The sequence below is a fragment of the Micromonospora coriariae genome (genome assembly GCF_900091455.1).
GTDB classification, from domain to species: Bacteria; Actinomycetota; Actinomycetes; order Mycobacteriales; family Micromonosporaceae; genus Micromonospora; species Micromonospora coriariae.
The window spans coordinates 3639122-3695869 of the sequence record NZ_LT607412.1; the positions used below are offsets into that span (position 1 = coordinate 3639122).

Genomic DNA, 56748 nt, shown 5'->3' on the forward strand with positions numbered 1-56748 from the left:
CCGCGGGCTGCGCTGGTCCTCCGAGCTGATGTTCGCGGTACCCACCGACGACGGGTGGCCGGAGCGGAAGATGTCGCTGAGCGCCGAACCACGGGCGTACCGGCCCGGGCGGCACACCCGGGAGAGCTGGAACAGCGCGCCGTACGGGCCGTCCTTCCCGGCGCCGCGCTGGCCCGGGCAGGGCGTCACCCGGCTCGGTGACGAGATCCAGGTGGACGTGCCGCTGCACAGCGATGCCGAGGGGCACGCCGGCATTTCGTACGGCGACACCGATCGGACCGCGCTCTACCGCGAGGGTGTGCTGGTGGGCGAGTCGCCGGAGCCCGGTTTCGGGCAGTTCACTGTGCCGCCCGGTGCCGCCGCCTACCGGCTGGAGGTTTCGGGGAAGCGGAGCTTCACGGATCTCAGCACCGAGGTCAGCACGGCGTGGACGTTCCGGTCCCGGCACGTGCCGGGCGATGACCACCGGGCGCTGCCGGTGTCCGCCATCCGGTTCACGCCACCGCTCGACAGCACCAATGCCGCCCGGGCCGGCCGGACCCTGGTCATCCCGGTGCAGGTGCAGCGGCAGCCCGGTGCCGCAGGGTCGCGGGTGACCAGGTTGACAGTGGACGTCTCGTACGACGGCGGCCGCAGTTGGCGACCCGCCCAGGTCCGGCACGGAGGGCACGGCTGGACGGCCACCGTCCGGCATCCCGCCGGGGCCGGCTACGCGTCCCTGCGGGCCACCGCCCGGGACTCCGCCGGCAACACCGTGACCGAACGGATCATCCAGGCGTACCGCCTGCGATGAGGCGTACCCCGTCCGGGTCCGCGGCCGAGCGCCGCGGACCCGGCGGGACCGTCAGTCGTTGGCGTGCAGGGCGGCGTTCAGCTCGATGCCCCGGCCGGTGCGCGGCCGGGCCTCCAGCGCGCCGGTCACCGAGTTGCGCCAGAACAGCAGGCCGTCGACACCGGACAGTTCGCGGGCCTTGACCACCCGGCCGTCCGGCAGACTGATCTTCGACGCTGCGGTGATGTAGCAGCCCGCCTCCACCACGCAGTCGTCGCCGAGCGAGATGCCGACGCCGGCGTTCGCGCCGATCAGGCTCCGCTCACCGATGCTCACCTTCTCCGTGCCGCCACCGGAGAGGGTGCCCATGATCGAAGCGCCGCCGCCGATGTCGGAGCCGTCGCCGATCAGCACGCCCTGCACGATCCGGCCCTCCACCATCGACGTGCCCACGGTGCCGGCGTTGAAGTTGACGAAGCCCTCGTGCATCACAGTGGTGCCGGCGGCCAGGTGGGCGCCGAGCCGGACCCGGTCCGCGTCGGCGATCCGCACGCCGGAGGGGACCACGTAGTCGGTCATCCGGGGGAACTTGTCCACCCCGTACACCGCCAGGTGGCGGCCGGCGGCCCGCTCAATCACCCGCAGCTCGTCCACCCGCTCCGGCGGGCACGGCCCGGCGGAGGTCCACGCCACGTTGGCCAGCTTGCCGAAGATGCCGTCCAGGTTGAGCTGGTTGGGCCGGACCAGGCGGTGCGAGAGCAGGTGCAGCCGGAGGTACGCGTCCGGGGCGTCCTTGATCGGGTCGTCCAGCGAGCCGATCACGGTGACCACCTGGACGGTACGCAGACCCGGCAGCGGCCGGTCGCCGACCGCGGCCGGCGGCAGGTCGAGCACGTCCGTCTCGTCCTCACCGGCGACCAGCGGCAGCTCACCCAGGCCCAGCTTGCCGGTCGGGTACCAGGTGTCGAGCACCTGTTCGTCGGCCGTGACGGTGGCCAGGCCGATGCCCCAGGCGGAATCTGCGGACGTCACTGTTGCACCTCTCGGTCGCGGCCGGACCGGCCTCTGTTCACGACGGCGGGGCTCGCAAGCTCACTCTTCGCGCTGACAAACCTGAAGGTACCGTGCGAACCATGGAGAACCCGCTGACCCCCGAGGTCCTCGCCGATCCGGTGGCGCTGACCCGCGCCCTGGTCGACATCGAGTCCGTGTCCCTCAACGAGAAGGCCATCGCCGACTGCGTTGAAGAGGTGCTGCGGGGCGTACCGCACCTGACCACCCACCGGCACGGCAACACGGTGATGGCGCGCACCGACCTGGGTCGCTCGCAGCGCGTCGTACTGGCCGGGCACCTGGACACGGTGCCGCTGAACAACAACTTCCCGTCGAGCATGCGCGGCGACCTGATGTACGGCTGCGGCACGTCCGACATGAAGTCCGGAGTCGCGTACGCGCTGCACCTCGCGGTCACCCTGCCCGAGCCGCGCTACGACGTGACGTACTTCTTCTACGAGGCCGAGGAGATCGAGTCCCGGTACAACGGGCTGAACCTGGTCGCGCAGGCGTATCCGGAGTGGCTGGAGGCGGACTTCGCAGTCCTGCTGGAGCCGACGTACGGCCTCGTCGAGGCGGGCTGCCAGGGCACCATGCGAGCCATCGTGACCACCTCCGGTGAGCGGGCCCACGCGGCGCGCTCCTGGCACGGGGTGAATGCCATCCACGCCGCCGGTGAGGTGCTGCGGCGACTCCAGGCGTACGAGGGGCGCCGGGTCACCATCGAGGGGTGCGACTTCCGCGAGGGTCTGAACGCGGTCCGGATCACCGGCGGCGTCGCGGGAAACGTGATCCCCGACCACTGCGAGATCGAGGTCAACTACCGGTACGCACCGGATCGCGACCCGGTGGCGGCGGAGGCGCACCTGCGGGAGGTCTTCGCGGGCTTCGAGCTGACCGTGACCGACGCGGCGGCCGGCGCGGCCCCCGGCCTGGAGGCGGCCCCGGCGAAGGAGTTCCTGGCGGCGGTCGGTGCGGCGCCGATCGGCAAGCTGGGCTGGACGGACGTGGCCCGGTTCGCGGCCATGGGCATCCCCGCGCTCAATTTCGGCCCGGGCGACCCCAACCTGGCCCACCACAAGGACGAGCACGTCGAAATCAGCAAGATCCGCGACGGCGCCGCGACCCTGCACCGCTGGCTGGCCCCGGCCTGACCCGCCCGTCTACCCGGTGATCAAGAGGTTCGCGTCAGCCGGGCCCGTTGTCGGCGACGCGAACCTCTTGATCAGCTCCGGACGGGGAGAGGGAGTGGGGCTCGTCCTGTTGGCGGGTGCGGCGGCGCTCGGCCACCACGTCTCGGATCCGTCGCTGCATCTGGCGACGGATCCGGATCATCTCGCTGTTGCTGATCACGCTGTCTCCTCCCCCGAAGGCGCGCGCCGGGGCATACCCGGTATGTGAATAGTAAGACGTACGAGCGAGCCGAATAGTTGCCCAAGATCTCGAACTATTTCTCGGCGTCCGCGCCCCGCACACCCGACACGTGCCGCTCCACTACGGTTGCTCCCATGAGCCAGAGCAACGGGCGGGAGGCGGGCCGCGGTCCCGGACAGGAGCGGCACCGGGGCGCGGTGACGCTGCGCCGGGGGGCGATTCCGAGCAGCACCGCGGACCAGCGGCTGCTGGACTCGCGCGGGCGGGGCGACTGGAAGACCAGGGACGCCTGGCGGGCGCTGCGGATCCTGTCCGAGTTCGTCGAGGGCTTCGACACGCTCGCCGACCTGCCGCCGGCGGTCAGCGTCTTCGGCTCCGCGCGCAGCGGCCCGGACACCGCCGAGTGCCGTCTGGCCGAGCAGTTGGGCGGCGCGCTGGCCCGGGCCGGCTACGCGGTGATCACCGGTGGTGGGCCGGGGGTGATGGAGGCCGCCAACCGGGGGGCCAGTGAGGCCGGCGGGCTCTCCGTCGGGCTCGGCATCGAGCTTCCGTTCGAGCAGGGCATCAACGAATGGGTCGACCTGGCCATCGACTTCCGCTACTTCTTCGCCCGCAAGACCATGTTCGTCAAGTACGCGCAGGCGTTCGTGGTGCTGCCCGGCGGGTTCGGGACCATGGACGAGCTGTTCGAGGCGCTCACCCTCGTGCAGACCGGCAAGGTCACCCGGTTCCCGGTGGTGCTGATGGGGGTCGCCTACTGGCAGGGGCTGCTCGACTGGATGCGTGACTCGATGGCCGCCGACGGCAAGATCGGCCCGGTCGACCTGGACCTGATCTGCCTCACCGACGACGTCAACGCGGCGGTCCGGCACATCATCGAGGCCGAGGCGACGCTCTCCGCCGAGCAGGAGGCGGTCCGCGACGAGGCCGTCGCCCGTACCGCCGCCGACCAGCAGGCCGCCGCCGAGCAGTCGGCCGAGCAGCCACGGGAGAGCTGATGGCGGCGATCTGCGTCTTCTGCGCCTCCTCCCGTACCCTCGACCAGCGCTGGTTGGACCTGGCCGCCGAGACCGGCGCGGAGCTGGCCCGGCGCGGGCACACGCTCGTCAGCGGCGGCGGCTGCGTCGGCATGATGGGGGCGCTGGCGGACGGCGCCCGGGCCGCCGGAGGGCGCACCCTGGGCGTCATCCCGCAGGCGCTGGTGGACCTGGAGGTCGCCGACCTGGCCTCGGACGAGCTGCTGGTGACCGACTCGATGGCCACCCGCAAGAACGTGATGATCGACAAGTCGGACGCGTTCCTCACCCTGCCCGGCGGGCTGGGCACCCTGGACGAGCTGTTCGAGGTCTGGACCACCGCCACCCTCACCCTGCACACCAAGCCGATGGTGCTGATCGACACCGACGGCTTCTACCGGCCGCTGCTGGACTGGCTCGGCACCCTCGCCGACCAGCACTTCCTCAAACCAGCCGGTCTCAGCCTCCTGACCGTCGCCACCTCCATCCCCGACGCCCTCGACGCCCTCGAATCCCACCTGACCTGACCCCACCCCACCCACCCCGGCCCCCCACCGCCCCACCCCGTCGATCATGAAGTTGGCGGCGCTGCCGTCGGCGTGTCGCGCCGCTAACTTCATGATCGACGGAGTTGGTGGGGTGGGGTGAGGCCGGATGGGCCGGGCGGGGGTCAGTGGGGTGGGTGGGGTGTCGTATGGGCGTGATGGGATGAGCTGATGCAGGCGTACCGGTTGGTGCGACGGTCCGGGGGGCCGGCGCGGGGGGACGGGGGCGTGCCGATCGGCGGCACCGTGCCCGCCGGTAGCGGCGCGGCCCAGAGCGGCACCCTGCCCGCCGGTGGGGTTGCGCCGACCGCCGCGGTCGGGGCGGTCGGTCCCGACGGGCGCGAGCGGGCGGCCGGGTCCGGAACAGACGGGATCGGCCGGCGGGTCGATCCGGTGCAGGCGGAGGTGGTCGGGCACACCGACGGGCCGATGCTCGTGCTCGGCGGGCCGGGCACCGGCAAGACCAGCACCCTGGTCGAGGCGGTCGCCGCCCGGGTGACCGAGGGGGTCGATCCCGAACGGATCCTGGTGCTGACCTTCGGTCGCCGAGGCGCCACCGCGCTACGCCAGCGCATCGAGGCCCGGGTGGCGCAGGACGGCCACCGGGTGCTGCGTGAGCCCCTGGTGCGCACCTTCGCGGCGTACGCCTTCGGGCTGCTCCGCCGGGCCGCCGCCGAACGCGGCGAGCCGTCGCCCCGGCTGCTCACCGGCCCCGAGCAGGATCTGATCATCCGCGAGCTGCTGGACGTGGTGGGCGAGGAGCCCGAGGACGACCCGGTCGGGTGGCCGACGGATCTACGGCCGGCCCTACGGACCCGAGCCTTCGCCGGTCAGTTGCGCGACCTGCTCATGCGTGCCGCTGAGCGCGGCGTCGGCCCGGCCGACCTGGCCCGGCTCGGCGAGAAGCTCGGCCGCGCCGACTGGCCGGCCGCCGCGCGCTTCCTGCGGGAGTACGTCGCGGTGCTCGCGCTGCGCGACGTCAGCAACCGCGGCTCGATCGCGTACGACCCGGCCGAACTGGTCCGTGCGGCCACCGGGTTGCTGCGCGACGACGAGGAGCTGTTGGCCGCCGAGCGCCGCCGGCTCGCCCACGTGTACGTCGACGAGCTGGCCGACACCGACCCCGCCCAGCTCGACCTGCTGTCGGTGATCGCCGGTGGCGGCAAGACGCTTGTCGCGTTCGCCGACCCGGATTCCTCCACGTACGCCTTCCGTGGCGCCGACCCGGCCGGCGTGACGACCTTCCCGCACCGGTTCCGGACCGCCTCGGGGGCGCCGGCCGCGCAGGTGCTGCTGACCACGTCCTACCGGGCGGGGCCGGGCCTGCTCGCCGCGATCGCACGGCTGGGCCGCCGGCTGCGGGGTCCGGCGGCGCACCGCCGGCTGCACCCCCTGCCGGACGCCCCGACGGGCGTGGTCGAGGTGCACACGTTCCGCTCGGCGACCAGCGAGGCCGCCTGGCTGGCCCACGCGCTGCGCTCGGCGCACCTGCTCGACGGCATGCCCTGGTCGCGGATGGCGGTGCTGGTGCGGTCGACCGCGTTGCAGCTGCCCACGCTGCAACGGGCGCTGCACGCCGCCGGCGTACCCACAGTGGTGCACGGCGAGGACCTGCCGCTGCACCTGCAACCGGCGGTGGCCCCGCTGCTGCTCCTGCTGCGCTGCGCGCTGGAGCCGGACCGGCTGGACGAGGAGGCCGCGGTCGCGCTGCTGCACTCGCCGCTGGGCGGGGCGGACCCGCTGGCCGAGCGGCGGCTGCGGCAGGGCCTGCGTGCTCTGGCACTGGCCGGCGGAGACCGGCGCCCGTCCGGGGAGCTGATCGTCGAGGCGTTGCGCGACCCGGCCGAGCTGGCCGGCATCGAGCGACGGTGGGCGGAGCCGGCACAGGCGGTGGCCGGGCTGCTGGCCACCGCCCGGGCTTCCGCCGCCCGGCCGGGCGCGACGGCAGAGGACGTGCTCTGGGCCGTCTGGCACGCCAGCGGGCTTGCCGAACGCTGGGCCGGAGCGATCGGCCAGGGGCAACCGGCGGCCGGCGAGGGGGACCTGGCCCGGCGGCGGCGGGCTGAGGCCGCCGACCGGGATCTGGACGCCGTGCTGGTGCTCTTCGACGCGGCGGCCCGCTTCACCGACCGGCTTCCCGGTGCCCGCACCGAGGTCTTCCTCGACCATGTGCTCGGTCAGGACCTGCCGGCCGACACCATCGCCCCGACCGCCGACCGGGGTGCGGCTGTCCGGCTGCTCACCGCGCACGGCGCGAAGGGCCTGGAGTGGGACCTGGTCGCGGTGGCCGGGGTGCAGGAGGGCATCTGGCCGGACCTGCGCCTGCGCGGCAGCCTGCTCGGCTCGGAGCGACTGGTCGACGTGCTGGCCGGGCGGTCCGTCGGCGGCGCCACCGCGGCGAACGTGGTGGGTCAGACGTCGGCGTTGCTGGACGAGGAGCGCCGGCTCTTCCACGTCGCCGTCAGCCGGGCCCGGCACCGGCTGCTGGTCACCGCGGTGGCGTCGGCCGCGGTCGGCGGCGACGATCACGAGGAGCAGCCGAGCCGGTTCCTGCACGAGCTGGGGCCCACCCCGAGCGGGCCGCCCACCCCGCCGACCGGGCCAACCACTCCGCCCGGTCCCCGCACCGGGCCGACCAACGATCCCGCCGGCCATCCGCCGGACGCCGTGCACAGCGGCGACGGTGCGGCCGGCGCCGGCGTCACCGACGGCGCGACCGGAAACGGCGCCCCGCACGGCGTGTCCAGTGACCGAGACGTGACCGAGGACGGGGAGCCGGACCGGCCCGGCGCGCTGCCGGTCACCCGACCACCGCGGGCGCTGACGCTGCCGGCGCTGGTCGCCGAGCTGCGTACCGCGATCACCGACCCGGCCGCGCCGGCGTTCCGGCGGCGCGCCGCGGCGGCCGAGCTCGCCCGGCTCGCCGCCGCCGGTGTGCCCGGCGCGCATCCGGACGACTGGTGGGGTCTGCGTGCGCTCTCCGACGACCGGCCGCTGGTCGATGACGGTGAGCCGGTGCGGGTTACCCCGTCGGCGATGGAGAGCGCGTTGCGGTGCAGCCTGCGCTGGCTGCTGGAACGGCACGGCGGCAGCGGCCCGGCCAGCACCGCTCAGGGCGTGGGCAACCTGGTGCACGCCGCCTCGATGCTCGCCGAGGACGCCAGTGCCGACCGGGGCGCCCTGCTCGACTACGTGGCCGCCCGGTTCGACGCGATCGAGTTGGCCGCCCGGTGGATGGCCGGCCCGGAGCGGGAGCGCGCCGAGGCGATGGTCGACAAGCTGCTGCGCTGGCTGGCCACCAACCCGCGCCGGCTGCTCGCCATCGAGCACGAGTTCGCGGTCCGCCTGGACGACCCGCACCGGCCGGTCGACCTGGCCGGCCGGGTCGACCGGTTGGAGGTCGACGAGGACGGGCGACTGGTGGTGATCGACCTGAAGACCGGCAAGTCCACCGCCGTCACCGGCACCGACCTGGCCGAGCATCCGCAGCTCGGCGCGTACCAGGCGGCGGTGGAGGCGGGGGCGTTCGTCGAGTTCGGCGACGAGTCCGGGGGCGCCGCGCTTGTGCAGCTCGGCACCTCCGCCAAGGACGCCCGGGAGCAGAATCAACCGGCGGTCGGCGAGGGACCGGCGGCTGGCTGGGCGACAGCGCTGGTTCGGCGGACCGCCGATACGATGGCCGCTGCCACCTTCGCCGCGGTGGCGAACTCGAAGTGCCGGGTCTGCCCGGTGCGCACCAGCTGCCCGGTCTCCGGGCAGGGGCGCCAGGTCGTCGAGCCGCCGACCACCCGGAGCAGCCCCGAGGGCGAGGAGTGAGCGTAGCCCCGTGACCCAGCCCGCCCTGTTCGGCGCCGGTCCGGCGCCGGCACCCCGACTCGCCGACGCCGGCCCCCGGTACACCCCGGTGGAGCTGGCCAAGCTGCTGCGGCTGCCGGCGCCGACCCGGGAGCAGGCCGAGATCATCGCCGCCCCGGTGGAGCCGCTGCTGGTGGTCGCCGGGGCCGGGTCCGGCAAGACCGAGACGATGGCCGCGCGGGTGGTCTGGCTGGTGGCCAACTCGTACGTGCGGCCGGAGCAGATCCTCGGGCTGACCTTCACCCGTAAGGCGGCCGGCGAGCTGGCCCACCGGGTACGAACGCGGCTCGACCAGCTGATCCGCCGGCTCGGACGGCAGGGGCGGGACCCGCTGGACGATCCGCTCGCCGGCGAGCCGACCGTCTCCACGTACCACTCGTACGCCGGGCGGATCGTCACCGAGCACGGGTTGCGGGCCGGCTACGAGCCGTCCACCCGGCTGCTCACCGAGGCGTCCCGCTGGCAGTTGGTCGACCTGCTGGTGCGCAACTACGACGGCGACATGTCCGAGGTGGACCGGATGCCGAGCACCATCACCGACGCGGTGCTGGCCCTCGCCGGGGAGTTGGACGAACACCTGGTCGCTCCGGACGAGTTGGCCGCCTGGACCGGCCGGTTCTTCGCCGAGGTGCAGTCCCGGCCGGGTCGGGTCTACGCCGACGTGCGCAAGGCGCTCGCCCTCCAGCAGACCCGGCTGCGCCTGTTGCCGCTGGTGCGGGCGTACGCCCGGCGCAAGGAGGACTTCGAGGCGATGGACTTCGCCGACCAGCTCGCCCGGGCGGCCCGGGTGGCCCGGGACCATCCGGGGGTCGGTGAGATCGAGCGGGACCGCTACCGGGTGGTGTTGCTGGACGAGTACCAGGACACCAGCCACGCACAGGTGGTGCTGCTCAACGCGCTGTTCGGCGGAGGGCACCCGGTGACCGCGGTGGGTGACCCGTGCCAGTCGATCTACGGGTGGCGGGGGGCGAGCGCCGGCACCCTGGACCGGTTCCCCACCGAGTTCGCCCGGGCCGGCGGTCGGCCGGCCGAGGCGCTCGGGCTCACCACCAGCTGGCGCAACCGCCCGGAGATCCTCCGGGTGGCGAACGCGCTGTCCACCCCGTTGCGCGCGGCGGGCGCCCGGGTGCCGGAGCTGCGGTCCGCGCTGACCGTCCGGGACCCGATCCCGCACCGCAGCCCGGGTGGGGCGGCCGGTGGCACTGTGCACTGCGCGCTACTGCCGACGTACGCCGACGAGGCGAACTGGATCGCGGACAGCGTGCTCGCCGCCTGGCGCGGCGCGGCGCGGATGCCCGGCGCGGTGCCCGAGCACATCCCGGTGGCGCAGCGGCCGACCACGGCCGTGCTGGTCCGGGTCCGCAGCCAGATCCCGGCGATCGAGTCGGCGCTGCGCGAGCGCGGCCTTCCGGTCGAGGTGGTCGGGCTGGGCGGCCTGCTGGACACCCCCGAGGTACGCGATGTGGTCTGCACCCTGCGGGTGCTGGCCGACCCGACCGACGGGGCCGCGTTGCTGCGGCTGCTCACCGGCGCCCGCTGGCGGATCGGGCCGCGCGACCTGGTGGCACTGCACCGGCGGGCGCGGTCCATCGCCAACGCCCGTCGACAGGTTGCCGCCGACGACACCTCGGACATCAGCCCCGACCTGCTGGACGAGGCGACCCTGGTGGAGGCGCTGGCCGACCTCGGCCCGGCGCAGGCGTACTCGGCGGAGGGCTTCGCGCGGTTGCGCGCGTACGGCCGGGAGCTGGCGCTGTTGCGCTACCGGCTGGACCAGGCACTTCCGGACCTGATCGCGGACATCGAGCGGACCATCGGCCTGGACGTGGAGGTCGCCGTGCGGGCCGGCCGGGACGGCGCGGGCGACGCCGGCCTGGCCCGGGGTCACCTGGACGCCCTCGGCGACGTGGCGGCCCGGTTCAGCGGGGAGACGCCGGGCGCGACGCTCGCCGGTTTCCTGTCCTACCTGGCCGCCGCCGAGGATGAGGAGCGCGGTCTCGCCCCGGGCGAGGTCGAGGTGGTGGAGGGCGCGGTGCAGGTGGTGACCGCGCACGCCGCGAAGGGCCTGGAGTGGGACGTGGTGGCGGTGGCGGGGTTGAGCCGCGGGCTGTGGCCCGGGCCGGTGCGCAACTCCGACCACTGGCTGGGTGGGCTGGGCGTGCTGCCGTTCCCGCTCCGCGGTGACGCCGACGGGTTGCCCGAGCTGGCGCTCGACGAGGCGGCGGATCAGCGGGCCGTGGCACGGGCGGTGACCGATTTCATTGACGCCTGGCGCGCGCACGACGAGCGGGAGGAGCGGCGGCTGACGTACGTGGCCGTGACCCGGCCGCGCCGGCTGCTGCTCTGCTCCGGTTACTGGTGGGGGGAGGGGACCAAGCGTCCGCGCGGTCCGTCGGTCTTCCTGCGCGAGGTGTACGACGCCTGCCTGGACGGCGGCCCGGGGCACCTGGTCGACGCGTGGGCGCCGGAGCCGACCCCGGATGCGACGAACCCGACCGCCGAGGTGGTGCTCCGCGCGGAGTGGCCGGCAGACCCGCTGGGCGGCCGTCGGCCGGCACTGGCTGAGGCGGCCGCGCTGGTCCGCCGCCTGATGTCCGACGTCCCGGCGGACGTGGTGGTCGCCGGTGGGCCGGTCGAGCCGGAGGTCGACCCGGAGGTGGCGCGCTGGCGGCGCGAGGCGGACCTGCTGCTGGCCGAGCGGGCCGAGTTGACCCGGCTCTCCGGCGCGGTCGAGGTGGCCCTGCCCGGGCAGCTGAGCGTCACCCAGTTGGTCGCGTTGCGACGTGACCCGGCGGCGCTGGCCCGTACGCTGCGCCGCCCGGTGCCCACCGAGCCCAACCCGTACGCCCGCCGCGGAACCGCCTTCCACGCCTGGCTGGAACAGCGGTTCGGCGCCGACCGGCTGCTCGACGTGGACGAGCTGCCCGGCGCGGCGGACGCGGACGCCGCTCCGGACGAGGCGCTCGTCGAGCTTCAGGAGCGCTTCCTGGCCAGCGAGTGGGCCGACCGGGTGCCGGTGGAGGTGGAGGTGCCGTTCGCCACGGTGATCGCCGGGGTGGTGGTGCGGGGGCGGATGGACGCGGTCTTCGCTCGGCCGGGCGGCCGGTTCGACGTGGTGGACTGGAAGACCGGCGCGCAACCGACCGGCCCGGCTGCGGAGGTGGCCGCGGTGCAGTTGGCCGTCTACCGGCTGGCCTGGGCGGAGCTGGCCGGCGTGCCGGTCGACCGGGTGGGAGCGGCGTTCCACTACGTCCGGCACGGGGTGACGGTCCGCCCCGCCGACCTGCTGGACGTGACCGGGCTCACGGCCCTGATCGCCAAGCTGCCGGAAGATTCCGTCCAACATTGACCATGGCGGGAAAATCCGTGGTAGGTTGAACGGGTTGCAGTTTTGGTTACCAGAGACTCTGTGTGCGCCTGGCGGGATTGTGGCCCCAGGCGCTCTTTGTTGTGTCCGGAGTTCTCCGGGCGGGGCGACCAGAAGCGACAGGCGATTCGCGCATTCCCGCGCGGAGCGCTCCTCTTCGGGCTCGCAACAAGTGCGAGTCCGACGTTCCGTCAAGGAGACGAAACACATGGCTATTGGCACCGTGAAGTGGTTCAACGCTGACAAGGGCTTCGGCTTCATCACCCCGGACGGCGGCGGCGCTGACGTCTTCGCCCACTTCTCGGCGATCCAGTCCTCCGGCTACCGGAGCCTGGACGAGAACCAGCGGGTCGAGTTCGAGGTGACCCAGGGCCAGAAGGGCCCGCAGGCGGAGAACATCCGCCCGCTCTGATCTTCGGATCGGCCAGCATTACCTGTCGCGCCCTCCGGGCGTGGCGGTGACGGGACCGGCCCGCTCCGTCGTCGACCTGCGTACGCAGGCGGCGGCCCGGCGGCGGGCCGGCCCGTACCCCCTTCGGTTCGTGCTTGTGAGTCCTGGCGGCCTTTTCCGCTGGCGACAGCGCCGTCTTCGGCGCCCTCCCTCGACACGTGCCGCGTCGAGGAAGGCTTCTGCGTGACCTCTGTTATTCCTTCGTTCGCCCATACCGGTCTGGCGCCGGCGCTGCTCACCGCGCTGACCGCGCAGGGCATCACCGAGCCGTTCCCGATCCAGTCGGCCACGCTGCCCGACTCGCTCGCCGGCCGGGACGTTCTCGGCCGGGGTCGCACCGGCTCCGGTAAGACCCTCGCCTTCGGGCTTCCGCTGCTCTCCCGCACCGCCGGCCGCAAGGCCCGGCCGGGTCGCCCGCTGGCCCTGGTGCTGGTGCCGACCCGGGAGCTGGCCCAGCAGGTGACCACCGCGCTGTCCCCGTACGCCCGCGCCGTCGGGCTGCGCTGCGCCACAGTCGTCGGCGGGCTGTCGTTGCAGCGCCAGGCGGACGCCCTGCGTGCCGGCGCCGAGGTGGTCGTGGCCACCCCCGGTCGGCTGCACGACCTGATCAACCGCGGCGACGCCCGGCTCGACCAGGTCGAGATCACCGTGCTGGACGAGGCCGACCAGATGGCCGACATGGGCTTCCTGCCGCAGGTCACCAAGCTGCTGGAGCAGGTCGCGCCGCAGGGGCAGCGGATGCTCTTCTCCGCGACCCTGGACGGCGGCGTGGACCGGCTGGTCCGCCGCTTCCTGAGCAGCCCGGTGACCCACTCGGTCGACCCGGGCACCGCCACGGTCACCGCGATGACCCACCACGTGCTGCACGTCGACGCGGTGGACAAGCCCGACGCCCTGACCCGGATCGCCGCCCGCGAGGGCCGCACGATCCTGTTCATGGGTACGAAGCACCGCGCCGACCGGCTCGCCCGCCAGTTGCTCTCCAAGGGCGTACGCGCGGCCGCGCTGCACGGCGGCAAGTCCCAGCCGCAGCGCACCCGGATCCTGGAGCAGTTCCGCAACGGCCAGGTGACCGCCCTGGTCGCCACGGACGTGGCGGCCCGGGGTATCCACGTCGACGGCCTGGACATGGTGGTCAACGTGGACCCGCCGACCGAGGCGAAGGACTACCTGCACCGGGGCGGCCGGACCGCCCGGGCCGGTGAGTCCGGCTCCGTGGTCACCCTGGTCCTGCCCGAGCAGCGCCGGGACGTGTCCCGGCTGATGGCCACCGCGGGCATCCGGCCCGAGTCGGTCCAGGTCCGCCCGGGCGACGAGGCGCTGGCCCGGGTGACCGGTGCCCGCGAGCCCTCCGGCGTGCCGGTGACCATCGTCGCCCCGCCGGCAGCCGCCGGCCGGGGACGTACCGCCGGTGGATCCGGCGGCTCGGTCACCGACGGCGCCGCCCGGCCGGCGCACCGCGCGTCGGGCCGGTCCCGCCGCCCGCGCCGCCCCCGCATCGTCTGACCCGTATGCGCTGACCGACCCGCCCCGCCTCGGCTGGGCGGGTCGGTCTGTCTGCGGGGTGGCGAGGCACACGCGGGCCCTTCACGGGCGCCCTGGATCGACGTCCGGCAGATCCTCTGAGTCGGTAATCAGCCTCGGCTGGGTCGGCTGGCCGACTGTGTTCCGAGGGACCGTGGTCGAAGCTGACCACCGGGGGGACGCCGGGCGGGGGACCCGGCACGGAAGGGGTGACCATGGCGGGCGAAGCCGGCTCGGGGGCGCTGCGCGAACTGATCCTGGTGGTCGCGGTCGCGCTCACCGGGCTGTTGCTCGCCATGGTTGCGGCCTTCGCGCCCTGGCACGCCACCCCGGTGGGTAATGCTCCCGCCGGTCTGGTGGAGCTGCACAGCCCCGCCGACCCGGGCTCCGGCCCGACGGTCGCACACGTGGGCTGAGCAGCGGCCGGACCGACCGGTGCCGCCGGAGGGGCAGGCCCGGTCAGGATCGGTACGAGGCGTGGTCGGGTCGGCGGGGCACCGGCCCGACCACGCCGCAACCTGTCGGCGAACGCACCCCGTCGGTGTCAGACGGTCACGACCCGGTGGGGGCGCGACCGCTCGAGTCGCGGGTGAGCAGATCGGCCAGGGTCGTGCTGTCCACCACCGTGGCGATCGCCCCGTGCACGGCCAGCCAGACCTCGGTCAGCCCGGCCACCGCCACCGCCACTCTTGGCGGCAGCGGCGGCGACGGCGAGCATGGCCCGGAGCGCGTAGTCGCTGCGCGCGGAGACGTACACGTCACTGACCAGCCTGGTCCAGCACACCCCAGCGGCGCCGGATCGCCTTGTCCGCCGCACCGAACGCGGCATCCACGACCAGGCCGAGCACCAGGATGACGATCATGGTGGAGAGCAGCCAGGGCGCGTCGGACAGCTCGCGGGAGTAGGTGAGCTGGGCGCCGAGGGAGGTCTGCGAGATGCCGACAACGATCAGCTCGCCAGCCATCAGGCTCCGCCAGGAGAACGCCCAGCCCTGCTTGAGTCCGGCGACGATCGCCGGCAGCGCGGCCGGCGCGATCACGTACCGGTAGAGATTGAGCCCCCGGGCGCCCAGGTTCCGGCCCGCGCGCAGGAGCAGCGGCGGCACGTAGTCCACACCGGAGATCACGCCGTTGGCGATGGACGGCGCCGCGCCGAGCACCACCACGAAGAAGATCGCCTTCTCGCTCAGCTCGAACAGCAGGATGGCCAGCGGGAACCAGGCGATCGACGGCATGGTCTGCAACGCGGTGATCATTGAGCCGATGGCGGCCCGGAGCACCGTGGACCGGGCCACCGCCAGGCCCAGGAGCAGGCCGACCGCGACCGAGAAGACGTACCCGACGGCGGCCCGACGCAGCGTGGTGAGCAGGCCCTCCCAGAGCTGTGGGCCCTGGGCCTGGGTCAGCAGCTCGCGGCCGACGACCAGCGGAGCCGGCAGCGAGTACGGCGGCTTCCAACCCGACCAGACCACCAACTGCCAGGCCGCGATGACGATGGCCAGCGCGGCCAGCTTGGGCCAGGTGGCGGCCCAGAGCCGGGTGCCCCGGGAGATCTCCTTCTCCCGGCCGGCGATCTCCAGCGCGTCGAGGCCGGAGATCTGCGCGTCGGTGCGCGCGGTGCTGGTGAGGGTGTCACTGGCCATGGCGGCCCACCTCCGTACGGAGCCGCTCGGTGACCTCGGCGGCGATGGCAGCGACCTCGGGGGAGTCGATCCGCCGTGGGCGTGGGATGTCCACCGTGGTGGAGTAGATGATCCGGCCGGGCCGGCTGGAGAGCAGGATGATCCGGTCGGCCAGCCGGGCCGCCTCCCGGACGTTGTGCGTCACGAAGAGCACCGAGAGGTTGCGCTCGGACCAGATCCGTTCCAGCTCGTCGTGCAGGATGTCCCGGGTCATCGCGTCCAGCGCGCCGAACGGCTCGTCCATCAGCAGCACCGGGGTGTCCAGGGCCAGCGTGCGAGCCAGCGCGACCCGCTGCCGCATTCCACCGGAGAGCTCGTGCGGGCGCTTGCGGCCGAAGTCGGCCAGGTGCACGGTGCGCAGCAGCTCCGCCACCCGCGCGCGCCGCTCGGCGCGGGGCAGCCCGCGCAGCTTCAACGGGACCTCGACGTTGCCGTCGACGGTCAGCCACGGAAAGAGCGCCGGCTCCTGGAACATCAGCCCGGGGCTGGCGTCGCCGGCCAGGGCGATCTGCCCACCGCTGGGCCGGTCCAGCCCGGCGACCAGGTTGAGCAGGGTGCTCTTGCCGCAGCCGGAGGCGCCGACCAGGCAGACGAACTCGCCCGGCGCCACGTCCAGGGACACGCCGTCCAGGGCCAGGACGGAGCTCGGCCCGCGTCCGTACACCTTGGTCACGTCGGAGAGCGCGACCGCGGTGGTCGTGCTCTCCGGCGCCGTCGTGGTCGACATCATGGCTGGACGACCTCGGGCTTGCCCTGCGCCTTGAGCGCGTTGTTGAGGTACGTCAGGTCGTACAGGCCCTTGAGGTCCACCGGTTCGGTCAGCTTCACCTCGACGGCGTGGTCGAGCCCCGCCTTGAGGGAGGTGGGGATCGGGTCGTTGGTGAACTCCAACGTCGGCCACGCCTGCTTGATCAGCTTCAGGTCCAGCGGCTTGCCGGTGATCTTGCCAATCGCCTCGGAGATGGCCTGCTGGGCCTCGTCCGGCTTGCTGTTGACGAACTCGTTCGCCGCCACCTGACCGTCGACCAGCTTCTGCACCACGTCCGGGTGTGCCTTGAGGAACTTCGTGCTGACCAGCAGGTTGGTGATGACGAACTTCTTGTCCGGCCACAGGTCGCGCTCGTCGACCAGCACCTTGCCGCCGGCGTTGACCAGCCGGGAGACGAACGGCTCGGGCACCCAGGCGGCGTCGATCGCGCCGCTGCTGAAGGTCTCCACCGTCTGGGCGTTCTCCTGCGGCACGATCTTGACGTCGCCGCCGCCCTCCTTGGTGGTGGTGAGCCCCTGCTGCTTGAGCCAGTAGCGGACCGCCACGTCCTGGGTGTTGCCCAGCTGGGGGGTGGCGACCTTCTTGCCCTTCAGGTCCTGCGGGCCGTTGATGCCGGGCTTGACGACCAGCGCCACGCCACCGGAGGCGGCGCCGGACACGACCCGGACCGCTTCACCCTTGGACTTGGAGAACGCGTTCACTGTCGGGTTCGGACCGATGTAGGTGGCGTCCAGCGCGCCGGAGAAGACGGCCTCGATGGCGGCCGGGCCGGCGTTGAACGTCTTCGGGTCCAGCTTCACGTTGGCGCCGAGCTTCTCGGCGAAGATGCCCTTCTCCACGCCGACGACCGCCGGCGCATGGGTGATGTTGGGGAAGTAGCCGAGGCGCAGCGTCACCGGGCCGGAGCTGCCGCCCGCGGCCTCGCTGTCGTCGCCGCACGCGGCGGTGCTGCCCAGGGTCGCCGCGCCGACCACGGCGAGGGTGGCCAGGCTGACCAACCGGCGCAGGGGGAGCCGTCTCATCGTCCGTCCAATCCGCAGTATTCCTACTTAGTTGGTAGGAAGAGTGGGCCAGGACGGGTGCAGCGTCAAGACCCATCCACATGCCGGGAAGCCGCGTCTCAGATATGTCGGTACCTGATGTGGGGCGAACCGCCGGCGGCGATCGCCGCCCGCCGCCCAGGCCCGGTTCCGCCGGATGGACTCCGTCGGTCAGGCGCGGATCGCCGCGCTGAACGCCGGCCGTTCCGACGGTCTCACCGTCGCACCGAACCTCTGGGCCGGGGTGGGCCTGGTCCGTGAGGGCGCCGGCACCGCGCTGGTCGGCAGCTACGCCGAGGTCGCGGCCCGGATCGACGAGTACGCGGCGCTCGGCGTCGACGAGTTCGTCCTCTCCGGCTGGCCGCACCGGGAGGAGGCCGAGCGGGTCGGCGCCGAGGTGCTGCCCCTGGTGACCAACCCGGTGGTGCCGGCTCAGCGGAGGTCGCCGGTGGTGGAGGTGCCGACGCGCTAGGGTCGATCCCGTGGCGGCGCGGAGATCCAGAATTCCAGCGACGAAGTATCCGGTCGAGCGGTTCACCCTCGACAACGGCCTGCGGGTGGTGCTCACCCCCGACGGCAGCGCCCCGGTGATCGGGGTGGCGGTGGTCTACGACGTCGGCATCCGCTCCGAGCCGGAGGGACGCACGGGCTTCGCCCACCTCTTCGAGCACCTGATGTTCCAGGGCTCGGAAAACCTGGAGAAGCTCGCCCACTTCCGGCACGTGCAGGGCGCCGGTGGCACCTTCAACGGCTCCACCCACCTGGACTACACCGACTACTTCGAGACGCTGCCGAGCAACGCGCTGGAACGTGCGCTGTTCCTGGAGGCGGACCGGATGCGCGGCCCCCGACTGACCGAGGAGAACCTGCGCAACCAGGTCGACGTGGTCAAGGAGGAGATCCGGGTCAACGTGCTCAACCGGCCGTATGGTGGCTTCCCCTGGCTGACCCTGCCGCCGGTCATGTTCGACACCTTCCCGAACGCGCACGACGGCTACGGCTCCTTCGACGACCTGGAGTCGGCGACCGTCGCCGACGCCGCGGACTTCTTCCGCCGCTACTACGCCAGCGGCAACGCGGTGCTGGCGGTCAGCGGCGACATCGACGTGGCCGAGGCGACCGAGCTGGTCACCCGCCACTTCGGCGACGTGCCGGCCCGTCCGGCGCCGCGGCGACCCGACTTCACCGAGCCCGACCTGACCGCCGAGCGGCGTACCTCGTACACCGACGCGCTGGCGCCGCTGCCGGCGGTGGCCGGCGCCTGGCGGGTGCCCGACCCGGTCACCGACTTCGCCGCCTACCTGCCGTACGTGGTGCTGGCCGAGGTGCTCACCGACGGCGACGCGTCGCGACTGGTCGAGCGGCTGGTTCAGCGCGACCGGACGGTGACCAGCCTCGGCGGGTACCTGGGCTTCATGGGCGACCCGTTCGACGTGCGCGACCCCACCGCGCTGCTGCTCCAGGCGCACCTGCCGCCGGGTGGCGACGTGGACAAGGTGCTGCGCACCATGGACGAGGAACTGGAGCGGCTCGCCACCGACGGGCTGACCGAGGGCGAACTGGCCCGGACCCAGGCCCGGATGGCGACCCACCTGCTGCGGGACACCGACGCGGTGCTCGGGCGGGCGCTGCGGATGGCCGTACTGGAACAGCAACGTGGCGAGCCGGGTCTGCTCAACGATCTGCCCCGGCTGGTCGGCGAGGTCACCGAGGAGCAGGTGCGTGCCGCCGCAGGCACCCTGCGCCCGGAGCGCCGCGCCGCCGTCGAGGTCATCGCCGGAGGTGTTCGGTGAGCGCGAGGAGTGAGCCGGTTTTGCGAGCCCCGCAGTCGCGAACGAAGGTGGCACAGTGAGCGTCACTACTGCTTCGGCCGGCCCGCGCACGCTGCCCCCGCTCGGCCCCACCCGCAAGCTCAAGGTGCCCAAGCAGGCCGAACGCACCCTGCGCAACGGCCTCACCGTGATCGCCGTACGCCGGCCCGCCGTGCCCCTTGTCGAGCTGCGGCTCTGGGTCCCGTTCGGCCGGGCCCACCTGGCCCGCGGCGCGATGCTCTCGCAGACCATGCTCTCCGGCACCAATTCGATGACCAGCGTGCAGATCGCCGCCGAGTTGCAGAAGGTGGGCGGCGGCCTCTCGGCGGGCGTCGATCCGGACCGGCTGATGCTCTCCGGCGCCGGCCTGGTCACCGGGCTGGACCGGATGCTGGAGCTGCTGGCCGAGGTGCTGACCGGGGCCAGCTACCCCAGCGGCGAGGTGGCCACCGAGCGGGACCGGCTGGTCGACCGGATCCAGGTGGCGCAGAGTCAACCGGCGCACCTGGCCCGGGAGGCGCTGCTGAAGCGGATCTACGGCCGGCACCCGTACGCGACCCAGACGCCGGAGCCGGGCCAGATCCGCGCCGTCCGACCGGCGGCGCTGCGTACCCTGCACGCGGAGCGGGTGCACCCGGCCGGCGCGCAGTTGGTGCTGGTCGGCGACGTGCAGCCGGAGAAGGCGCTGGACGCGGCCGAGCGGGCCCTCGGCGGCTGGGCCGGCGCCGGGCGCACCGCCGAGCTGCCGGCCACTCCGCCGCTGGAGTCCGGGCCGCTGCTGCTCGTCGACCGGCCCGGCTCGGTCCAGTCCTCGTTGCGGATCGCGCTGCCGGCCGTGCCGCGCACCGATCCCGACCACGCCCCGCTGCAACTGGCCAACCTGATCTTCGGCGGCTACTTCTCCTCCCGCTGGGTGGAGAACATCCGCGAGGACAAGGGCTACACGTACGGCCCGCACTCGGTGATCGAGCACTCGGTGGCCGGGTCGGTGCTGGTCGCCAGCGCCGAGGTGGCCACCGAGGTCACCGGCCCGGCGTTGCTGGAGACGACGTACGAGCTGGGTCGGCTGGCGTCGCTGCCGCCGAAGCCCGAGGAGTTGGAGCAGGCCCGCCAGTACGGCCTCGGCACCCTTCAGCTCGGCATGTCCACCCAGGCCGGGCTGGCCGCGTTGACAAGCGCGTACGCCGGCAACGGCCTGCGCCTGGACTTCCTCGCCGAGTACGCGTCCCGGCTCGCGAAGGTGACCACCGACGACGTCGCGCGGGTGGCGGCCCACTACCTCGCGCCGGCCCGGGCAGCGGTAGTGGTGCTCGGCGACGCCGAGCGGGTCACCCCGGGGTTGGCCGCGCTGACCGCGGTTCGGACCGAGCCGGTGCAGCAGTGAGCCGGACACTCGCGCCGGCTGTGGACGGTGCGGCGTGAGTGGGGAGACGGCGCCGCCGCTGGCCCGGTCCACGCTGGACCGGGCCGCGCACCGGCGCGGTGACGCGCAGTGGCTGACCGAGGCGTGGCTGCGTGCCCGGGTGCTGCTGCTCGACTCGACCGACGAGGGGCGGACGCTTGTGCGTACCGCCGCGTCACCGCCGGCGCTGGTGCTGTTCGGGGCGGCGGACGTGCCGGCCGGGTCGGAGTCGATCGCGATGTTCCTCGGTGTCGAGCCGGACGGGGTGCCGGTCTTCGCGGTCGACACGCCGCTGCCGGTGCTGCCGGGCACCCGGGCGGTCAGCCTGCGCGAGGTGGGGCACCTGCTCGGCGACCGGGAGGCCGGCCTCTTCACCACCGCGCTGGCGCTGGTCAACTGGCACACCCGGCACGGTTATTCGGCTGCCACCGGAGCACCGACCGAGATGGACGAGGCCGGCTGGTCCCGGGTGGACCGCAACGGCGGGCGGATCTGGCCGCGTACCGACCCGGCGATGATCGTGCTGGTGCACGACGGCGTCGACGGCCCGGACGGGCGCTGCCTGCTCGGCAACAACGCCGGCTGGCCGGGCACCCCGGGCGGCCGGCGCTACTCCTGCCTGGCCGGCTACGTGGAGCCGGGGGAGTCGGCGGAGGCCGCCGTGCTGCGTGAGGTCCGCGAGGAGGTGGGCATCGGGGTCGAGCGGATCGGGTACGTGGGCAGCCAGGCGTGGCCGTTCCCCGGCTCGCTGATGCTGGGCTTCCTGGCCACAGCCGACCCGACCGATCCGGTGGAGGTCGACCCGTCCGAGATCGCGTACGCCCGCTGGTTCACCCGACGGGAGATCGGGGCGGCGCTGGCCGGGAAAACCGTGGACGTGGGTGACGGCGCCCAGCTGATCCTGCCGCCGCCGTCGTCGATCGCGCTGTTTCTCATCCACCGCTGGCTGGACGGCTGGGTGGACGCCGACCGGTGAACGCGGTCCCGGCCCGTGGCCGCCGTTGCCGCGGCGGTCACGGGCCGGGAACACGGGCCGTCGTGGTCGGCTGGGGCGAAAACGCGGCGGGGGAGCCGTTCCGGCCACGACGGACGTCTCGTGGGTCAGGTGATGGTGTGACCCGGTCTGTGCCGGAACGCGGGCCGCGCTTCGCCCAGCGGCAGGACCTTGACCCGTTGCTTGCCGGCGCGGACCGCGCCGACCGTGGCGAGTGCCCGGGCCAGCACCAGCGCGGCGTCCCGGTCCTCGGCGTGCACGATCTGCCGGCGTGGCTCGGGCGCGGTCGTCTCGTCGCGGAGTCGATGGCCGTCCACCCAGGCGGCGGCGATGTCCCCGTCGGCGACGGCGCGGATGTCGGTGCGAACGATCAGGAACCGCATGAGGGTCTCCGGATGAACCGCGACGGATGAGCCGGTGTGGAAGTTCCACGTACTCGATGGCCATGTTACGCCGCGTGTTCGTCCCAGCAACTGAAACACGCCTATCGGTTTCGAGCCTCGTCCGATCGGCGGATGGCTGGTCAGCGGGGTCGGCGGTGGATAACGCGACGGGGCCGCCGGCAGCGCGCCGACAGCCCCGTCCCGGTTACCGGATCAGTTCAGATCGAACTGGCCCTTCTTCGCTCCGGCGATGAAGCCGAGCCAACCCGCCCGGTTGAACAGCAGCACCGGGCCACCCCGGTCCTTGCTGTCGCGCAGCGCGACCGCCGACGGGCCGGTGCCCAGCGGAGCGACCTCAACGCAGTTGGAGGTCTGGCTGCGCGTGCTGGTACGCCACGGGGCGTCCGACAGCCGGTGGGCGGGGACGGACGGCGTGTTGCGGATGTCGTTCATGGTTCTGCTCCTGATGTGAACCGCTCCGATGGGACGAGTGGTGCCGCACGCCCCGACGGAGGGTCCCCCGTGGATCACCGTTCCGTCAGTCGCCCCGAGGCCCGGCGGCGTTGGGTCGGCGCCGTTGCCGGCCCGAACGCCACTGTGGAAGGGGGCGCCGCCTCGGTCAGCCGTCCCGTCGCCTCGATCAGCCAGGAGAGGGTGTCCGAGGCGGTAAGTGCCGCCGTGCATAGCCACTCGAACACCACTTTATAGCGATTTAGCGCGATTGCCTCGGTCGACATGACGTCGGTGAACCCCCCTTCGATGGCCAGCGTCTCCGGGTCGAGCGGATCGGCGAACCGGTAGAGGGAGAACGCGGTCGGCGGAAGGAACCAATTGCCGATCTGGGTGTCCCGGAGCAGCACGTGCAGCGTCACGTTCGGCAGCAGGGCCAGCTCGCAGAGCTGGCGAAGTTGCTCGTGCAGCACCTCGGGTGGCCCGGCCCGGCGACCGAGGGCCGCCTCCTCCAGCACCGCGGTGTAGCGGGGCGCGTCGGGCTCCCGGGTGAGCAGCGTCTGGCGGGCCAGCCGTGCCTGCACCTCGGTCTCGGGCTCCTCGCCGGGCTCCGGTTCACCGGCGCCCTCGGCCACCTGACGGGCCGAGACGATCCGGACCTGCGCGTACCCGGGGGTCTGCAACAGCCCCGGCACCAGCACCGGGTTGTATTCGGAGATCTCCGCGCAGCCCGCCTCCAACTCGGCCCAACTGCGCTGCTGCTGCGTCATCACCGGGAAGTTCTTCAACCAGCCCCGCATGTCACCGGCCTCGCCGGTGATCCCGAGCAACTCCTCATGCAGTGCCGCGTCGGCGCCGTAGAGATCGAGCAGAACCCCGACGTCCTGCGGGTCGGGTCGGCTGCGCCCGTTCTCCAACCGGGACAGTTTCGACGCGGAGGCCCAGCCGATCCGCTCGATGACCTGGTCCCCGGTGAGCCCTGAGGCCTCGCGCAGGCGGCGCAGCTCTGTGCCCAACCGGCGACGACGCAGGATTGGGCTGGGTGCGGCAGGAGGCACGGTGTCCTCTTTCCCGTCGACCGCCGCAGACGCGACGGTAACTGTATGAAATTCGCCCCCCACGGTCAGTATGGACGGCGCGACCGGCGTCGGAGGTTCCGGCGGGGGCGTGTCTCGCGAAAAATGGACCTCGGGTACGCCGGACGACGGCGCGCCCCGAGGTCGCGGCCCGTCGACCACGCCCGCCCGGGCGCGCCATCCCCGCCGGAGGGACCCATGCGCACCGTCCTGCGCCGACCCGACTTCCGTCTGCTCTTCGGGGGCCTGCTGGCCAGCATGACCGCCGAGTCGATCCTGCTTCTCGCGCTCGCGATCTGGGTCAAGGACCTGACCGGCTCCGACGGGCTCGCCGGCGCCACGATCTTCGCCGTCGTCGCCCCGATGACCCTCGCACCGCTGGTCGGCTGGTTCGTCGACCGCTACCCGCGGCGGCCCTTCTTCGTGGCCGCGAACCTGGTCACCGCGGTGCTGCTCACCCCGTTGTTCGCGGTCCGGGACGCGGGCGACGTCTGGCTCGTCTACGCGGTGGCCGCTCTGTACGGCCTGTCCTACATCGCACTCAGCGCGGCGCTCAGCGGGCTGATCCGGCAACTGGTGCCGGTCGAGCTGCTGGCCGAGGCGAACGGCGCGTTGCAGACCGTACGCCAGGGGCTGCGGCTGATCGGCCCGCTGGCCGGCGCGGCGCTCTACACGGCGATCGGCGGGTGGGCGCTGGCCGGGATCGGCGTGGTCGGGTTCCTGACCGCGGCCGCAGTGGTGACCGCGCTGCCCACCCCGCAGCCGGCGCCGCCGACGGTACGGCTGCGCTGGCCGGCCGAGCTGGGTGCCGGGCTGCGACATCTGGCCGGCGAGCCGGCCCTGCGCCGGGCCCTGCTCGGCTACGGGCTCGGGTCGCTGGTGATGGGCTTCAGCGAGTCGCTCATCTTCGCCTACGTCGACCAGGGGCTCGATCGGGACGCCGCGTTCGTGGGCGTGCTGGTCACCGTGCAGGGCGTGGGTGGGCTGCTCGGCGGGCTCTGCTCGCCGGCGCTGGTCCGTCGGCTCGGCGAGGTCGGCACGTTGGCCGCCGGGGTCGCCTTCTTCGGGCCGGCCGCGCTCGCGCTCGCGTACCCCGATCTGCGGCTCGGGTTCGCCGCGGTGCTGCTGGCCGGCGTCTCGCTGCCGCTGACCATGGTGGGGCTGCACACGCTGATCCAGCGGCGTACCCCGCCCGGGCTGGTCGGCCGGGTCGCCGCCGCCACCGAGGCGGTGGTCAGCGGACCGCAGGCGTTCTCCATCGGCGCGGGCGCACTGCTGGTCGGGTTCCTGGACTACCGGGCGCTGTTCGCCCTGGTCGGGGTGGCCACCCTGGTCGCCGGCGGCTACCTCTGGCGGGGCCGGCACCTCAGCGCGCCGCCCGGCGCCCGCCCGCCCACACCGCCGCCCGGCCCGACCCTTCCGGCGCCGCGACGACCGGCGGACGACGCCGACCAACAGGTGGTGACCGGGAGCCACCGGTCGCCGCGACGGTGACGGATACCGGACACGACGAGCGGCCGCCCCGGATCGGGGCGGCCGCTCGCCGGAAATTTCCGGCCGGTCAGGCGGTGAGGCTCTCCAGGTGCTGCTTGACCTGGGTGATCGAGGGATTGGTCAGGGCGCTGCCGTCGGCGAAGCGCAGCGTCGGCACCGTCTGGTTGCCGCCGTTGACGCTCATCACGAACTCGGCGGCCTTCGGGTCCTGCTCGATGTCGACCACCTCGTACCCGATGCCCTCCCGGTCGAGCTGCGACTTCAGCCGGTGGCAGTAGCCGCACCAGGGGGTGGAATACATCGTCAGCATGGCCGGGCCCTCCAACTCATCCGCCGCCGGCTTGCGGATCAAGCCGAGGCTGTTCGCTGCAACGTCCGGGACAACTGAGATGATTCCTGGTTGTGGCGGTTCACTCAGCGTCGGAAAGCGTGCTCGCCGGGCTGGACCCGGAGCAGCGCTCCGCGGTGACCGCACCCGCCGGTCCGGTCTGCATCCTGGCCGGTGCCGGCACCGGCAAGACCCGCGCGATCACCTCCCGGATCGCCCACCGGGCGCTCTCGGGTGAAATCTCCCCACGGCACGTGCTCGCGGTCACCTTCACCGCCCGGGCCGCCGCCGAGATGCGGAGTCGACTCACCGTCCTCGGGGTGGGTGGTGTGCAGGCGCGGACCTTCCACGCCGCCGCACTGCGCCAGGTGCGTTACTTCGCCCCCCGGCTGCTGGCCGGCCGGGCCATGCCCGAACTGCTGGACAGCAAGGTGCGGCTGGTCACCCTGGCCGCGGCCCGCGTCGGCCTGCGGACCGACCGGGCCGCCGCACGGGACCTGGCCGGCGAGATCGAGTGGGCCAAGTCGTCGCTGGTCGAGCCGGGGGAGTACGTGGTCTCGGCGGCCCGGGCACTGCGCGACACGCCGCACGAGCCGGCGAAGGTGGCCGAGGTGTTCACCGCGTACGAGCAGCTCAAGCGCTCGAACGGCGTGATCGACTTCGAGGACATGCTGCGCGCCGCGGTGTGGGGCATCGAGGAGCACCCGGATGTCGGCGAGCAGGTGCGCGGCCAGTACCGGCACTTCGTGGTGGACGAGTACCAGGACGTCAACCCGCTCCAGCAGCGGTTGCTGGACGCCTGGCTGGGCGGCCGGAACGACCTGACCGTGGTCGGCGACGCCAGCCAGACGATCTACTCGTTCACCGGGGCGACCTCGGCGTACCTGGTCGACTTCCCGCGCCGGCACCGCAACGCCACGGTGGTCCGGCTGGTTCGGGACTACCGCTCCACACCCCAGGTGGTCGGGTTGGCCAACGCGGTGATCTCCCAGGCCCGGGGTGCCGAGGCGCGGCTGCGACTGGAGTTGAGCGGGCAGCGCCCGGCCGGCCCCGAGCCGGACCTGCGGATCTTCACCGACGAGCCGGCCGAGGCGAACGCGGTCGCCGCCCGCTGCCGCTCCCTGATCGACGCGGGCACACCGGCCAAGGAGATCGCCGTGCTGTTCCGGGTCAACGCGCAGTCCGAGGCGTACGAGAAGGCGCTCACCGAGGCCGCGGTGCCGTACGTGGTGCAGGGCGCGGAGCGCTTCTTCGAGCGGACCGAGGTGCGCCAGGCGATGGTCGCGCTGCGCGCCGCCACCCGGTCGATCCCGGGCGAGACCCCGTTGCCGACCGCCGTCGTCGAGGCCCTCACCGCGGTCGGTTGGGCCCCGGACGTGCCCCCGGCCGGCGGCGCGGCCCGCGAGCGGTGGGAGGCGCTGGCCGCGCTGGTCCAGCTCGCCGAGGAGTACGCGGCCACCCCGGAGGTGGTGCCGATCGGCGAGGCGGCGGCGGTCGAGCGCCCGGTCACCCTGGCCGACTTCACCGAGGAGTTGGCCCGTCGGGCCGCCCAGCAGCACGTGCCGACCGTGGACGGGGTGACCCTGGCCTCGCTGCACTCGGCGAAGGGGCTGGAGTGGGACGCCGTCTTCCTGGTCGGCCTCGCCGAGGGCACCCTGCCCACCACGTACGCCAAGACCGTCGAGCAGGTCGAGGAGGAGCGCCGGCTGCTCTACGTCGGGATCACCCGGGCCCGGCAGTGGCTCTGGCTGTCGTACGCCGCCGCGCGCTCGCCGGGTGGACGGGCCCGGCGGCCGTCGCGGTTCCTGCCCCAGCTGGACCGCTCCGGCGGGGCCGAGCGGGCCACCGGTGGCGCCGGTCCGGCCCGCCGCCCCGAGCGGCGCCGGACCCAGATCGTGTCCTGCCGGATCTGTGGTGCCACCCTGCTCGCCGGCCCGGACCGCAAACTGGGCCGTTGCCCCACCTGCCCGTCCGACATCGACGATGAGCTGCACGAACGGCTGCGCGAGTGGCGGCAGCGGGTGGCCGGGGCGCAGAAGGTCCCCGCGTACGTGGTCTTCACCGACGCCACGCTGGTCGCGCTTGCCGAGCGGCGGCCCGGCCGGCCCGAGGAGTTGATCGCGATCGCCGGCATCGGCCCCCGCAAGCTGGGCCTCTACGGCGAGTCGGTGCTGGCGCTGGTGGGGGGCGCGGGAGTGGACGACGTCTGCCCGGAGAAAACTTTCGAAATCTCGTCGTAAATTCGTTTGCCCTCGCCCCGGCGCGAGGAATAGCCTCAGGACACACCACGCGAGCGGCGCCATTCCGGCTGCTCACGGGGTTGGTCCGGTCGATATACGAGGAACGTGAGGGAGGTGGCACCCGTGAAGATCTTCACCTATGAGCGTCTGGCGGCGATGCCAGCTGTCCACGCTCCGTTGTCGGCTGTCCGGGTGGCCCTCGTGGCCGCACGACCGTCGGTTCCGCAGGTGCACCAGGTTCAGGCCGAGCTGAACCTGACTGTCGCACCCATCGGAGTCGAGGGGACCAGTGGCTTCACGGGCATGGGCATCCAGGTCGCCAAGAAGCGCACGGATGTCCGCGGCGTTCCACCTCGAGGTAGACCGGTCTGACCATCAGACACCGGCTCACCTCGAGGCCGCGGAACCCGCTTACCGGGATCCGCGGCCTCAGTTTTTTGCCCCGCCGAAGTACGTCGGAATGCGATCCACGAGATCGAAGTGAGAGAGAGGTGACCGGGCGATGAGTCTGGCGTTGGCCCCCCTCGACGTGAGCGTCGAGATGGAGGCGAACCTGCCCTGCCGGAAGTTCGACCCCGACCTGTGGTTCTCCGACTCGCCTGCCGAGCTCGAGCTGGCCAAGTCGCTCTGCGGGGACTGCCCGCTGCGCGTCGAGTGCCTGGCCGGTGCGGTGGAGCGAGCGGAGCCGTGGGGCGTCTGGGGCGGCGAGATCTTCGAGCGTGGCGCGGTTGTCCCGCGCAAGCGGCCCCGTGGCCGTCCGCGCAAGGAGGACGTCGCGCGTGACGCCGCGCTCCGGGTCGAGGCCGAGGCGCGCCTGGCGGCCAGTGGGCTGTCCGAGGTGCGTGGCGCGGTCCGGCTGGCAGCCTGACATGTTCCCGATCCGTACCAACTACGCCGGTGTCGCACCGGCAGCGAGAGAGAAGACCACCATGCTGCACGTACCGACTGGAGCCTTCGAGATGCAACTACTCCACGAAGCGTTGTCCCGGGCTCGAATGCGCCGGCCTCAGGCCGGTCGTACCACCACGAGCACTGAGGCAACCCGATCCGCCCGTACCGTCGCCATGAACAGCCGTAACCAGTCGGCACGCGACCTGGGCGTTCTCTAGTACCACCCACGACAGAAGGGCGGGTGCCGGCCGGCACCCGCCCTTCTGTCGTGGGTGCTCAGGCGACCGGGGCGAAGCCGGGCAGCCAGCGCTCCAGGATGCCCCGGTACGGCGCCTTCGCCTCCAACTGGCACAGCACCCCGATCGACCCGAGCGTCACCCGGTGGATGAGCAGGTACGACGGCGGCAGGTTGAGCTGCCGGCTGAGCTGGTAGGTGGGGGAGCGGGGGCTGGCCAGTCGGGCCGCCTCGCCCCGCAGCCAGGCCCGGGTGAAGCGGAACTCGTCGGCCGCGATGGGCTCCAGCATCGGACGGAGGAAGTCGAGCACCCCCTCGGCGTCGATCTCCTCGGTGGAGCTGACGAAGCCCTCCGACCGTAGCCCCGCCACCACCCCGTCGGCGTCGTTCCGCAGGGCCAGCCCGGCGATGCGACCGATCGGCTCCGGTGTGCCCTCCGGCATCCGGGCCACCGCACCGAAGTCGATCACCCCGAGCCGGCCGTCGGGCAGCATCCGGAAGTTTCCCGGGTGCGGATCGGCGTGCAGCAGGCCGGCCCGCTGCGGTGCGGAGAGGTGCAGCGTGGCCATCAGACGGCCGGCCTCGTCCCGCTGCTCCTCGGTGCCCTCGCGGATGATGTCGGCGAGGGGCGTGCCCGTCACCCACTCGGTGACCAGCACCCGGGGCGACGCGGAGACCACCGCCGGGATGTAGATCTCCGGATCGTCGGCGTACGCGGCGGCGAAGGTGCGCTGCGACTCGCCCTCCAACTCGTAGTCCAACTCCTCGGTGATCCGTTCACGCAGCTCGACCAGGAGCGGCTTGACGTCCAGGCCGGGCTGGATGGCCCGGAACATTCCGCCCAGCCGGGAGAGCTGCTTGAGGTCGGAGAGCAGGGCGTCGCCGGCGCCCGGATATTGGATCTTGACGGCCACGTCGCGGCCGTTCGGCTCGCCCGACGGGCCGTACCCCGGCTCACGCCACCGCGCCCGGTGCACCTGGCCGATGCTGGCCGCGGCGGCCGGGGTGTCGTTGAACTCGACGAACCGGTCCCGCCAGTCCGGGCCGAGCTGCTCGGTCAGCACCTTGTGCACGCTGGCGACCGGCAGCGGCGGAGCGGCCTCCTGAAGCTTGGTCAGCGCCTGGCGGTAGGGCGCGGCGATCTCCTCGGGCAGCGCCGCCTCGAAGACCGACAGGGCCTGGCCGAACTTCATCGCGCCGCCCTTGAGCTGGCCCAACACGCTGAAGAGCTGCTCGGCGGTGCGCTGCTGGATCTCTGCGGAGATCACGTCGGACGCGAGCCCGGTGACGCGCTTACCCATGCCGAGGACGGTCCGACCGGCGAAGCCGAGCGGCAGAGCGGCGAGTTTGGCGGTCCGGGACACGGCCCGGCGCGGGATGTCGGTCACCCGGTCATTGTTACCGACCGGAGGGCCCCGCTGCTGCTGTGCTGCCGGGCTGGTGCCACCCGCGGCTCGGCGAACACCCGCACGCGGGATGCGGCGGCCAACTCCGGCGGCGAAACACGCCCGCGTTGGTGATCTCGGTGGCCCCGCCCAGCGTCTCCGGGCTGCCGCCGTCGAGCTGCGCGAGCGCCTCGGCCAGCGCGTACCCGGTGGCCGCGAGCAGTGTGCCGGTCGCGCCGGCCGCGGCCGGCTCGGCGGCCGCGAGTTGGGCGGCGAGCCGCGGCCAGTCCGGGTCGCGGTCGGCCCGGTGCAGCTCCACGCAGTGCAGGCAGGGCCCGGCGGGTGGGCGGACCAGCGGCCCGATCACCGGTACGCCCTCGCGCAGGGTGACCAGCAGGTGCGGCTGGCGGCGCTGGGCGAGACCGGCTGCGAGCAGCGCCGGCGGACGGTCGACGCCGAGCTGGATCACCAGGTCGACCCGGGCGGTCCGACCCGGGTGGGTGCCGGTGCCCGGTGCGGCGCGGTCGACCGCGGCCCGTACCGCCGCGGCGAGCGGGTCGCCCAGCTCGGCGGCCGGGATGCCGGTGCCGACCAGGTCGATGGGGCGTACCGGGCCGGTGAGGTGCGGGATCACCTGCCCGACGCCGGACTGGGCCAGCGCCACCGCCAGGGGTGCGCCGAGCGCTCCGACCCCGGTGAGCAGCACCCGGGCGGCCCGTCGCCGGCGCAGGCACTGCGCGGGGGTGCCGGGCAGCCGGGCCGCGGCGAGGGCCAGCGCGCCGGCCTCCGCGGCGAGCCGGGCCCGGACCGGCCCGATCAGCTCGCGGGGAAGCAGGCTGTGCCCGGGGACCAGCAGGCACGCCGTGCGCAGGGCGTCGAGCAGGTCGCGTGCCTCGTCGAAGGTGACCCGGGTGGCGGCCGCGTGGGCCAGCACGGCGCGTTCGCTACGGGTGCCGTCGAGCAGGTCGAGCAGGTGGGCGGCGCGCGGGTTGGCCAGCTCCAGCAGCACGGCGGGCCCGGGGCCGACGCCGAGCTGGAGGGTGTGCCGGTCCCGCCAGAGCCGGCAGAGGCCGGGCAGCAGGGTCGGGCGCGGCAGTGCGGTACGACTCATGTTGACGAATCGTGACCGTTTCCCTGCGCTGGGTCGATCGTTGTCCACAGGTCGCCGGGCCGCTGTCCAGCGCTGTCCACAGAATTCGCCGGGTTATCCACAACCCGCCGGTGCCCGTGTCGGGCACCCGACAGGCCGTCGATGACCTCCGGAACGGCAACGGGGGCGGGGTGGCAACCGGCCACCCCGCCCCCGATTACCCGTACGCGTCAGACCTTGGCCTTGCCGAGGATGCGGTTCACTGTTGTCCCGCAAACCGGACACTTGCCCTTGGCCATGTTCATTCCGGTCTTGGAGACCTCGACGTGCCCCTCGAAGTCCCGCTTCTCCTTGCACTTCACGCAGTAACCGTTGTAGGTCGTCTGGGCCTGGTCGGCCACGGTGCCCTCCTCGTCTCGTCCGCCGGTCAATGCGGTTCCGGCGGGGTGCCCGGCGGCGGGCCACACGGGGCGCCGGCGCTGGGTCTCACTCCGCGGCCACCTTCGTGACCGCTGGTTCGCGGACCCTACCCAGGTCTGGGCAGTTCCATGTCAGCTGTGCATCGACACTGTGAGCAAGTCGACGTCGAGAGTGTGCATGGCGAATTAGGTCGGATAAGTCAGTTTGGCGGGGACACGCCGGCCAAACCCTCTCAGCCACCCGTGCGGGTGCCCCCGCGGCGGCACCGAGCAGGATGATCACCTACGGTGGAGGGGGTCCGCGGGGACCGCCATCGGGCTTCACGAAGGGTGACGAGATGGCGGAGCGGCGACCCGGCCAAGAAATTTTCGGGACGCCCAGCGACCAATCACCATTTTCTGGGCGCGTGTCGCGCGGTTGACTCTTGCGGACCCCTGGTCAGTACGCATTAGCTTTCCTTCGTGACACGTAGCCGAGGCTGCGCGGGCCAGTGATGGCGGGGACGCGCAAGCCGGTCGTCGAGGTGCGGCGCAGCCAGCGCCGACGACGCACGGTGTCTGCGTACCGTGACGGTGAGCGGGTCGTCGTCCTCATCCCGGACCAGTTCTCCCGGGCCGAGGAGAGCGAGTGGGTCGACCGGATGCTGGCCCGACTCGCCGCCCGGGAGGGCCGGCTCGCCCGCTCCGACGCGGAGCTGCTGGCCCGGGCCACCCGGCTGATCGACCTCTACCTCGCCGGGTACGGCGCCCAGGCGGTGCCCGCCAGCGTCCGGTGGGTCACGAACCAGAACGGCCGCTGGGGCTCCTGCACGCCCGCCGATCGCAGCATCCGGATCTCGCACCGCGTGCAGGACATGCCCGAATGGGTAATCGACTACGTGCTGCTGCACGAGCTGGCCCACCTCATCGTGCCCAGCCACAACGCCCGGTTCTGGGCGCTGGTCGGCCGCTATCCCAAGGCGGAACGAGCCCGCGGCTACCTCGAAGGCGTCGCCGCCGCCTCCTGCGCCCCCCTGCCGTCCTGACCATTCCGGTGGCCCGCCCGTTTCCGGTGGCGCGCCTGACCCACGGCGCCGCATGGTCCTGGCGTGGCTGCCCTGTGCCGTCCGCAGACTCGTCTGACCTCGAGCGACGCTGCGCCGGCCGTGCTGGCCGGTTGGCCCGCTTTGTCGCGCTCTCTGAGACCTTGCTGCTTGCGGCTGGCCCTAGATCGACTCCGTTTCCCCGATATCGCGCTATCCGCAGGTGAAGGACACCGCGATATCGCCGAAACGGAGTCGATCACGCTGCGCCGGGCTGGGCCGGGGTGAGGCGCGGCCGGGCGGGGTTGGGACGCTAGGGTCGGGATGTGGCACGACGGTTGGTGGTGGCGTTGCTCGGGCCGGCCCACTGGTCGCCGCCCGGCGTCGACCGGGCGGTCTGGCGGGCGGCGCTCGCCGAAGACGTCGTCGACCTGATCGCCACGCTCAACGAGGTGGAGGTCGCCGTCGCGGTGACCCCGGCCGACCGTGCTCTGGCGGACGCGCTGGTCTGGCCCGGCACCACCGTGTACGAGGTGGCCGAGCCGACGCCGAACGCGGTGTTCGCCGCGCTGGACGGCTACGACCAGGCGGCGGTGCTCGTCGGCGACGTGCCGGACCTGCCCGCGCTGACCGTCGGCAAGCTGCTGCGCCCGCTCACCACCCGACCGGTCGCGGTCGCTCCGGTGGAGGGCGGTGGGCCGGGCCTGCTCGGTGTGGCCGCGCGGCTGCCCGTGCCGGGCTGGCTACCCCCGCTGGACCTGGACACGGCGACGCCGGCCGACGCGCGGGCCGGTGCCCCCCGACCTCAGGACGTGGCGGTCACCGCCGGCTGGCGTCGGCTGCGCGGCCCGGCCGACCTGGCCACCCTGGACCCGGCCTTCGAGGGCTGGGAAGCCACCCGCGCCCTGCTCTCGGGCTCGGGCCGGCCGGCCTGACCGGGCGCCCGCCGTCGATCGGCGCGGGCATCCGGGTTCTGTCGTCAGGGCTTGGCGTCGCCGTCGGTGTCGGGCCCGCCGTCGGTGTCGTCGGGCTGGCCGGGAGCCTTCTCCTCCACCCCGCCGGGCGCGGTGAAGTCGAAGTTGTCCAGCTCGCTCAGGTCCATGTCGTTCATCGCGAACGCGACCGGGTCGGCGAAGTCGTCGTCCGACGGGAGCAGGTCCGGGTGGCCCCAGACCGCGTCCCGGCCGGCGATGCCGCGGTGCTCGGTGAGCGCGGCCCAGAGCGCCGCCGCCTCGCGCAGCCGGCGCGGACGCAGCTCCAGGCCGACCAGCGCGGCGAAGGTCTGCTCGGCCGGACCGCCGGCGGCCCGGCGGCGGCGGAACGCCTCACCCAGCCGGACGACGTTGGGCAGCCGGTCGCTGGCGGCGCTGTCCACGACGTGGCACACCCAGCCCTCGACCAGCGCCAGCGCGGTCTCCAGTCGGGCCAGGGAGGCCTTCTGCGCCGGGCTGTCCTCCGGCGTGAAGATGCCCTCCAGGGCGATCGCCTGCATCGACTCCGGGTCGGTCGGGTCGACCCGCCCCATCGCCTCCTCGATCGCCTCCCGGTTGACCCGGATGCCCGAGGCGTACATCTCCACCGCGCTGAGCACGTGCCCGCGCAGCCACGGGACGTGCTGGAACAGCCGCTGGTGGGCGGCCTCGCGCAGCGCCACGTAGAGGCGTACCTCGTCCTCGGGCAGCTCCAGGCCCTCGCCGTACGCCCGGATGTTGGCCGGGATCAGCGCGGCCGTGCCGGCCGGGCCGAGCGGCAGCCCGATGTCGCCGGCGGAGAGCACCTCCGCGGCGAGGGAGCCGAGGGCCTGCCCCAACTGCCCGCCGAAGAGCGCGCCGCCGAGGGTTGCCACCATCGACTGCATCGGGCCGAGCTGGGCGCGCGCCTCCGGCGGCACCAGGTCGCCCATCGCGCCGACCATCCGGCTGGCCACCGGGTCGCAGAGCTTGCGCCACACGTCCAGCGTCTTGAAGATCCACTCATTGCGGTTCCAGGCGACCGGGGACTGGATGCCGGACGGCCATGCCGAGGCGGGCTCCAGCCACAGGTCGGCCAGGCGCAGCGCCTCTTCCACCGCGTTGCGCTCGTAGGGCGACACCGCCGGGTCGCCGGCGGCCGCCAGTTGGCTGGCCGCCACCTGCCGGGCCAGGTCCCAGTTGACCGGCCCGCTGCCCGGCGCGGAGAGCAGGTGCTGCAACTGCGACATGAACTGCTGCATCTGCGCGGGATCGTTGGGGTCTGGTGGTTGCCCACCCGGTAGCGCGAAACCGAACGGAATATCAGGCACGACGTCTACGGTACGCGCGCCGCGCCCCAGGTCGCCGCCGCTGGCGTTGCGCTGAGGGCGAAGTCGCGCGGCGCATGCGGCAACCGGGCCCCGAGCGGTCGGTACGCTCTGCCGCATGAGACGTCGTGGCCTGACGGTCCTGCTCGGTGCCCTGTTCACCGCCCTGCTGAGCATCGGGGTGCTCCGGGTGCCGATCCCGTACGTGGTGCTCGGCCCGGGCCCGACGGTCAACACCCTCGGCACCGCCGACGGCAAGGAGGTCATCCAGATCTCCGGGCGGGAGACGTCCACGTCCGCCGGCCAGCTCCGGTTGACCACCGTGGGGGTGCAGCCCACGGTGCGGCTCCGAGGGGCGATCGCCGGCTGGTTCTCCGACGACGAGGCGGTGGTGCCGCGCGAGCTGGTGTACCCGCCGGGGGAGTCGACGGAGCAGGTCGAGCAGCGCAACGCCGAGGACTTCAAGGTGTCGCAGACCAGCGCCGAGACCGCGGCGCTTCGCGAACTGGGCTTCCCGGTGCAGGTGGTGATCAAGACGGTGGCCGCGGACGGCCCGTCCGCCGGGGTGCTCAAGGTCGGTGACGTGATCACCACGGTCGACGGTAAGCCGGTGCCGGTGGCCTCGAAGGTCACCGAGCTGGTCCGGGCAAAGCCGGCCGGCACGGCCCTGACCATCGGCTACACCCGCGACGGCGCGCCGGCCACCGCGACGGTGACCAGTCAGGAGCAGGACGGCCGGCCGCGGATCGGCGTTGAGATCGACCAGCAGCAGCCACACCCGTTCACGCTCGGCATCGACCTGGAGGACATCGGCGGACCGAGTGCCGGCCTGATGTTCGCCCTGGGCATCGTGGACAAGCTGACCCCGGCCGACCTCACCGGCGGCCAGGTCATCGCCGGCACCGGCACCATCGACGACGAGGGCAACGTCGGCCCGATCGGCGGGATCGCCCAGAAACTGGTCGGTGCGAAGCGCGCCGGGGCCAAGGTCTTCCTGGTGCCGGCGGACAACTGCGCCGAGGCGGTCCGCAACCCGCAACCCGACCTGCCGCTGCTGCGAGTGGGCTCGTTGGACGAAGGACTGACCGCGCTGGAGACGCTGCGGGCGGGGGGACAGCCGACCCGCTGCTGACGCGTGCGACCGTGCCCCGCCGCGTTCAGGAACACCCCGTACTCTGGGTGCCTGGTCGGAGCCGATCACATTCGAGCGTGCGGAGCCAACAGTGGTCATGCGTAGCAGCAGCCCCCTTCCGAGGATGAGCCGGCGCGGGCGCGTCACCATCGCCGTCCTGGTCGGGGTGTTCGTGCTCTTCACCCTGCTCGGCTGGGGTGTGCAGGCGTGGACGGACTGGCTCTGGTTCGACGAGGTCCGCTACACCGAGGTCTTCACCGGCGTGCTGGTCACCCGGCTGCTGCTCTTCCTCGCCGTCGGCCTCGGCATGGCGGTCATCGTCGGCGGCAACCTGTGGCTGGCCCACCGGCTGCGCCCGCGGCTGCGTCCGCACTCGGTCGAGCAGGCGACCCTGGAGCGCTACCGGATGGCGCTCAGCCCGCGCCTCGGCACCTGGATCGCGCTGACCGCCGCCGTGGTCGGGCTCTTCGCCGGCCTCTCCGGGCAGAGCCGGTGGAACCAGTGGCTGCTCTTCCGCAACGGCGGCGACTTTGGAATCAAGGACCCGGAGTTCGGGGTCGACATCGGCTTCTACGTCTTCCAGCTGCCGTTCTGGCGCTACCTGCTCGGGGTCGCGTTCACCGCCGTGGTGCTGGCCGTGATCGGCGCGCTGGCTGTGCACTACCTCTTCGGCGGGGTTCGCCTGCAGGGTGTCGGGGACCGGATGAGCAACGCCGCCCGCGCTCACCTGAGCAGCCTCGTCGCGGTCTTCGTGCTGCTCAAGTCTGTCGCGTACGTGCTGGACCGGCGGGCGATGCTGCTGGAGTACAACGAGGGCGCCAAGCTGTACGGCGCCGGCTACGCGGACGTCAACGCGCTGCTGCCGGCGAAGGAGATCCTGGCCTACATCTCGATCGTGGTGGCGATCGCGATCATCGTGTTCTCCAACGCCTGGATGCGGAACCTGGTCTGGCCGGGCATCTCGCTCGCCCTGCTCGGCGTGTCCGCGGTGGCCATCGGCGGCATCTATCCCTGGGCGGTGCAGACCTTCGAGGTCAAGCCGAGCGCCAAGGACAAGGAGGCGCCGTACATCCAGCGCAGCATCGACGCGACCCGGGCGGCGTTCGGGTTGGGGGCCACCGAGACGACCCCGTACGCGGCGAGCAACCTCACCCCGCCGGCCAACCTGGCCACCGACACTTCCGTGGTGTCGAACGTGCGGCTGCTCGACCCGCAGTTGGTCAGCGAGACCTACACCCAGCTCCAGCAGGTGCGCGGCTTCTACGACTTCGGCCCCAAGCTGGACATCGACCGGTACGGGGTGAACGGCAAGACCTCCGATTACGTGGTCGGCGTCCGGGAGATCAACTACGGCGAGCTGACCGATCAGCAGAACACCTGGATCAACCGGCACACCGTCTACACACACGGGTACGGGCTGGTGGCCGCCCCGGCGAACCAGGTGGTCTGCGGTGGGCAGCCGTTCTTCGTCTCCGGCTTCCTCGGCGAGCGGACCCAGGAGGCGTGCTCCTCGCAGACCGAGCAGATCCCGGCGAAGCAGCCGCGCATCTACTACGGCGAGCGGATGGCCGCCGACGACTACGCGATCGTCGGGCAGTCCGACCCGAACAAGAAGGCCGAGTTCGACCGGCCGGTGGGTGAGGGTGGCGGCGAGTCCTACACCTACACCGGCGAGGGCGGCGTGGAGATCGGCTCCTTCACCCGGCGGCTGCTGTACGCCATCAAGGAGCAGGAGTCGAACTTCCTGCTCTCCGAGGCGGTCAACAAGGACTCCAGGCTGCTGTACGTGCGCAACCCGCGGGACCGGGTGGAGAAGGTCGCGCCGTTCCTCACGCTGGACGGCGACCCGTACCCGGCGGTGGTCGACGGCCGGGTGCAGTGGATCGTCGACGGCTACACCACGGCGGCGACCTACCCGTACGCCGAGCGGGTCAACCTCCAGACCGAGACCACCGACGAGCTGACCAACCGGGGCACCTTCCAGCTGGCCCGGGAGAACGTCAACTACATGCGCAACTCGGTGAAGGCCACCGTCGACGCGTACGACGGCACAGTGAAGCTCTACGAGTACGACGACACCGACCCGGTGCTCAAGGCGTGGAACAAGGCGTTCGGCGGTGACCTGGTGCTGCCGAAGGCGGAGATTCCGGTCGAGCTGACCGAGCACCTGCGCTACCCGGCGGACATGTTCAAGGTGCAGCGGAACCTGCTCACCAAGTTCCACGTGACCAACCCGGGCGACTTCTACTCGGCACAGGACTTCTGGCAGGTGCCCAACGTGCCGGACGCGCCGGACAGCGGCCAGAAGCAGCCCCCGTACTACCTGTTCACCCAGTTCCCGGGGCAGGAGAGCCCGCGGTTCCAGCTCACCTCCGCGGTCACCCCGAACGGCCGGCAGAACCTCGCGGCGCTCATCTCGGGGTCGTACGTCGAGGGGCAGCCGCGGCTGGAGGTGCTGGAGCTGCCGGACCAGACCCGGATCTCCGGTCCGGTGCAGGTGCACCAGCAGATGACCAACAACGCCAACATCCGCCAGCAGCTCAACCTGCTCTCCAGCAACCAGGCGCAGGTGCAGTACGGCAACCTGCTCTCGCTGCCGTTCGCCGACGGCATGCTCTACGTCGAGCCGGTCTACGTGAAGAGCAACCAGCAGGACGCGTACCCGCTGCTGCAGAAGGTGCTGCTCTCGTACGGCGACGGCGGCTCCTTCGTGGCGCTCGCCGACAACATCAATGACGGCATCAAGCAGCTGGTCGAGCAGGGCAAGCGGGCCGGGCAGGGCGCGCCGCCGCCCCCGACCACCGGGGGCAACCCGACCACGCCGCCGCCGAGCCCCGGCACCGGCACCCCGCCGATGACGGGTGAGCTGGCCGACGCGGCGAACCGGGTGCAGACCGCCATCACCGAGGTCCGGGCCGCGCAGACGTCCGGCGACTTCGAGCGGTACGGTCGGGCGCTCAAGGCGCTGGACGAGGCGCTCACCGCCTTCCAGCAGGCGCAGCAGGCGGGCAACCCGCCCGCTTCGCCCGGTGGCAGCCCGTCGCCGAGCGGCAGCGCGCCGCCGCCCCCCGGCCCGACCACCGGCGCGGGCGGCTGACCCCGTCCCTCGGGTAGCACCTCTCGGAGCCCTCGTCGTCGGATCGCACCTGGTCCTGACGGCGGGGGCTCCGCCGTGTCGGCCTGTCGCCTCCCGGACACACCTGGACGGGCCGGCCCGCAACCTGCGGCACCGGTCCGTCGTCCTCTCTGCAACGGGGTGCGGACGAGGGGGACCAGCCGATGAGGGACGCGCAGAGTTTCGACGAGTTGTACCGCGGCACGGCCCGCCGGCTGTTGCGGTACGGCTACGCGGTCACGGGCGACCACACCGAGGCGCAGGATCTGGTGCAGGAGGCGGTCGGCGCTGAGCCGCACCGGACCGCCACCGGACGCCCCGGCGCCGAGTGAGGACGGGGTTCTGCTGGTTCGCGCCCTCCGTGAGCTGCCGACCGTCCAGCGGCAGGCACTGGCCCTGCACTATCTCTTCGACATGTCGGTGGAGGACATCGCTCGGGAGGCCGACGTGCCGGTCGGCACCGTGAAGTCCTGGCTGTCCCGCGGCCGGTCCCGGCTGGCCGCGCTGCTGCCCGAGCTCTCCACCGTGAAGCTGGAGGCGAACGATGTCAGCTGAACTCTCCGACCTCTACCGGTCGCTCGGCGCCGCTGCCGACGACCAGGAACTCGCTCACCCCGGACTGGTGCGGCGGCGCGCCGACCGGCGGGCCCGCGTCCGGGTCGCCAGCACCGCGCTCGCGGTGGCGGTGCTGCTCGGCGGGGTGGCGGTCGGTGGCCGGCTGGTGTGGTCGGCGGACGGCGGCACACCGCTGCCGCCGCCCGCCGACACTCCCGGCCCGGCGCCGACCGGATCGACTCCGCCCCTGTCCGTGTCCCCGTCGCCACCGTCTTCGCCGCCGTCGGGCGGCACGTCGAGTGGTACGCCGTCGGCGACCACAACGGGTGCGGGCAAGCCCCAGCGGCCAACCTCGATTCCGGACCGTGCCTTCTTCGTTCTGGCGGCCGCGAACCACACCGGCCTGGAATCGCGGATCGAGGGGGCGGTGCTGCCGGTGCTCTGCACGGCCGGTTATCCCAGCGAGTCCGCGGTGGTGCAGCGCCGCGGCCGGTACCTGGCCTACAAGCGGCCGGAAACCCCGAAGGGGTACGTGCCGGACGGCAGCTACCGGCACACCATCACCATCTACCGTCCAGGCCGTGCCGACGACGCCGTACGGGAACTGCGGCGGGCGGTTCGCGACTGCCCCGAGCAGGAGCTGCCCGACGACGGCGAGAGGATCTGGCGGCAGCGGCTGCTCGACCCGGGCAGGTACGGCGACGAGTCGGTGCTGTTCGAGATGCGGGCACCGTTCCTGGAGGTCAACGGCAAATCGGGCGGCGAGGAGGTCCGGTTGGTGCGGGCGGTCCGCGTCGACGACGTGGTGACGGTGCTCTGGGAACAGGGCTGGGAGGGCACCTCCGCCGAACGTGCCCCGTTCGACGCCGACAGCCGGCGGGCGGTCGCGGCGATCGAGGACTGGCTCGACTGACGGCGGCCCGGTGAGCGGGTGGGTGGCGGGATGTGGGTCGCTTTGCGGTGCCCCGGGTCGGTGCGCTACGGTTATCGAGTCGACGCGGGGTGGAGCAGCTCGGTAGCTCGCTGGGCTCATAACCCAGAGGTCGCAGGTTCAAATCCTGTCCCCGCTACGAGAGACACAGATCGACAGCCCGTTTCCGGTTCGCCGGAGGCGGGCTGTCGACATTGTCGGGTACGTGTGGGTGGCGCACTGGTGGTCGTGCCCTCGGGTGGCGACCCCGCCGATCATCGCCGGGACGGATGGGTTAGGGTTAACCAGTCGACGCGGGGTGGAGCAGCTCGGTAGCTCGCTGGGCTCATAACCCAGAGGTCGCAGGTTCAAATCCTGTCCCCGCTACAAATGAAAGTGCACGTCAAAGCCCGGCCCCCAGATCGTGGGGGTCGGGTTTTTTTGGCTGGGTGGCGGCGGAGCGGGTCCCGAGATTCGGCGTGGACAGTCGTGCCGAGGTTGCGCCCTTCGGCGAGGATGGGGACATGTCTTCATTCGGCAAGTGGTGGGGCCGGCTCAGCGCGGTCCTCGGTGCGGTCGTGCTGGCGGTGTTCGTGCCCGTCGCGGCCTGGGCGTCCACGGGCACCGGCGAGCTGGTGGTGGAGGCCGCCCGGCGGCGGTCCCGCGGTGGTGGCTTCGGATTCCTCGGCCTGCTCTGCTGCCTGGTGGTGGTGGCGATCATCGTGTTCCTGGTGCTGCGGCTGACCCGCAACCGCCGGGGCGGTCCGCCGCGCTGACCCGGGCGTGGCCGCCCGTGTCCGGCCGGCCAGCGGCTCGTGACACCGGCGGCGGCCAGTCGGCCGCCGCCGGTGTCACGCCGCCAGGGCGGCGTTGGCCTGGGCGATGAACCGGGAGGTGGCCGCGCGGGTGCCGGCGCGCCCGGAGCGGACGCTCTCCGCGGCGGTGACGAGCAGGGTACGCACCTTGGCGTGCCCCTTCGGGGGTGGCGCCGGCGCCGGCCCGAGCTGTTCGGCGATGCTGACGTTGAACGCGGCGGCTCGCTGCTGCGCCGGGTCGGTGATGCTGCCCTCGGTGTAGCGGCGGACGGCGATGCTGGCGTTGAGGCCGCGTTCGTGGCCGAGGACGGTCCCGGCCTCGCCGTTCGTGGTCAAAAAGTTGATCACGTCGATGACGGTGTCCGGGTGGCGGGTGCCGCGGAACGCCGCCCAGTACATCGACGCACGCGCCCACTGTGCACCAGGTGGGCCGGGGAAGCCGACCACGCCCAGCTCGGCCTCGGTGAGCCGTTGCAGCTCCGGCAGTTGGTGGGACCAGGCGAAGGACGCGGCGGTCAACCCGCTGACCACCAGTTGCCGGGCCGGCTCCCCGCTGTCGGCCTGCTCGACAAGTGCCGCGCCCGGTGTGGCCCGCCCGGCCCGGGCGCGCTGCCACAGCTCGAACCAGCCGATCAGCTCGTCCGCGCCGAAGCCGAGCTGGTGCCCCCGGTAGAACTCGCCGCCCTGGGCGCGCAGCCAGAGCCAGAGCGCGCGGTAGTCGCCGGACGCGTCCATGGTGCCGGCCACCCGGCCGTCGCTGGCCTCGGTGACCTGTTCCGCCCAGGCGATGTAGTCCGCCCAGGGCATCCCGCTGCGTGGCTCCGGCATCCGCAGCTCCCGCAGCAGGTCCCGGTTGAAGACCACCGCCGCGAGGGTCTGGCCGCCGGCCACCGCCATCGTCCGCCCGTCCACAGTGCCGTAGCGGATCAGGCTCTCCGGCAGGCCGCGCAGGTCCAGGCGATGGTCGGCGACCCGCTCGCTGAGGTCGAGGACGATCTGGCGCTGGGTGTACTCGGTCAGCACGGCGTCGTCGAGCTGGATCAGGTCCGGCACGTTGCCGCCGGCCGCCTGGGTGGCCAGCCGGTCGTAGTAGCCGTCGGCGCCCTGCCAGGTGACGCGGAAGGTGACCCGGGGGTTGCGCTCCGAGTAGAGCCGCAGCACCTTCTCGGTCAGCTCGGCCCGCTTCGTCCCGCCCCACCAGAAGACCGACAGCTCGACCGGCCCCTCGTCGGTCGATGTGGCGGGGCCGTCGCTGCATCCGGTCAGCCCGCCGGCGGCCAGCAGGGGAGCACCGAGCAGCGCGCCCAGCACCCGGCGCCGGCCCGGGTCGGCGTCGAAGCGGTCGATCGGGGGTCGAACAGCGGGCACGGGGTCTCCTGGCACCTGCGGGCGGCGGCGGTCGGACCATTCACGCAGGCGGCGTGGGAAGGTGTCAACGTCCGTCCGGGCACCCCTGCCCAGAACGGCGGTGCGGGTGGTCGAAGGAGGCCCCCCGGTGCCGCGTGGTGTACTAGGGCGCGTGGAACTTCTGCACTCGGGCAAGGTCCGGGACGTCTACGCCGACGGCGACGACCTGATCCTGGTCGCCTCGGACCGCATCTCGATCTACGACGTGGCGCTGCCGACGCCGATTCCGGACAAGGGTCGCCTGCTCACCGCGCTCTCGCTGTGGTGGTTCGAGCAGCTCGCCGACCTGGTGCCGAACCACGTCATCTCCGCCGCCGACGTGCCGGCGGAGTTCGCCGGGCGGGCGATCCGCTGCCAGCGCCTGGACATGGTCCCGGTCGAGTGCGTCGCCCGGGGCTACCTCACCGGCGGCGGCCTGCGGGAGTACGAGCGCACCGGCGCGGTCTCCGGCGTGCCGCTGCCCCGAGGGCTGGGCGAGGCGTCGATCCTGCCCAAGCCGATCTTCACACCGTCGAGCAAGGCACCGATGGGTGAGCACGACGAACCCATCACGTACGACGACGTGGTGGACAAGGTGGGCGAGGCGACTGCCGAGCGACTGCGGCAGATCACCCTCGACGTCTACCGGCGCGGCGCGGAGCTGGCCGCCGACCGGGGCATCCTGGTCGCCGACACCAAGATCGAGCTGGGCTGGGCGCCGGACGGCACGCTGGTCCTCGCCGACGAACTGCTCACCTCCGACTCGTCCCGGTTCTGGCCGGCCGAGTCGTACCAGCCCGGGCGGGTGCAGTTCTCCTACGACAAGCAGTACGTGCGGGACTGGGCCACCGGCAGCGGCTGGGACAAGCAGGGCCCGGCGCCGGATCTGCCGGCCGAGGTGGTCGAGGCGACCCGGGCCCGCTACGTCGAGGTCTACGAGAAGCTCACCGGCAACCGCTGGGAGTAACCGCTCAGTCCACCCAGTCCAGGGTGCGCTGGACGGCCTTGTGCCACTGGCGCAGCTCCTGCTCGCGCAGCTCGGGGGCCATGGTCGGCTCCCACTGCGCGTCGGAGCGCCACTGTGCCCGCAGGGTGGCCAGGTCCGGCCAGAAACCGACCGCCAGACCGGCCGCGTACGCGGCGCCGAGGCAGGTGGTCTCGGTGATCCGGGAGCGGACCACCGGCACGTCGAGCACGTCGGCGAGGAACTGCATGAGCAGGCCGTTGGCGGTCATGCCGCCGTCCACCCGGAGTCGACGCAGCGCCACGTCGGAGTCGGCGTTCATCGCGTCGACCACCTCGCGGGTCTGCCACGCCGACGCCTCCAGGACCGCACGGGCCAGGTGCCCCTTGGTGATGTAGCCGGTCAGACCGGCGATCACCCCACGGGCGTCGCTACGCCAGTGCGGAGCGAACAGGCCCGAGAACGCCGGCACCACGTAGCAGCCGCCGTTGTCGTCCACGGTGCGGGCCAACTCCTCCACCTCGGCGGCCGTGGAGATCAACCCGAGGTTGTCCCGCAGCCACTGCACCAGTGAACCGGTGACCGCGATGGCGCCCTCCAGGGCGTACGCCGGTGGTTGGCCCTTGATCCGGTAGGCGACCGTGGTGAGCAGGCCGTGCGTCGACGGGACCGGGCTGGCCCCGGTGTTGAGCAGCAGGAAGCTGCCGGTGCCGTAGGTGCACTTCGCCTCGCCCGGCTGGAAGCAGGTCTGGCCGAACAGGGCCGCCTGCTGGTCGCCGAGCGCGCTGGCCACCGGCACTCCGGCCAGCACTCCGGTGGCGGTGCCGTACACCTCGGCGGAGCTGCGGATCTCCGGCAGCATGGCCGCCGGCACGCCCATCGCGTCCAGCAGTTCCGGGGCCCAGGCCAGGGTGGCGAGGTCCATCAGCATCGTCCGGCTGGCATTTGTCACGTCGGTGACGTGCTCGCCGGTCAGCTTCCAGATCAGCCAGCTGTCCATGGTGCCGAAGAGCACCTCGCCGCGCTCGGCGCGCTCGCGCAGGCCGTCAACCTCGTCCAGCAGCCAGCGCAGCTTCGGCCCGGCGAAGTAGGTGGCCAGCGGAAGGCCGGTGCGGGTCCGGAACAGCTCCTCGCCGTACGCCGTCTCCAGCTCGCGCAGCAGCGGCCCGGTCCGGGTGTCCTGCCAGACCAGCGCGTTGGCCACCGGTCGTCCGGTGGCCCGGTCCCAGACCACTGTCGTCTCCCGCTGGTTGGTGATGCCGACCGCGGCCAGCCCGGCCGTGTCGGTGCCGGCCGACCGCAGCGCCTCCTGGACGACCTGCTGGACGTTTTCCCAGATCTCCTCGGCGTCGTGTTCCACCCAGCCGGGTCGGGGAAAGATCTGCCGGTGCTCGCGCTGCGCCACGGCGACGATCTCCCCGGCCCGGTCGAAGACGATGCACCGCGAGGAGGTGGTGCCCTGATCGATGGCGGCGACGTACTGGGGGGTCACGGCAGCACCGTACCCGGACCCGCCGCGCGGTGCGACAGGCGTCACGGTCGGTTGCGGCCTGCCGCCGTCCCGCGCCGACCGATTCGCCTACGATCTGCGAACGTGCGTGACATCGCCGTTTTCAGTGGAACCGCCCATCCCGACCTCGCCACCGAGATCTGCGCCCACCTGGGGGTGCCGCTGCATCCCGTGCGGGTCTCCCGGTTCGCCAACGACTGCCTGGAAGTGCAACTGCAGGCCAACTGCCGGGAGCGGGACGTCTTTCTGATCCAGCCGCTGGTGCCGCCGGTGCAGGAGCACCTGGTCGAGCTGCTGCTGATGATCGACGCCGCCCGGGGGGCGTCCGCCGGCCGGATCACTGTGGTGCTGCCGCACTACGCGTACGCCCGCTCGGACAAGAAGGACGCGCCGCGGATCTCGATCGGCGCCCGGCTCGTCGCCGACCTGCTCACCTCGGCCGGCGCCGACCGGGTGCTCGCGATGACCCTGCACTCGCCCCAGGTGCACGGCTTCTTCAGCGTGCCCGTGGACCACCTGCACGCGCTGCGCGAGCTGGCCGCCCACTTCCGGCGCTACGACCTCAGCAACACCGTCGTCGTCTCGCCCGACCTGGGCAACGCCAAGGAGGCCGCGGCCTTCGCCCGGCTGCTCGGCACGCCGGTGGCGGCGGGGGCGAAGCAGCGGTTCAGCGACGACCTGGTCAAGATCAGCGCGGTGATCGGTGAGGTGACCGACAAGGACGTCATCGTGCTGGACGACGAGATCGCCAAGGGCAGCACGGTCGTCGAGCTGATGGAGCACCTGCGGGGCCTGAAGGTCCGCTCGATCCGGTTGGCCTGCACGCACGGCCTCTTCTCCGGCGACGCGCTGCGGCGACTCAGCGACCAGTCCGGCGTACTGGAGATCGTCTGCACCAACACGGTGCCCATCCCGACCGCCAAGCGGGTCCCCAAACTCCAGGTCCTCTCGGTGGCCCCGGCCCTGGCCGAGGCGATGCGCCGGATCCACAACGGCGAATCCGTCTCCGCGCTCTTCGCCTGAGCCCGCAGGGCGGGCGTCAGTGCGCGGTGCGGTTGCCGATGGTGAGGGTTGAGGTGATGCGGACGGTGGTGCCGGCGGTGCCGGTGGCCACCTCCATGGCGTCGGTCAGCTCGCGGGCCAGCCAGAGGCCCCAGCCGCCGGCGGTGTCCGGGGCCGGCCGTCGGCGGTCGCCCAGCCGCTGCGCACTGATCCCGTGCCCGTGGTCGGCAACCTCGCAGACCAGCGTCCCCGGCTCCTGCCAGAGCCGCAGCCACCCTCGCCCGCCACCGTGCCGCACGGCGTTGGTGATCAGCTCGTTGACCGCCAGTACGAAGTCGTCGAGCCGCTGGCCGATCAACCCGCAGGCGTGCGCGCAGGAGGTGACCGAGTGTCGGATCTCGGTCACCTGGGCCTGGTCGAAGGCCTTGGCGATCAGGAGCGCAGGTTCGATGGGCACAACCGTACGCGGTGCGTGCGGATCTGCGTTCGTCATGGCCCGTCCCGGCGGCGGATCTCGGAGAATTTCGCGGCTTTTCCACCGTACGTCAGGGTTTCCCGAACCGCACTCGCTGCCGGCCGCCCCGCTGGTCGGACTGTGGCATCCTGACCGCCATGCCGTCGCCATCGGGTGGATTCGAGGTGCCGCTCTGGCGGGCGCTCGCGGTGTTCCGGTTCGCGTCCCTGGCGTACGTCTGCGTGCTCGCGGTACGCGACGCCGACCGGTACGCCCACCCGCTCGTCGTCGTGGCCATGGTCCTGGTGATGATCGCCTGGACGGTGGCGACCGCGATCGGCTACGCCCGCCCGGCCTGGCGGCGCTGGCCGCTGCTGCTGGCCGACCTCGCGGTGGTGATGGCCATCGTGCTGGCGACCCCGTGGGTCGTCGGCCGGGCGGCGCTCGCCACCGGCGTGCCCACCATGGGGGTGGCCTGGATGGCGGGCCCGGTCCTGGCCTGGGCCGTCTCCGGTGGCCGGCGGCGGGGCACCGTGGCCGCGCTGCTGGTCGCCGGCGCGGACCTGGCCACCCGGGAACGGATCGGCCAGTCCTCGTTCACCGGGGTGATCCTGATGCTGCTCGCCGGAGTGGTGGTCGGGCACGTCGCCCGGCTCGCGGCGACCGCCGAGGAGCGGCTGCAACGCGCGGTGGAGCTGGAGGCGGCCACCCGGGAGCGGGAGCGGCTGGCCCGGGGCATCCATGACTCGGTTCTCCAGGTGCTGGCACTCGTGCAGCGGCGCGGCGCCGACCTGCCCGGCGAGGCCGGCGAGCTGGCCCGCCTGGCCGGCGAGCAGGAGGCCGCGCTGCGCGCACTGATCGCTGGCGCCACCCCGGCCGGCGCCACCGCCCCGGACGCCGCCGGCACGGTGGATCTTCGGACGCTGCTCGGCCGGTACGCCTCACCTGCGGTGTCGCTCTCCGCGCCGGCCACCCCGGTGCCGCTGCCCCGGCAGGTGGCCGGGGAGTTGGCCGCCGCGACAGGCGCGGCGCTGGACAACGTGGGGCGGCACGCCGACGGGCGGGCCTGGGTGCTGATCGAGGACGAGGGGGCGACCGTGACCGTGTCCATCCGTGACGAGGGGCCGGGCATCCCGGACGGCCGGCTGACCGAGGCGGCCGCCCAGGGGCGGCTCGGCGTGACGCAGTCGATCCGGGGCCGGATGGTGGACCTCGGCGGAACGGTCCGGATCGTGTCGGCCCCCGAGGCCGGCACCGAGATCGAGCTGACCGTGCCGAGGGCGGAGCAGTGAGCCAGGTGCGGGTGATGGTGGTCGACGACCATCCGATGTGGCGCGAGGGAGTGGCCCGTGACCTGACCGAGGCCGGTTTCCTGGTGGTGGCCACCAGCGGCGAGGGGCGGCAGGCGATCCGGGTGGCCCCCGCCGCCCGGCCGGACGTGGTCGTCCTCGACCTGCAACTACCCGATGTCTCCGGCGTCGAGGTGGTCCGCGGGCTGCGCGTGGCGCTGCCCGACGTGCGGGTGCTGATGCTCAGCGCCAGTGGCGAGCAGCAGAGCGTGCTGGACGCGGTCAAGGCGGGGGCCACCGGGTACCTGGTGAAGTCGACGGCGCCGGCCGAGTTCCTCGACGCGGTGCGCCGCACGGCGGCCGGCGATCCGGTGTTCACCCCCGGCCTGGCCGGACTGGTCCTCGGTGAGTACCGCCGGTTGGCCGCCGGGCCGGCGTCGGACGCCGGGTCGGCCGGCGGCGCGGAGCCCGGGGCGCCGCGTCTCACCGACCGGGAGACGGAGGTGCTGCGCCTGGTGGCCAAGGGGGTGTCGTACAAGCAGATCGCGCAGCGGCTCGGGCTGTCGCACCGCACCGTGCAGAACCACGTGCAGAACACGCTGGGCAAGCTGCAACTGCACAACCGGGTCGAGCTGACCCGGTACGCCATCGAACGGGGCCTGGACGACTGAACCCGGTCAGACCGAGCGCGGCGGCTCCGTCTCGTGGATGGCCAGCTCCTCGGCGCTCGCCCCGCCGCCCGCCGAACCGGCGTCGTACGCCACGGAGTCGGTCTCCTGGTCGGTGTGCGCCCCCTCGTCCGGTTCCACCAGCCGGCCCACAGTGGCGTCGGCCACCGTGCCGAGCTGGCCGTGGTCGTAGAGGGAGACCGGCGACTTCGGGTCGGACGTGGGGCCGGGATCCATCACGTCGGCGTCCAGTTGGGCCTCCGCCGCGGCTTCCAGGTTGTCCGCCTCGAAAGCGATCTTCGGATCGATCGTGCCGGCCAGCGGATCGTCCACCGGGCGTTCGAAGCTCTCCCGCTGGAGCTTGTAGTCCAACGACTCACCGTCGAGCTGTTCCTCGGCGGTGGTCCCGAACCGGTCCACCGCCACCGGCGTCCGGTCGCCGGGCAGCTGGGCCGGGTCCGGCCCGTCCGCCTCGCGCCCGGTGAGCACGTCGTCGTTGGCCGTCGAGTCGTCGTCGGCGGTGCCGGGCAGGCCGTCCGCCTCGGTGTCGGACACGGGGGTCGGGTACTCGTTGTCGCGCATGTCTGATCACTACCCGCTGCCCTGCCGCCGTAACCGGGGGCCGCCGGCCGTGTGGTGGAGAGCCGGACACCGGGGCGGGAACCGCCCGTCAGTCGACGGGGTCGGTGTCGTCATCGGGGTGCAGCACGCACCAGACGACCTTCCCGTCCGGAACCGGGCTGCTGCCCCACCGGTGGGCCACCGTGTCGATGAGCAGCAGGCCCCGCCCGCCGGCCCGGGTCGGTGGGGCCGGCCCCGCGAACGCGGGCCGGAGGGGGGAGTGGTCGCGAACCGCCACGCGCAGGGTGCCGGCCTGAGGAGCCAGCCGGATGGTCATCGGGGTTCGGGCGTGCGCCACCACGTTGTTGACCATCTCGGTGATCGCGAGGCTCGCGGGTTCGGCCAGGGTCCGCACGTCCCAGTGCTGGCAGCCGGTGGCGACCAGCTCGCGGGCCTGCCGGGCGGCGCCGACGGTCGGGGCGAGCTCAGCGGTGAGGACCGCCGCCAGCGGCGCCGCCGCCAGGGCGCCGTCCAGGGTCGGCCAGGCCGGGACGCCGGTCGGTGCGGCGTCGGCGCCGCCGGGTCCGGAGGTCGCCGGGTCGCAGAGCAGCAGGTCCGCGGCGGGCCAGTCGGCGACCTCCCGGCGGATCTCGGCGAAGACGCTCCGGCCGACCGGGTCGGCGACCCGCAACCCGGTCACGTCGGCCACCACGGTGCCGGGTCGGTCGCAGAGGCGGGTCAGCAGCGCGGCCCGGACGGTGTCGGCGCCGGCCGCGTCGAGCACTCCGGTGAGCCGGACCACCCCGGACGCCTCGTCGATCTCCACCAGACAACGCGCATCGGTCGGCATGATCGCCCCAGTGTGCTCCCGGGCGACAGAAGTCGCATCCGGCCGCCCGATACCCGTCATCAGCGGGTCAACCGGGATCGGCGGGTGATCGCCGCCATCGTGCCGACCGCTGTGCCGGCGGCGGCGAGGCCGAACGCGGCGGTGATTCGTACCAGCTGTCGACGCCGGCCGTGCCACCCGCCGTTCCGGCGGCCCTCCGCATCGGCGTGGAACACGTTGCCGCTGCTGTCCATCCGCGCGCCGGGGCCGAACTGGGTCCGGTGGGCGTACCAGCCGAGGGTGCGCTCCACGAGCGCCGGTGCGAGCCGCCACTGCAGGCCGAGCAGCCGGGCGGCGCCGCCGGCGTACGCCTCGCGGCGGGGCCGGCGCAGCAGCCGGACGATGGTCTCGGCGACCACCTCCGGCGGGTACACCGGCGGTGGCGGCAGCAGCTCGCGGCCGCTGTGGTTGGCCGCGTGCCGGAAGAACGGGGTGTCCATGGTCGCCGGGAGCACGGTGCAGATGGAGATCTGCCCCCGACCGGTGACCCGCAGTTCCTGCCGGACGGTGTCGGCCAACCCGCGGATGCCGTGCTTGGTGGCGTTGTACGCCGACTGGTACGGCATCGCCACCTCGGCGAGCACCGAGGCGTTGTTGACAAGCACCCCTCCGCCGGCCACGCCGAGGTGCGGCAGTGCGGCCTTGATGCCGTGCACCGCGCCGAGCAGGTTCACCTCCACCACCCGTCGGAACTCGGCGACCGGGATCTCGTCGAAAAGCCCCACGACCCCTACCGCGGCGTTGTTCACCCACGCGTCGATCCGCCCGAACTCGGCCGCAGCCCGATCGGCCAGCCGCTGCACCGACTCCAGGTCGGTCACGTCCGTCGGCACGGCCAGCGCCCGGCCGCCCAGTTCCCGGCAGTGTTGTGCGACCTGCCGCAGCGCCGGCTCACTGCGGGCGGCCAGCACGACGGCGGCGCCCCGGCGGGCCAGCGCGTACGCGGTGGCCGTGCCGATCCCGCTGGAGGCGCCGGTGATCACCACGGTCGAGTCGTCGAGGCTGCGGGTCAGCGGCATTCCTGAGCCGTACCCCCGGTAAGGCCTGGTCATACCAGCGGCCGGTCGTCGATCAGCAGGATCGCCGCGGGGCGGGGCGAGGCTCTCGTGATTGTCGTGGCGCAAGTGTCGGTGGCAGCTGTGGGGAGCTGTTCCGATCTGCCAGGTTTCGGCTCCCGGTCACCCGGTTAATGGGACGCTCTGACCGGGAGGACCACCGCCGAGGAAAGATCGCAGGGAGGTGACCCATGCGCGTCGGCCTCGTCTGCGCGCACACCAGCTCGTACCGGCACGCCGACGGCCCGCCCGTCGGCACCCAACAGCACATCGCGCGGGTCGCCGCCGAGCTGGCCGGTCGAGGCCACGACGTCCGGCTCTACGAGCGCCGGGACGACCCGAAGCTGCCGGTGACGACGGACGTCGACGGCTACCAGGTGCATCGGGTCGCGGCCGGCCCGCCCACCCCGCTGCGCACCGCCGAGCTGATCCCCCACGTGACGGAGTTCGGCCGCTGGCTGACCGACGAGTGGGCCGGCGCCTGGCGGCCCGAGGTGGTGCACGGGCACTACTGGGTCGGCGGCCTGGCCGCCGCGCACGCGGTCCGGGAGACCGACATCCCGGTGGTGCAGACCTTCCACTCGCTCGGCGTCGAGCAGCTGCGCCACCTGGGCGGCCGGTACGACGGGCCGGGGGAGCGGATCCCGCTGGAGCGCGCGCTGACCCGAGCGGTGGACATCGCGGTCGCCCAGTGCAACGACGAGGTGGACGAGCTGACCCGGATGGGCCTGCAACGCAGCTCGGTGGCGATGGTGCCGGCGGGGGTGGACACCGAGCAGTTCCACCCCGACGGTGAGGCGGCGCCCCGCGAGCAGCGGTCACGGATCCTCTCCGTCGGCGGGCTCTCCCCGGGCCACGGCCAGGACGACCTGATCCGGGCGATGCGACTGGTCGGCGACGCCGAGCTGGTGATCGCCGGAGGGCCGATGGCCGACCAGTTGGCCAACCACACCGAGGCGCGCCGGCTGCACGAGCTGGCCGAACAGGTCGGGGTGGCCGACCAGGTACGGCTCGTCGGCGCGGTGCCGCACGACCAGATGGCAACCTGGTACCGGTCGGCGGACGTGGTGGCCTGCACGCCGCACTACTCGTCGGCCGGGCGGGTCTCGCTCGAGGCGATGGCCTGCGGCGTGCCGGTGGTCGGCTACGCGATGGGCGGGCTGGCGGACGCCGTCGTCGACGAGGTCACCGGCCGGCTGGTGCCGCCCGGCGACGTACGGACCCTCGGGGTCTCGCTGCGCCGGCTGCTCGCGGACAACGCCGGGCGGTTCGCGTACGGCCACGCCGCGGTGGACCGGGTCCGGAGCAGCTACACGTGGGAACGCACCGCTGGCGCGCTGGAGCGTCTCTACGAGCGGGTGGTGAGCCGCCGCAAACCGGTCGAGGCCTGAGCGCCGCGCCGGACGCCGGGTGTGTGCTGGTCAGCCGGGCTGGCCGACGCCCACCATGGCTCGGTCGCGGCGGCGCGCCTTCGCGTGGTGGTGCTGCGGCTCCGCGTACCGCGTCAGCCCGATCACCGACGCGAGGGTGACCAGGAAGCCGACCGCGGCCAGCCACTCCCGACCCGGCCAGATCTTGTCGTTGAGCAGCAGGAGGCCGACGATCGCCGCCGGCACCGCCCCGGCGGCGTCCATCGCGGCGACCGCGGCGGTGGTGGAGCCGCGCTGCATCGCCAGGCCGAGCAGTAGCTGACCGACGATCGAGTGGACGATGAGCAGGTAGAGCAGCGGGTCGGCGAGGAACGCCTCGGCGGACGGCGCGGAGGCCAGTGGCCGGGCGGCCACCGCGGCCGAGGAGAACGCCAGCCCGGCCAGCGAGCCGAGGGCCACCGAACCGGGCGCCCCGTGCAGCCGGACGGCGAAGAAGCCGAGCACCGCGATCACGCCGAGCGCCACCAGCAGGGCGACCGAGCCGGCGGTGCCGAGCTGCCGGGACGGCGCCGGCCGGGCGGCCAGCACCAGCGCGGTGATCCCGGCGAAGAGCAGGGCCAGCAGCGCCACCTCGGCCACCGGTAACCGCCACTTCAACACCAGCACGCCGAGGATGGCGGTCACCCCGAGCCCGGCGGCCACGCTCGCCTGGACCAGGAACAGCGGCAGGTCACGCCGGGCCACGAAGGCGAGTACGAAGCCGCCGATCTGGCAGCTCAATCCGACCAGATACGTCCGGTGCCCGGCCAACCGCAGCAGCAGGCCCGGATCGAAGGTGTGGTGCACCGTGGTGCGGGCCGCGGCCACCGACTGAAGCAGGTTGGCGACGCCGTACGCGACGATCATCGCCGCGAGAAAGCACCAGCCGGAGGAGACCACCTGGCGAGGATAGAGGCTGCCGGGGGTCAGCGCGCGGCTGGTCGATCGAGCCGGGCGAGGATGTCGGCGTGCAGCACACCGTTGGTGGCCACCAGGCTGCTCTCGGTGCCCGGCGCGCCGGCCGGAGCCGGTCGACCGTCCAGATCCGTGACCGTGCCACCCGCCTCGGTGATGATGGGCACCAGCGCCGCCATGTCCCACAGCGACAGTTCCGGCTCGACCATCACGTCCAGTGCGCCCTCGGCCAACAGCATGTAGCCGTAGAAGTCACCGTACGCCCGGCTGCGCCAACTGGACCGCATCAGGTCGAGCATCGCGTCGAGCCGCCCGGCGCGCTCCCAGCCGGTCAGTGACGAGTAGCAGAAGCTGGCGTCGCCGAGCCGCCGCACGGCGGAGACCCCGATCGGCTCGCCGGCGGCGGGGCCCGGCCCGGCGTACGCGCCCGCGCCGAGGCTCGCCCACCAGCGTCGGCCCAGCGCCGGAGCGGACACCACGCCGACCACCGGCCGGTCCGCGTCGAAGAGCGCGATCAGGGTGGCCCAGATCGGCACACCGCGGACGAAGTTCTTGGTGCCGTCGATCGGGTCGATGATCCAGCGCCGACCGTCCGGGGCGCTGGCCGGCTGGTCGCCGTACTCCTCGCCGAGCAGCCCGTCGGCCGGCCGGTGCTCGGCCAGCAGCGCCCGGATCTTCCGCTCCACGGCGGTGTCCGCGTCGGAGACCGGGGTCAGATCGGGCTTCGCCTCGACCCGTAGGTCGAGCGCGCGGAACCGGGCCGTGGAGATGGCGTCGGCCCGGTCGGCGAGCAGGTGGGCGAGGTCGAGGTCATCGGCGTACCCGGTCATGCCGGCAACCTAGCCGACGTCCGGCGGCTCACTCGTCCGGGCCGCGCCGGTCACCCTCGCCGGGACCGCGCTGGTCGATCTCGCCCCGCTGGTCACCCTCGCCGGCACGGGAGGCGAGCAACCGGCGGTACGAGGCCAGCCGGCGCGGATCGGCCTTGCCGGCGGCGACCCAGGCGTCCAGCCCGCAGTCGGCCTCCTCGGCCGTGTGCGGACAGTTGGGCGGGCAGTCGACGGTCCCCTCGACCAGGTCGGGAAAGCCGTGCAGCAGGCTGTCGGCGGAGACGTGGGCGAGCCCGAAGCTGCGGATCCCCGGGGTGTCGATGATCCACCCCGGGTCGGTGTCGATGCCGTGTATCGGGGGCAGTCGCAGGGCCACCGCGCTGGTGGAGGTGTGCCGGCCACGACCGATCGCGCTGACCACGCCGACCGCTCGGGCGGCCTCCGGCACCAGCCGGTTGACCAGCGTCGACTTGCCCACCCCGGAGTGCCCCACCAGCACCGACACCCGCCCGGCGAGCAGCGCGCGCAGGGCGTCCAGGTCGGAGTCGGGGCGGTTGAGCACGTACGGCAGCTCCAGCTCGGTGTAGTAGCCCAGCACCTCCTCCGGGCCGGCCAGATCGGCCTTGGTGAGGCAGAGCAGAGGCTCGACGTCCGCGTCGTACGCGGCCACCAGGCAACGGTCGATGAACCCGGTGCGCGGCGGCGGGTCGGCCAGCGCGCTGACGATCACCATCTGGTCGGCGTTGGCCACCACCACCCGCTCCAGCCGGCCCTCGGCGGTGGTCTCGTCGTCGTCGGCGGTGCGGCGCAGCACCGAGCGGCGTTCGGTGATCCGGACGATGCGGGCGAGGGCGCCCTCCGCGCCGGAGGTGTCCCCGACGAGGTTGACCCGGTCGCCCACCACCACCGACTTGCGACCCAGCTCACGTGCCCGCATCGCGGTGACCGTGGGCAGTTCGGCACCGACGACGCCGTGCTCGGCCCCGGCCAGCACGCAGGTGTAGCGCCCCCGGTCGACGGCGATGACGAAGCCGTCCACCGCGTCGGCGTGCCGGGGTCGGGTGCGCGTACGCGGGCGCGAGGACTTCCCGGGTCGAACCCGTACGTCGTCCTCGTCGTACTCCCGCCGTCTGGTCGCCAGGACCTGTCCTCTTCTCGCGTCAGCTCTTGCCGGTCACCATCGCTGACCATAGTGCCGGGAACTCGGGCATGGTCTTGGAGGTACACCCGACGTCGTCGACCTCGATGCCCGGCACGGCCAGCCCGGCCACCGCGGCGGCGTGTGCCATCCGGTGGTCGTGGTAGGTGTGGAACACACCGCCGCGCAGCGGTCGGGGCCGGATCTCCAGCCCGTCCGGCGTTTCGGTGATATCGGCGCCGAGTGCGGCGAACTCCCGCGCCAGCGCCGTCAGCCGGTCGGTCTCGTGGCCGCGGATGTGCCCGATGCCGGTGAAGAACGACGGCGAGTCGGCCAGCATGGCCAGCGCGGTCAGCGCCGGGGTCAGCTCGCTCACGTCGGAGAGGTCGGCGGTCAGGCCGTGCACCACGCCGGAGCCCCGGACGGTCAGCCCGGTGGTGGAGAGGGTGACCTCGCCGCCCATCCGGTGCAGCAGCGAGCGCAGCTGTTCGACCGGCTGGGCGCTGCTGCGCGGCCAGCCCTGGAGGGTGACCTCGCCGCCGGTGACCAGCGCGGCGGCGAAGAACGGCACCGCGCCGGAGAGGTCCGGCTCGATCTCCCAGCCGCGGCCGGTGAGCGGACCGGGCTCGACGGTCCACACGTCGGGGGTGGTGTCGTCGACGGCCGCGCCGGCGGCGCGCAGCATCTGCACCGTCATCCGCAGGTGCGGCGCGGACGGCACCGGCGGGCCGACGTGCCGCACCACGACACCCCGGTCGAAGCGCGGGGCGGCCAGCAGCAACCCGGAGACCAGCTGGCTGGACGCGGACGCGTCGATCACCACCTCGCCGCCGGTGATCCGGCCGGCGCCGAGCACGGTCAGTGGCAGGCTGCCGGTGCCGGTGACGTCGATCCGGACGCCCAGCGAGCGCAGCGCGCCGATCAGCGGGCCGAGGGGCCGGGTGCGGGCGTGCGGGTCGCCGTCGAAGGTGATCCGGCCGTCGGCCAGCCCCGCGACCGGCGGCACGAACCGCATCACCGTGCCGGCCAGCCCCACGTCCACGTGCGCCGGGCCGACCAGCGGGTGTGGCCGGACCAGCCAGCGCTCGTCGTCGCTGATCGACATGTGCGCGCCCATCGCCCGCAGGCCGGCCGCCATGAGTTCGGTGTCCCGGGCGCGCAGCGGCCCGGCCAGCGTCGACGGGCCGGCGGCCAGCGCGCTGAGC

General features: G+C 73.0%; 52 protein-coding genes, 2 tRNA genes and 2 pseudogenes (2 of these 56 only partly in view). 32 read left to right on the forward strand and 24 right to left on the reverse strand.

Annotation, left to right across the window (positions count from 1 at the left end; translation table 11 throughout):
- A protein-coding gene (locus tag GA0070607_RS17080; RefSeq protein WP_231929964.1) for a S8 family serine peptidase crosses the window boundary here: on the forward strand, positions 1-793 show its 3' portion. Its footprint begins 2480 nt before the window's first position; the window shows 793 of its 3273 coding nt (coding positions 2481-3273); its start codon lies beyond the left edge, outside the window; the stop codon is at positions 791-793.
- A gap of 51 nt (positions 794-844) precedes the next feature.
- Here GA0070607_RS17080 and dapD read toward each other — a convergent pair whose 3' ends face one another.
- Positions 845-1804 carry a 2,3,4,5-tetrahydropyridine-2,6-dicarboxylate N-succinyltransferase gene (gene dapD / locus GA0070607_RS17085; protein ID WP_089019095.1) on the reverse strand — a complete coding sequence of 320 codons (960 nt, stop codon included), beginning with the start codon at positions 1802-1804 and terminating at the stop codon, positions 845-847.
- 101 nt (positions 1805-1905) lie between these two features.
- Between dapD and dapE the strand changes: the two genes are divergently transcribed.
- Positions 1906-2979, forward strand: a complete 1074-nt coding sequence (dapE, locus tag GA0070607_RS17090) for a succinyl-diaminopimelate desuccinylase (protein WP_089019096.1) — start codon at positions 1906-1908, stop codon at positions 2977-2979.
- A gap of 34 nt (positions 2980-3013) precedes the next feature.
- Here dapE and GA0070607_RS32380 read toward each other — a convergent pair whose 3' ends face one another.
- Entirely contained in the window at positions 3014-3178 is a 165-nt protein-coding gene (locus GA0070607_RS32380; protein WP_157743172.1) for a hypothetical protein, read from the reverse strand.
- 155 nt (positions 3179-3333) lie between these two features.
- On the opposite strand from GA0070607_RS32380, the gene GA0070607_RS17095 reads away from it, so the two are divergent.
- The 7 genes from GA0070607_RS17095 to GA0070607_RS17125 all read left to right on the forward strand — a co-directional run bounded on the left by GA0070607_RS17095 (position 3334) and on the right by GA0070607_RS17125 (position 14373).
- On the forward strand, positions 3334-4197 hold the full coding sequence (locus GA0070607_RS17095; RefSeq protein WP_089019097.1) for an LOG family protein: 864 nt from the start codon (positions 3334-3336) through the stop codon (positions 4195-4197).
- Positions 4197-4742: an LOG family protein gene (locus GA0070607_RS17100; protein WP_089019098.1), complete on the forward strand. Its 546-nt coding sequence runs from the start codon at positions 4197-4199 to the stop codon at positions 4740-4742. Before GA0070607_RS17095 ends, GA0070607_RS17100 begins: the two co-directional genes overlap by 1 nt.
- Before the next feature lie 189 nt (positions 4743-4931).
- Positions 4932-8576 carry an ATP-dependent helicase gene (locus tag GA0070607_RS17105; protein WP_089019099.1) on the forward strand — a complete coding sequence of 1215 codons (3645 nt, stop codon included), beginning with the start codon at positions 4932-4934 and terminating at the stop codon, positions 8574-8576.
- Between the two features lie 10 nt (positions 8577-8586).
- On the forward strand, positions 8587-11964 hold the full coding sequence (locus GA0070607_RS17110) for an ATP-dependent helicase (RefSeq protein ID WP_089019100.1): 3378 nt from the start codon (positions 8587-8589) through the stop codon (positions 11962-11964).
- Positions 11965-12190: 226 nt separating this feature from the next.
- Complete coding sequence (gene cspE / locus GA0070607_RS17115; RefSeq protein WP_007464836.1) at positions 12191-12394, forward strand: transcription antiterminator/RNA stability regulator CspE; 204 nt, start codon at positions 12191-12193, stop codon at positions 12392-12394.
- A 222-nt stretch (positions 12395-12616) separates the two neighbouring features.
- The gene (locus tag GA0070607_RS17120) at positions 12617-13939 is read left to right on the forward strand and encodes a DEAD/DEAH box helicase (protein ID WP_089019101.1); all 1323 of its coding nucleotides are present in this window, start codon (positions 12617-12619) and stop codon (positions 13937-13939) included.
- Positions 13940-14172: 233 nt separating this feature from the next.
- On the forward strand, positions 14173-14373 hold the full coding sequence (locus GA0070607_RS17125) for a hypothetical protein (protein WP_089021898.1): 201 nt from the start codon (positions 14173-14175) through the stop codon (positions 14371-14373).
- Positions 14374-14509: 136 nt separating this feature from the next.
- Here the strand turns inward: GA0070607_RS17125 and GA0070607_RS33810 are convergent, their stop codons facing one another.
- From GA0070607_RS33810 to GA0070607_RS17140, 4 genes are all read right to left on the reverse strand, one after another.
- Entirely contained in the window at positions 14510-14638 is a 129-nt protein-coding gene (locus GA0070607_RS33810) for a hypothetical protein (RefSeq protein WP_269458381.1), read from the reverse strand.
- A gap of 77 nt (positions 14639-14715) precedes the next feature.
- The gene (locus tag GA0070607_RS17130; protein WP_089019102.1) at positions 14716-15600 is read right to left on the reverse strand and encodes an ABC transporter permease; all 885 of its coding nucleotides are present in this window, start codon (positions 15598-15600) and stop codon (positions 14716-14718) included.
- Positions 15590-16369 (reverse strand): ABC transporter ATP-binding protein, encoded by a 780-nt coding sequence (locus GA0070607_RS17135; RefSeq protein ID WP_089019103.1) that lies wholly within the window; start codon positions 16367-16369, stop codon positions 15590-15592. The genes GA0070607_RS17130 and GA0070607_RS17135 overlap by 11 nt, the downstream gene beginning before the upstream one ends.
- Complete coding sequence (locus GA0070607_RS17140; protein WP_089019104.1) at positions 16366-17430, reverse strand: ABC transporter substrate-binding protein; 1065 nt, start codon at positions 17428-17430, stop codon at positions 16366-16368. The genes GA0070607_RS17135 and GA0070607_RS17140 overlap by 4 nt, the downstream gene beginning before the upstream one ends.
- Positions 17431-17581: 151 nt before the next feature.
- Here GA0070607_RS17140 and GA0070607_RS17145 point away from each other — a divergent pair.
- The 4 genes and pseudogenes from GA0070607_RS17145 to nudC form a co-directional block, all read left to right on the forward strand.
- A pseudogene (locus GA0070607_RS17145) lies at positions 17582-17920 on the forward strand (alkanesulfonate monooxygenase); the annotation flags it as partial.
- Positions 17921-17930: 10 nt separating this feature from the next.
- A complete protein-coding gene (locus GA0070607_RS17150) occupies positions 17931-19241 on the forward strand; it encodes a M16 family metallopeptidase (protein WP_089019105.1) in 1311 nt (436 codons plus the stop codon).
- Between the two features lie 55 nt (positions 19242-19296).
- The gene (locus tag GA0070607_RS17155) at positions 19297-20643 is read left to right on the forward strand and encodes a M16 family metallopeptidase (RefSeq protein ID WP_089019106.1); all 1347 of its coding nucleotides are present in this window, start codon (positions 19297-19299) and stop codon (positions 20641-20643) included.
- A 34-nt stretch (positions 20644-20677) separates the two neighbouring features.
- The gene (gene nudC / locus GA0070607_RS17160) at positions 20678-21637 is read left to right on the forward strand and encodes an NAD(+) diphosphatase (RefSeq protein ID WP_089019107.1); all 960 of its coding nucleotides are present in this window, start codon (positions 20678-20680) and stop codon (positions 21635-21637) included.
- Between the two features lie 125 nt (positions 21638-21762).
- Here the strand turns inward: nudC and GA0070607_RS17165 are convergent, their stop codons facing one another.
- The 3 genes from GA0070607_RS17165 to GA0070607_RS17175 all read right to left on the reverse strand — a co-directional run bounded on the left by GA0070607_RS17165 (position 21763) and on the right by GA0070607_RS17175 (position 23546).
- The gene (locus tag GA0070607_RS17165; protein WP_089019108.1) at positions 21763-22038 is read right to left on the reverse strand and encodes a hypothetical protein; all 276 of its coding nucleotides are present in this window, start codon (positions 22036-22038) and stop codon (positions 21763-21765) included.
- Positions 22039-22251: 213 nt separating this feature from the next.
- Positions 22252-22491 (reverse strand): DUF397 domain-containing protein, encoded by a 240-nt coding sequence (locus GA0070607_RS17170; RefSeq protein ID WP_089019109.1) that lies wholly within the window; start codon positions 22489-22491, stop codon positions 22252-22254.
- A gap of 74 nt (positions 22492-22565) precedes the next feature.
- Positions 22566-23546: a helix-turn-helix domain-containing protein gene (locus tag GA0070607_RS17175; protein ID WP_089019110.1), complete on the reverse strand. Its 981-nt coding sequence runs from the start codon at positions 23544-23546 to the stop codon at positions 22566-22568.
- 216 nt (positions 23547-23762) lie between these two features.
- Between GA0070607_RS17175 and GA0070607_RS17180 the strand changes: the two genes are divergently transcribed.
- Positions 23763-25058, forward strand: coding sequence for an MFS transporter (locus GA0070607_RS17180; RefSeq protein WP_089019111.1), 1296 nt, complete (start codon positions 23763-23765; stop codon positions 25056-25058).
- A gap of 67 nt (positions 25059-25125) precedes the next feature.
- On the opposite strand, the gene GA0070607_RS17185 is transcribed toward GA0070607_RS17180, so the two are convergent.
- Positions 25126-25368: a mycoredoxin gene (locus tag GA0070607_RS17185; RefSeq protein WP_089021899.1), complete on the reverse strand. Its 243-nt coding sequence runs from the start codon at positions 25366-25368 to the stop codon at positions 25126-25128.
- 92 nt (positions 25369-25460) lie between these two features.
- On the opposite strand from GA0070607_RS17185, the gene GA0070607_RS17190 reads away from it, so the two are divergent.
- The 3 genes from GA0070607_RS17190 to GA0070607_RS17200 all read left to right on the forward strand — a co-directional run bounded on the left by GA0070607_RS17190 (position 25461) and on the right by GA0070607_RS17200 (position 28494).
- Positions 25461-27626 (forward strand): ATP-dependent DNA helicase UvrD2, encoded by a 2166-nt coding sequence (locus tag GA0070607_RS17190; protein ID WP_089019112.1) that lies wholly within the window; start codon positions 25461-25463, stop codon positions 27624-27626.
- A gap of 123 nt (positions 27627-27749) precedes the next feature.
- Entirely contained in the window at positions 27750-27998 is a 249-nt protein-coding gene (locus GA0070607_RS17195) for a hypothetical protein (protein ID WP_089019113.1), read from the forward strand.
- A gap of 130 nt (positions 27999-28128) precedes the next feature.
- Positions 28129-28494, forward strand: a complete 366-nt coding sequence (locus tag GA0070607_RS17200; protein ID WP_074314263.1) for a WhiB family transcriptional regulator — start codon at positions 28129-28131, stop codon at positions 28492-28494.
- A 299-nt stretch (positions 28495-28793) separates the two neighbouring features.
- On the opposite strand, the gene GA0070607_RS17210 is transcribed toward GA0070607_RS17200, so the two are convergent.
- From GA0070607_RS17210 to GA0070607_RS32390, 3 genes are all read right to left on the reverse strand, one after another.
- Positions 28794-30140, reverse strand: a complete 1347-nt coding sequence (locus GA0070607_RS17210) for an ABC1 kinase family protein (RefSeq protein WP_089019114.1) — start codon at positions 30138-30140, stop codon at positions 28794-28796.
- A 10-nt stretch (positions 30141-30150) separates the two neighbouring features.
- A complete protein-coding gene (locus GA0070607_RS17215) occupies positions 30151-31248 on the reverse strand; it encodes a TOMM precursor leader peptide-binding protein (RefSeq protein ID WP_089019115.1) in 1098 nt (365 codons plus the stop codon).
- 209 nt (positions 31249-31457) lie between these two features.
- Positions 31458-31628 (reverse strand): DUF5679 domain-containing protein, encoded by a 171-nt coding sequence (locus GA0070607_RS32390; RefSeq protein WP_167457767.1) that lies wholly within the window; start codon positions 31626-31628, stop codon positions 31458-31460.
- 512 nt (positions 31629-32140) lie between these two features.
- Here GA0070607_RS32390 and GA0070607_RS17220 point away from each other — a divergent pair.
- Together GA0070607_RS17220 and GA0070607_RS17225 are read left to right on the forward strand one after the other, a co-directional pair.
- Positions 32141-32671: a M48 metallopeptidase family protein gene (locus tag GA0070607_RS17220; protein WP_089019116.1), complete on the forward strand. Its 531-nt coding sequence runs from the start codon at positions 32141-32143 to the stop codon at positions 32669-32671.
- Between the two features lie 323 nt (positions 32672-32994).
- Entirely contained in the window at positions 32995-33603 is a 609-nt protein-coding gene (locus GA0070607_RS17225; protein ID WP_089019117.1) for a hypothetical protein, read from the forward strand.
- Positions 33604-33647: 44 nt separating this feature from the next.
- On the opposite strand, the gene GA0070607_RS17230 is transcribed toward GA0070607_RS17225, so the two are convergent.
- Positions 33648-34880: a zinc-dependent metalloprotease gene (locus GA0070607_RS17230; protein ID WP_089019118.1), complete on the reverse strand. Its 1233-nt coding sequence runs from the start codon at positions 34878-34880 to the stop codon at positions 33648-33650.
- A gap of 184 nt (positions 34881-35064) precedes the next feature.
- Here GA0070607_RS17230 and GA0070607_RS17235 point away from each other — a divergent pair, with 184 nt between their 5' ends.
- The 8 genes from GA0070607_RS17235 to GA0070607_RS17265 all read left to right on the forward strand — a co-directional run bounded on the left by GA0070607_RS17235 (position 35065) and on the right by GA0070607_RS17265 (position 41434).
- Positions 35065-36078, forward strand: a complete 1014-nt coding sequence (locus GA0070607_RS17235) for a YlbL family protein (protein ID WP_172899050.1) — start codon at positions 35065-35067, stop codon at positions 36076-36078.
- 97 nt (positions 36079-36175) lie between these two features.
- Positions 36176-39175 carry a UPF0182 family membrane protein gene (locus GA0070607_RS17240; RefSeq protein WP_089019119.1) on the forward strand — a complete coding sequence of 1000 codons (3000 nt, stop codon included), beginning with the start codon at positions 36176-36178 and terminating at the stop codon, positions 39173-39175.
- Between the two features lie 182 nt (positions 39176-39357).
- Entirely contained in the window at positions 39358-39525 is a 168-nt protein-coding gene (locus tag GA0070607_RS34145; RefSeq protein ID WP_408630836.1) for an RNA polymerase sigma factor, read from the forward strand.
- Positions 39526-39589: 64 nt separating this feature from the next.
- Complete coding sequence (locus GA0070607_RS34150) at positions 39590-39748, forward strand: RNA polymerase sigma factor (RefSeq protein ID WP_408630912.1); 159 nt, start codon at positions 39590-39592, stop codon at positions 39746-39748.
- The gene (locus GA0070607_RS17250) at positions 39738-40661 is read left to right on the forward strand and encodes a hypothetical protein (RefSeq protein ID WP_089019120.1); all 924 of its coding nucleotides are present in this window, start codon (positions 39738-39740) and stop codon (positions 40659-40661) included. The genes GA0070607_RS34150 and GA0070607_RS17250 overlap by 11 nt, the downstream gene beginning before the upstream one ends.
- An 83-nt stretch (positions 40662-40744) precedes the next feature.
- Positions 40745-40818: transfer RNA gene (locus GA0070607_RS17255), tRNA-Met, on the forward strand.
- Positions 40819-40971: 153 nt separating this feature from the next.
- A tRNA-Met gene (locus GA0070607_RS17260) sits at positions 40972-41045 on the forward strand.
- A 137-nt stretch (positions 41046-41182) separates the two neighbouring features.
- Positions 41183-41434, forward strand: a complete 252-nt coding sequence (locus GA0070607_RS17265) for a hypothetical protein (protein WP_089019121.1) — start codon at positions 41183-41185, stop codon at positions 41432-41434.
- Between the two features lie 75 nt (positions 41435-41509).
- Here the strand turns inward: GA0070607_RS17265 and GA0070607_RS17270 are convergent, their stop codons facing one another.
- Entirely contained in the window at positions 41510-42841 is a 1332-nt protein-coding gene (locus GA0070607_RS17270; protein ID WP_089019122.1) for an ABC transporter substrate-binding protein, read from the reverse strand.
- A 151-nt stretch (positions 42842-42992) separates the two neighbouring features.
- Between GA0070607_RS17270 and GA0070607_RS17275 the strand changes: the two genes are divergently transcribed.
- Entirely contained in the window at positions 42993-43826 is an 834-nt protein-coding gene (locus GA0070607_RS17275) for a phosphoribosylaminoimidazolesuccinocarboxamide synthase (protein WP_089019123.1), read from the forward strand.
- 4 nt (positions 43827-43830) lie between these two features.
- Here GA0070607_RS17275 and glpK read toward each other — a convergent pair whose 3' ends face one another.
- Complete coding sequence (gene glpK, locus GA0070607_RS17280; protein WP_089019124.1) at positions 43831-45315, reverse strand: glycerol kinase GlpK; 1485 nt, start codon at positions 45313-45315, stop codon at positions 43831-43833.
- 102 nt (positions 45316-45417) lie between these two features.
- On the opposite strand from glpK, the gene GA0070607_RS17285 reads away from it, so the two are divergent.
- On the forward strand, positions 45418-46356 hold the full coding sequence (locus GA0070607_RS17285) for a ribose-phosphate diphosphokinase (protein WP_089019125.1): 939 nt from the start codon (positions 45418-45420) through the stop codon (positions 46354-46356).
- Positions 46357-46372: 16 nt separating this feature from the next.
- On the opposite strand, the gene GA0070607_RS17290 is transcribed toward GA0070607_RS17285, so the two are convergent.
- The gene (locus GA0070607_RS17290) at positions 46373-46828 is read right to left on the reverse strand and encodes an ATP-binding protein (RefSeq protein WP_089019126.1); all 456 of its coding nucleotides are present in this window, start codon (positions 46826-46828) and stop codon (positions 46373-46375) included.
- A 119-nt stretch (positions 46829-46947) separates the two neighbouring features.
- On the opposite strand from GA0070607_RS17290, the gene macS reads away from it, so the two are divergent.
- On the forward strand, positions 46948-48081 hold the full coding sequence (gene macS, locus GA0070607_RS17295; RefSeq protein ID WP_089019127.1) for a MacS family sensor histidine kinase: 1134 nt from the start codon (positions 46948-46950) through the stop codon (positions 48079-48081).
- A gap of 14 nt (positions 48082-48095) precedes the next feature.
- The gene (locus GA0070607_RS17300; RefSeq protein WP_089021902.1) at positions 48096-48749 is read left to right on the forward strand and encodes a response regulator; all 654 of its coding nucleotides are present in this window, start codon (positions 48096-48098) and stop codon (positions 48747-48749) included.
- Positions 48750-48755: 6 nt separating this feature from the next.
- Here GA0070607_RS17300 and GA0070607_RS17305 read toward each other — a convergent pair whose 3' ends face one another.
- The 3 genes from GA0070607_RS17305 to GA0070607_RS17315 form a co-directional block, all read right to left on the reverse strand.
- Entirely contained in the window at positions 48756-49328 is a 573-nt protein-coding gene (locus tag GA0070607_RS17305) for a DUF5709 domain-containing protein (protein WP_089019128.1), read from the reverse strand.
- Positions 49329-49416: 88 nt separating this feature from the next.
- The gene (locus GA0070607_RS17310; protein ID WP_231929965.1) at positions 49417-50157 is read right to left on the reverse strand and encodes an ATP-binding protein; all 741 of its coding nucleotides are present in this window, start codon (positions 50155-50157) and stop codon (positions 49417-49419) included.
- Positions 50158-50216: 59 nt separating this feature from the next.
- On the reverse strand, positions 50217-51215 hold the full coding sequence (locus GA0070607_RS17315; RefSeq protein WP_089019130.1) for an SDR family oxidoreductase: 999 nt from the start codon (positions 51213-51215) through the stop codon (positions 50217-50219).
- 227 nt (positions 51216-51442) lie between these two features.
- Between GA0070607_RS17315 and GA0070607_RS17320 the strand changes: the two genes are divergently transcribed.
- Positions 51443-52642 carry a glycosyltransferase gene (locus GA0070607_RS17320; RefSeq protein ID WP_089019131.1) on the forward strand — a complete coding sequence of 400 codons (1200 nt, stop codon included), beginning with the start codon at positions 51443-51445 and terminating at the stop codon, positions 52640-52642.
- Here the strand turns inward: GA0070607_RS17320 and GA0070607_RS17325 are convergent.
- From GA0070607_RS17325 to aroA, 4 genes and pseudogenes are all read right to left on the reverse strand, one after another.
- Positions 52600-53527, reverse strand: a pseudogene (locus GA0070607_RS17325) (hypothetical protein). The gene GA0070607_RS17320 and the pseudogene GA0070607_RS17325 overlap by 43 nt on opposite strands.
- 59 nt (positions 53528-53586) lie before the next feature.
- Positions 53587-54405: a histidinol-phosphatase gene (hisN, locus tag GA0070607_RS17330; RefSeq protein ID WP_089019132.1), complete on the reverse strand. Its 819-nt coding sequence runs from the start codon at positions 54403-54405 to the stop codon at positions 53587-53589.
- 28 nt (positions 54406-54433) lie between these two features.
- Positions 54434-55444 carry a ribosome small subunit-dependent GTPase A gene (rsgA, locus tag GA0070607_RS17335; RefSeq protein ID WP_089019133.1) on the reverse strand — a complete coding sequence of 337 codons (1011 nt, stop codon included), beginning with the start codon at positions 55442-55444 and terminating at the stop codon, positions 54434-54436.
- A 121-nt stretch (positions 55445-55565) separates the two neighbouring features.
- On the reverse strand, positions 55566-56748 hold the 3' portion of the coding sequence (gene aroA / locus GA0070607_RS17340) for a 3-phosphoshikimate 1-carboxyvinyltransferase (RefSeq protein WP_089019134.1). It continues 119 nt past the right edge of the window; the window shows 1183 of its 1302 coding nt (coding positions 120-1302); its start codon lies beyond the right edge, outside the window — the gene reads right to left on this strand; it ends in the stop codon at positions 55566-55568.

Bases quoted from the DNA above. Each gene is read 5' to 3' on its own strand.
- dapE (WP_089019096.1), top strand. From the start codon at position 1,906: ATGGAGAACCCGCTGACCCCCGAGGTCCTCGCCGATCCGGTGGCGCTG.
- GA0070607_RS17095 (WP_089019097.1), top strand. From the start codon at position 3,334: ATGAGCCAGAGCAACGGGCGGGAGGCGGGCCGCGGTCCCGGACAGGAG.
- GA0070607_RS17100 (WP_089019098.1), top strand. From the start codon at position 4,197: ATGGCGGCGATCTGCGTCTTCTGCGCCTCCTCCCGTACCCTCGACCAG.
- GA0070607_RS17105 (WP_089019099.1), top strand. From the start codon at position 4,932: ATGCAGGCGTACCGGTTGGTGCGACGGTCCGGGGGGCCGGCGCGGGGG.
- cspE (WP_007464836.1), top strand. From the start codon at position 12,191: ATGGCTATTGGCACCGTGAAGTGGTTCAACGCTGACAAGGGCTTCGGC.
- GA0070607_RS17125 (WP_089021898.1), top strand. From the start codon at position 14,173: ATGGCGGGCGAAGCCGGCTCGGGGGCGCTGCGCGAACTGATCCTGGTG.
- GA0070607_RS17130 (WP_089019102.1), bottom strand. From the start codon at position 15,600: ATGGCCAGTGACACCCTCACCAGCACCGCGCGCACCGACGCGCAGATC.
- GA0070607_RS17135 (WP_089019103.1), bottom strand. From the start codon at position 16,369: ATGATGTCGACCACGACGGCGCCGGAGAGCACGACCACCGCGGTCGCG.
- GA0070607_RS17140 (WP_089019104.1), bottom strand. From the start codon at position 17,430: ATGAGACGGCTCCCCCTGCGCCGGTTGGTCAGCCTGGCCACCCTCGCC.
- GA0070607_RS17165 (WP_089019108.1), bottom strand. From the start codon at position 22,038: ATGCGGTTCCTGATCGTTCGCACCGACATCCGCGCCGTCGCCGACGGG.
- GA0070607_RS17170 (WP_089019109.1), bottom strand. From the start codon at position 22,491: ATGAACGACATCCGCAACACGCCGTCCGTCCCCGCCCACCGGCTGTCG.
- GA0070607_RS17180 (WP_089019111.1), top strand. From the start codon at position 23,763: ATGCGCACCGTCCTGCGCCGACCCGACTTCCGTCTGCTCTTCGGGGGC.
- GA0070607_RS17185 (WP_089021899.1), bottom strand. From the start codon at position 25,368: ATGCTGACGATGTATTCCACCCCCTGGTGCGGCTACTGCCACCGGCTG.
- GA0070607_RS17200 (WP_074314263.1), top strand. From the start codon at position 28,129: ATGAGTCTGGCGTTGGCCCCCCTCGACGTGAGCGTCGAGATGGAGGCG.
- GA0070607_RS17215 (WP_089019115.1), bottom strand. From the start codon at position 31,248: ATGAGTCGTACCGCACTGCCGCGCCCGACCCTGCTGCCCGGCCTCTGC.
- GA0070607_RS17220 (WP_089019116.1), top strand. From the start codon at position 32,141: ATGGCGGGGACGCGCAAGCCGGTCGTCGAGGTGCGGCGCAGCCAGCGC.
- GA0070607_RS17230 (WP_089019118.1), bottom strand. From the start codon at position 34,880: ATGCAGCAGTTCATGTCGCAGTTGCAGCACCTGCTCTCCGCGCCGGGC.
- GA0070607_RS17235 (WP_172899050.1), top strand. From the start codon at position 35,065: ATGAGACGTCGTGGCCTGACGGTCCTGCTCGGTGCCCTGTTCACCGCC.
- GA0070607_RS17240 (WP_089019119.1), top strand. From the start codon at position 36,176: ATGCGTAGCAGCAGCCCCCTTCCGAGGATGAGCCGGCGCGGGCGCGTC.
- GA0070607_RS34145 (WP_408630836.1), top strand. From the start codon at position 39,358: ATGAGGGACGCGCAGAGTTTCGACGAGTTGTACCGCGGCACGGCCCGC.
- GA0070607_RS17250 (WP_089019120.1), top strand. From the start codon at position 39,738: ATGTCAGCTGAACTCTCCGACCTCTACCGGTCGCTCGGCGCCGCTGCC.
- GA0070607_RS17265 (WP_089019121.1), top strand. From the start codon at position 41,183: ATGTCTTCATTCGGCAAGTGGTGGGGCCGGCTCAGCGCGGTCCTCGGT.
- GA0070607_RS17290 (WP_089019126.1), bottom strand. From the start codon at position 46,828: ATGACGAACGCAGATCCGCACGCACCGCGTACGGTTGTGCCCATCGAA.
- macS (WP_089019127.1), top strand. From the start codon at position 46,948: ATGCCGTCGCCATCGGGTGGATTCGAGGTGCCGCTCTGGCGGGCGCTC.
- GA0070607_RS17300 (WP_089021902.1), top strand. From the start codon at position 48,096: ATGGTGGTCGACGACCATCCGATGTGGCGCGAGGGAGTGGCCCGTGAC.
- GA0070607_RS17305 (WP_089019128.1), bottom strand. From the start codon at position 49,328: ATGCGCGACAACGAGTACCCGACCCCCGTGTCCGACACCGAGGCGGAC.
- GA0070607_RS17310 (WP_231929965.1), bottom strand. From the start codon at position 50,157: ATGCCGACCGATGCGCGTTGTCTGGTGGAGATCGACGAGGCGTCCGGG.
- GA0070607_RS17315 (WP_089019130.1), bottom strand. From the start codon at position 51,215: ATGCCGCTGACCCGCAGCCTCGACGACTCGACCGTGGTGATCACCGGC.
- GA0070607_RS17320 (WP_089019131.1), top strand. From the start codon at position 51,443: ATGCGCGTCGGCCTCGTCTGCGCGCACACCAGCTCGTACCGGCACGCC.
- hisN (WP_089019132.1), bottom strand. From the start codon at position 54,405: ATGACCGGGTACGCCGATGACCTCGACCTCGCCCACCTGCTCGCCGAC.